53 protein-coding genes (1 of these 53 running past the window's edge) are annotated in these 56,528 nt (G+C 63.8%); 32 read left to right on the top strand and 21 right to left on the bottom strand.

What is annotated here, in order from left to right:
• Positions 1 to 586 carry the 5' portion of a TRAP transporter substrate-binding protein gene (locus LB564_RS30725; protein WP_140702810.1) on the bottom strand. Its footprint begins 524 nt before the window's first position, so only the first 586 of its 1,110 coding nucleotides appear in the window; its start codon is at positions 584 to 586; its stop codon lies beyond the left edge, outside the window.
• 245 nt (positions 587 to 831) lie between these two features.
• Between LB564_RS30725 and LB564_RS30720 the strand changes: the two genes are divergently transcribed.
• Positions 832 to 1,623, top strand: a complete 792-nt coding sequence (locus LB564_RS30720) for a gamma-glutamyl-gamma-aminobutyrate hydrolase family protein (RefSeq protein WP_224542808.1) — start codon at positions 832 to 834, stop codon at positions 1,621 to 1,623.
• On the opposite strand, the gene LB564_RS30715 is transcribed toward LB564_RS30720, so the two are convergent.
• The 4 genes from LB564_RS30715 to LB564_RS30700 form a co-directional block, all read right to left on the bottom strand.
• A complete protein-coding gene (locus LB564_RS30715) occupies positions 1,624 to 2,028 on the bottom strand; it encodes a hypothetical protein (RefSeq protein ID WP_140702813.1) in 405 nt (134 codons plus the stop codon).
• An 84-nt stretch (positions 2,029 to 2,112) separates the two neighbouring features.
• Positions 2,113 to 3,096, bottom strand: a complete 984-nt coding sequence (locus LB564_RS30710; RefSeq protein ID WP_140702815.1) for a 2-hydroxyacid dehydrogenase — start codon at positions 3,094 to 3,096, stop codon at positions 2,113 to 2,115.
• The gene (locus LB564_RS30705; protein ID WP_140702817.1) at positions 3,093 to 4,115 is read right to left on the bottom strand and encodes a LacI family DNA-binding transcriptional regulator; all 1,023 of its coding nucleotides are present in this window, start codon (positions 4,113 to 4,115) and stop codon (positions 3,093 to 3,095) included. Before LB564_RS30705 ends, LB564_RS30710 begins: the two co-directional genes overlap by 4 nt.
• Before the next feature lie 65 nt (positions 4,116 to 4,180).
• Positions 4,181 to 5,065, bottom strand: a complete 885-nt coding sequence (locus tag LB564_RS30700; RefSeq protein WP_181173583.1) for a DMT family transporter — start codon at positions 5,063 to 5,065, stop codon at positions 4,181 to 4,183.
• Between LB564_RS30700 and LB564_RS30695 the strand changes: the two genes are divergently transcribed.
• Positions 5,064 to 5,249, top strand: a complete 186-nt coding sequence (locus LB564_RS30695; protein WP_224542807.1) for a hypothetical protein — start codon at positions 5,064 to 5,066, stop codon at positions 5,247 to 5,249. The two genes, LB564_RS30700 and LB564_RS30695, sit on opposite strands and share 2 nt — an antisense overlap.
• A gap of 10 nt (positions 5,250 to 5,259) precedes the next feature.
• Here the strand turns inward: LB564_RS30695 and LB564_RS30690 are convergent, their stop codons facing one another.
• Positions 5,260 to 5,667, bottom strand: a complete 408-nt coding sequence (locus LB564_RS30690) for a DUF2000 family protein (protein WP_140702820.1) — start codon at positions 5,665 to 5,667, stop codon at positions 5,260 to 5,262.
• Between the two features lie 54 nt (positions 5,668 to 5,721).
• Here LB564_RS30690 and LB564_RS30685 point away from each other — a divergent pair, with 54 nt between their 5' ends.
• On the top strand, positions 5,722 to 6,588 hold the full coding sequence (locus LB564_RS30685; protein WP_224542806.1) for an AraC family transcriptional regulator: 867 nt from the start codon (positions 5,722 to 5,724) through the stop codon (positions 6,586 to 6,588).
• A gap of 12 nt (positions 6,589 to 6,600) precedes the next feature.
• Here LB564_RS30685 and LB564_RS30680 read toward each other — a convergent pair whose 3' ends face one another.
• Positions 6,601 to 7,071 (bottom strand): MarR family winged helix-turn-helix transcriptional regulator, encoded by a 471-nt coding sequence (locus tag LB564_RS30680; protein ID WP_224542805.1) that lies wholly within the window; start codon positions 7,069 to 7,071, stop codon positions 6,601 to 6,603.
• A 419-nt stretch (positions 7,072 to 7,490) separates the two neighbouring features.
• Between LB564_RS30680 and LB564_RS30675 the strand changes: the two genes are divergently transcribed.
• Both LB564_RS30675 and LB564_RS30670 read left to right on the top strand, forming a co-directional pair.
• Positions 7,491 to 8,573, top strand: coding sequence for a CobW family GTP-binding protein (locus LB564_RS30675; protein WP_224542804.1), 1,083 nt, complete (start codon positions 7,491 to 7,493; stop codon positions 8,571 to 8,573).
• 111 nt (positions 8,574 to 8,684) lie between these two features.
• Complete coding sequence (locus LB564_RS30670) at positions 8,685 to 9,659, top strand: WD40 repeat domain-containing protein (RefSeq protein WP_224542803.1); 975 nt, start codon at positions 8,685 to 8,687, stop codon at positions 9,657 to 9,659.
• A gap of 15 nt (positions 9,660 to 9,674) precedes the next feature.
• On the opposite strand, the gene LB564_RS30665 is transcribed toward LB564_RS30670, so the two are convergent.
• Positions 9,675 to 10,127, bottom strand: a complete 453-nt coding sequence (locus LB564_RS30665) for a hypothetical protein (RefSeq protein ID WP_224542802.1) — start codon at positions 10,125 to 10,127, stop codon at positions 9,675 to 9,677.
• A 151-nt stretch (positions 10,128 to 10,278) separates the two neighbouring features.
• On the opposite strand from LB564_RS30665, the gene LB564_RS30660 reads away from it, so the two are divergent.
• The 4 genes from LB564_RS30660 to LB564_RS30645 all read left to right on the top strand — a co-directional run bounded on the left by LB564_RS30660 (position 10,279) and on the right by LB564_RS30645 (position 15,871).
• Positions 10,279 to 11,658 carry an aspartate aminotransferase family protein gene (locus tag LB564_RS30660; protein WP_224542801.1) on the top strand — a complete coding sequence of 460 codons (1,380 nt, stop codon included), beginning with the start codon at positions 10,279 to 10,281 and terminating at the stop codon, positions 11,656 to 11,658.
• 11 nt (positions 11,659 to 11,669) lie between these two features.
• The gene (locus tag LB564_RS30655; protein ID WP_224542800.1) at positions 11,670 to 13,076 is read left to right on the top strand and encodes a glutamine synthetase family protein; all 1,407 of its coding nucleotides are present in this window, start codon (positions 11,670 to 11,672) and stop codon (positions 13,074 to 13,076) included.
• An 87-nt stretch (positions 13,077 to 13,163) separates the two neighbouring features.
• The gene (locus tag LB564_RS30650) at positions 13,164 to 14,399 is read left to right on the top strand and encodes a putative DNA modification/repair radical SAM protein (RefSeq protein WP_224542799.1); all 1,236 of its coding nucleotides are present in this window, start codon (positions 13,164 to 13,166) and stop codon (positions 14,397 to 14,399) included.
• A 2-nt stretch (positions 14,400 to 14,401) separates the two neighbouring features.
• Positions 14,402 to 15,871, top strand: a complete 1,470-nt coding sequence (locus tag LB564_RS30645; RefSeq protein WP_224542798.1) for a UdgX family uracil-DNA binding protein — start codon at positions 14,402 to 14,404, stop codon at positions 15,869 to 15,871.
• A gap of 249 nt (positions 15,872 to 16,120) precedes the next feature.
• Here LB564_RS30645 and LB564_RS30640 read toward each other — a convergent pair whose 3' ends face one another.
• From LB564_RS30640 to LB564_RS30625, 4 genes are all read right to left on the bottom strand, one after another.
• Positions 16,121 to 17,386 (bottom strand): glycerate kinase, encoded by a 1,266-nt coding sequence (locus tag LB564_RS30640; protein WP_224542797.1) that lies wholly within the window; start codon positions 17,384 to 17,386, stop codon positions 16,121 to 16,123.
• Positions 17,383 to 17,886, bottom strand: coding sequence for a heme-degrading domain-containing protein (locus LB564_RS30635; RefSeq protein WP_224542796.1), 504 nt, complete (start codon positions 17,884 to 17,886; stop codon positions 17,383 to 17,385). Before LB564_RS30635 ends, LB564_RS30640 begins: the two co-directional genes overlap by 4 nt.
• 309 nt (positions 17,887 to 18,195) lie before the next feature.
• Positions 18,196 to 19,512, bottom strand: coding sequence for a guanine deaminase (gene guaD, locus LB564_RS30630; RefSeq protein ID WP_224542795.1), 1,317 nt, complete (start codon positions 19,510 to 19,512; stop codon positions 18,196 to 18,198).
• Positions 19,513 to 19,514: 2 nt separating this feature from the next.
• Positions 19,515 to 20,732, bottom strand: coding sequence for a urate hydroxylase PuuD (locus LB564_RS30625; RefSeq protein ID WP_224542794.1), 1,218 nt, complete (start codon positions 20,730 to 20,732; stop codon positions 19,515 to 19,517).
• Between the two features lie 137 nt (positions 20,733 to 20,869).
• Here LB564_RS30625 and LB564_RS30620 point away from each other — a divergent pair, with 137 nt between their 5' ends.
• The 3 genes from LB564_RS30620 to LB564_RS30610 all read left to right on the top strand — a co-directional run bounded on the left by LB564_RS30620 (position 20,870) and on the right by LB564_RS30610 (position 24,144).
• Positions 20,870 to 21,790, top strand: a complete 921-nt coding sequence (locus LB564_RS30620; protein WP_224542793.1) for a LysR family transcriptional regulator — start codon at positions 20,870 to 20,872, stop codon at positions 21,788 to 21,790.
• A gap of 129 nt (positions 21,791 to 21,919) precedes the next feature.
• The gene (locus LB564_RS30615; RefSeq protein ID WP_224542792.1) at positions 21,920 to 22,900 is read left to right on the top strand and encodes an LLM class flavin-dependent oxidoreductase; all 981 of its coding nucleotides are present in this window, start codon (positions 21,920 to 21,922) and stop codon (positions 22,898 to 22,900) included.
• Positions 22,897 to 24,144 carry an LLM class flavin-dependent oxidoreductase gene (locus LB564_RS30610; RefSeq protein WP_224542791.1) on the top strand — a complete coding sequence of 416 codons (1,248 nt, stop codon included), beginning with the start codon at positions 22,897 to 22,899 and terminating at the stop codon, positions 24,142 to 24,144. Before LB564_RS30615 ends, LB564_RS30610 begins: the two co-directional genes overlap by 4 nt.
• Here the strand turns inward: LB564_RS30610 and xdhC are convergent.
• From xdhC to uraH, 4 genes are all read right to left on the bottom strand, one after another.
• Positions 24,141 to 25,037, bottom strand: a complete 897-nt coding sequence (gene xdhC, locus LB564_RS30605; RefSeq protein WP_224542813.1) for a xanthine dehydrogenase accessory protein XdhC — start codon at positions 25,035 to 25,037, stop codon at positions 24,141 to 24,143. The two genes, LB564_RS30610 and xdhC, sit on opposite strands and share 4 nt — an antisense overlap.
• Before the next feature lie 61 nt (positions 25,038 to 25,098).
• The gene (gene xdhB, locus LB564_RS30600) at positions 25,099 to 27,462 is read right to left on the bottom strand and encodes a xanthine dehydrogenase molybdopterin binding subunit (RefSeq protein ID WP_224542812.1); all 2,364 of its coding nucleotides are present in this window, start codon (positions 27,460 to 27,462) and stop codon (positions 25,099 to 25,101) included.
• Positions 27,462 to 28,943 carry a xanthine dehydrogenase small subunit gene (gene xdhA / locus LB564_RS30595; RefSeq protein ID WP_224542790.1) on the bottom strand — a complete coding sequence of 494 codons (1,482 nt, stop codon included), beginning with the start codon at positions 28,941 to 28,943 and terminating at the stop codon, positions 27,462 to 27,464. The genes xdhB and xdhA overlap by 1 nt, the downstream gene beginning before the upstream one ends.
• A gap of 3 nt (positions 28,944 to 28,946) precedes the next feature.
• Positions 28,947 to 29,321, bottom strand: coding sequence for a hydroxyisourate hydrolase (gene uraH / locus LB564_RS30590; protein WP_224542789.1), 375 nt, complete (start codon positions 29,319 to 29,321; stop codon positions 28,947 to 28,949).
• Positions 29,322 to 29,525: 204 nt separating this feature from the next.
• Between uraH and puuE the strand changes: the two genes are divergently transcribed.
• The 4 genes from puuE to LB564_RS30570 are packed head-to-tail and all read left to right on the top strand — an operon-like array spanning position 29,526 to position 32,916.
• Entirely contained in the window at positions 29,526 to 30,944 is a 1,419-nt protein-coding gene (puuE, locus tag LB564_RS30585; RefSeq protein ID WP_224542788.1) for an allantoinase PuuE, read from the top strand.
• 12 nt (positions 30,945 to 30,956) lie between these two features.
• Positions 30,957 to 31,817: a bifunctional allantoicase/(S)-ureidoglycine aminohydrolase gene (locus LB564_RS30580; protein WP_224542787.1), complete on the top strand. Its 861-nt coding sequence runs from the start codon at positions 30,957 to 30,959 to the stop codon at positions 31,815 to 31,817.
• Positions 31,814 to 32,305, top strand: coding sequence for an ureidoglycolate lyase (locus tag LB564_RS30575; RefSeq protein ID WP_224542786.1), 492 nt, complete (start codon positions 31,814 to 31,816; stop codon positions 32,303 to 32,305). Before LB564_RS30580 ends, LB564_RS30575 begins: the two co-directional genes overlap by 4 nt.
• A 17-nt stretch (positions 32,306 to 32,322) precedes the next feature.
• Positions 32,323 to 32,916 carry a nucleoside deaminase gene (locus LB564_RS30570; protein WP_224542785.1) on the top strand — a complete coding sequence of 198 codons (594 nt, stop codon included), beginning with the start codon at positions 32,323 to 32,325 and terminating at the stop codon, positions 32,914 to 32,916.
• Positions 32,917 to 33,055: 139 nt separating this feature from the next.
• On the opposite strand, the gene LB564_RS30565 is transcribed toward LB564_RS30570, so the two are convergent.
• Together LB564_RS30565 and LB564_RS30560 are read right to left on the bottom strand one after the other, a co-directional pair.
• Positions 33,056 to 33,367 carry a BrnA antitoxin family protein gene (locus tag LB564_RS30565; RefSeq protein ID WP_224542784.1) on the bottom strand — a complete coding sequence of 104 codons (312 nt, stop codon included), beginning with the start codon at positions 33,365 to 33,367 and terminating at the stop codon, positions 33,056 to 33,058.
• Positions 33,354 to 33,635, bottom strand: coding sequence for a BrnT family toxin (locus LB564_RS30560; protein ID WP_224542811.1), 282 nt, complete (start codon positions 33,633 to 33,635; stop codon positions 33,354 to 33,356). Before LB564_RS30560 ends, LB564_RS30565 begins: the two co-directional genes overlap by 14 nt.
• Before the next feature lie 155 nt (positions 33,636 to 33,790).
• Between LB564_RS30560 and LB564_RS30555 the strand changes: the two genes are divergently transcribed.
• The 10 genes from LB564_RS30555 (at position 33,791) to LB564_RS30510 (ending at position 46,611) form a co-directional block, all read left to right on the top strand.
• Entirely contained in the window at positions 33,791 to 35,776 is a 1,986-nt protein-coding gene (locus LB564_RS30555; RefSeq protein WP_224542783.1) for a CocE/NonD family hydrolase, read from the top strand.
• A gap of 154 nt (positions 35,777 to 35,930) precedes the next feature.
• Positions 35,931 to 37,517, top strand: a complete 1,587-nt coding sequence (locus LB564_RS30550; RefSeq protein WP_140702864.1) for an ABC transporter substrate-binding protein — start codon at positions 35,931 to 35,933, stop codon at positions 37,515 to 37,517.
• 16 nt (positions 37,518 to 37,533) lie between these two features.
• Positions 37,534 to 38,493: an ABC transporter permease gene (locus LB564_RS30545; RefSeq protein ID WP_224542782.1), complete on the top strand. Its 960-nt coding sequence runs from the start codon at positions 37,534 to 37,536 to the stop codon at positions 38,491 to 38,493.
• Positions 38,494 to 38,503: 10 nt separating this feature from the next.
• Positions 38,504 to 39,328 (top strand): ABC transporter permease, encoded by an 825-nt coding sequence (locus LB564_RS30540; RefSeq protein WP_140702868.1) that lies wholly within the window; start codon positions 38,504 to 38,506, stop codon positions 39,326 to 39,328.
• Entirely contained in the window at positions 39,328 to 40,983 is a 1,656-nt protein-coding gene (locus LB564_RS30535; protein WP_140702869.1) for an ABC transporter ATP-binding protein, read from the top strand. Before LB564_RS30540 ends, LB564_RS30535 begins: the two co-directional genes overlap by 1 nt.
• A 111-nt stretch (positions 40,984 to 41,094) precedes the next feature.
• Positions 41,095 to 42,681: an ABC transporter substrate-binding protein gene (locus LB564_RS30530; protein WP_224542781.1), complete on the top strand. Its 1,587-nt coding sequence runs from the start codon at positions 41,095 to 41,097 to the stop codon at positions 42,679 to 42,681.
• 83 nt (positions 42,682 to 42,764) lie between these two features.
• Positions 42,765 to 43,604 carry an alkaline phosphatase family protein gene (locus LB564_RS30525; RefSeq protein ID WP_224542780.1) on the top strand — a complete coding sequence of 280 codons (840 nt, stop codon included), beginning with the start codon at positions 42,765 to 42,767 and terminating at the stop codon, positions 43,602 to 43,604.
• Between the two features lie 346 nt (positions 43,605 to 43,950).
• Positions 43,951 to 44,517 (top strand): sigma-70 family RNA polymerase sigma factor, encoded by a 567-nt coding sequence (locus LB564_RS30520; RefSeq protein ID WP_224542810.1) that lies wholly within the window; start codon positions 43,951 to 43,953, stop codon positions 44,515 to 44,517.
• Entirely contained in the window at positions 44,514 to 45,182 is a 669-nt protein-coding gene (locus tag LB564_RS30515) for an anti-sigma factor (RefSeq protein WP_224542779.1), read from the top strand. The genes LB564_RS30520 and LB564_RS30515 overlap by 4 nt, the downstream gene beginning before the upstream one ends.
• On the top strand, positions 45,172 to 46,611 hold the full coding sequence (locus LB564_RS30510; RefSeq protein WP_224542778.1) for a S8 family serine peptidase: 1,440 nt from the start codon (positions 45,172 to 45,174) through the stop codon (positions 46,609 to 46,611). Before LB564_RS30515 ends, LB564_RS30510 begins: the two co-directional genes overlap by 11 nt.
• Before the next feature lie 11 nt (positions 46,612 to 46,622).
• On the opposite strand, the gene LB564_RS30505 is transcribed toward LB564_RS30510, so the two are convergent.
• The gene (locus LB564_RS30505) at positions 46,623 to 47,117 is read right to left on the bottom strand and encodes a hypothetical protein (RefSeq protein WP_224542777.1); all 495 of its coding nucleotides are present in this window, start codon (positions 47,115 to 47,117) and stop codon (positions 46,623 to 46,625) included.
• Positions 47,118 to 47,216: 99 nt separating this feature from the next.
• Between LB564_RS30505 and LB564_RS30500 the strand changes: the two genes are divergently transcribed.
• Positions 47,217 to 48,125, top strand: a complete 909-nt coding sequence (locus LB564_RS30500; RefSeq protein ID WP_224542776.1) for a LysR family transcriptional regulator — start codon at positions 47,217 to 47,219, stop codon at positions 48,123 to 48,125.
• Here the strand turns inward: LB564_RS30500 and LB564_RS30495 are convergent.
• Positions 48,122 to 49,144, bottom strand: a complete 1,023-nt coding sequence (locus tag LB564_RS30495; protein WP_224542775.1) for a substrate-binding domain-containing protein — start codon at positions 49,142 to 49,144, stop codon at positions 48,122 to 48,124. The genes LB564_RS30500 and LB564_RS30495 overlap by 4 nt on opposite strands.
• Positions 49,145 to 49,507: 363 nt before the next feature.
• Between LB564_RS30495 and LB564_RS30490 the strand changes: the two genes are divergently transcribed.
• The 5 genes from LB564_RS30490 (at position 49,508) to LB564_RS30470 (ending at position 56,020) form a co-directional block, all read left to right on the top strand.
• On the top strand, positions 49,508 to 50,863 hold the full coding sequence (locus tag LB564_RS30490) for an ABC transporter substrate-binding protein (RefSeq protein WP_224542774.1): 1,356 nt from the start codon (positions 49,508 to 49,510) through the stop codon (positions 50,861 to 50,863).
• A 174-nt stretch (positions 50,864 to 51,037) separates the two neighbouring features.
• Entirely contained in the window at positions 51,038 to 52,051 is a 1,014-nt protein-coding gene (locus LB564_RS30485) for a carbohydrate ABC transporter permease (protein ID WP_140702885.1), read from the top strand.
• Between the two features lies 1 nt (position 52,052).
• Positions 52,053 to 53,207, top strand: a complete 1,155-nt coding sequence (locus tag LB564_RS30480; protein WP_224542773.1) for a carbohydrate ABC transporter permease — start codon at positions 52,053 to 52,055, stop codon at positions 53,205 to 53,207.
• A 4-nt stretch (positions 53,208 to 53,211) separates the two neighbouring features.
• Positions 53,212 to 54,876 (top strand): alpha-glucosidase, encoded by a 1,665-nt coding sequence (locus tag LB564_RS30475; RefSeq protein WP_224542772.1) that lies wholly within the window; start codon positions 53,212 to 53,214, stop codon positions 54,874 to 54,876.
• A 31-nt stretch (positions 54,877 to 54,907) separates the two neighbouring features.
• Positions 54,908 to 56,020: an ABC transporter ATP-binding protein gene (locus LB564_RS30470; protein WP_224542771.1), complete on the top strand. Its 1,113-nt coding sequence runs from the start codon at positions 54,908 to 54,910 to the stop codon at positions 56,018 to 56,020.
• Between the two features lie 80 nt (positions 56,021 to 56,100).
• Here the strand turns inward: LB564_RS30470 and LB564_RS30465 are convergent, their stop codons facing one another.
• Positions 56,101 to 56,346: a DUF680 domain-containing protein gene (locus LB564_RS30465; RefSeq protein ID WP_224542770.1), complete on the bottom strand. Its 246-nt coding sequence runs from the start codon at positions 56,344 to 56,346 to the stop codon at positions 56,101 to 56,103.
• Positions 56,347 to 56,528: the final 182 nt, after the last annotated feature.

The raw sequence follows: 56,528 nt of genomic DNA, 5'->3' as shown, positions 1-56,528 counted from the left end.
CGACGCCGAGCTTCTGCACCACCTTGCCGGCAAAGCCGCCGATGCGCATCTTGAGGCCGGAGAGGTCGGCCACCGTGTTGATCTCCTTGCGGAACCAGCCGCCCATCTGGACCCCGGTGTTGCCGCCCGGCAGGCCGAACAGACCCTGCGTGGCGAGGAACTCGTTGAACAGGTCGATGCCGCCGCCATGGTAGTGCCAGGCATTCATGCCGCGCGCATTGAGCGAGAAGGGAACGGCGGCACCCAGCGCCCATGTCGGGTCCTTGCCCCAGTAATAATATGCCACCGTGTGACAGGCCTCGACCGTGCCGGCCGTGGTGGCATCGGCAACCTGTAGACCGGGCACGAGTTCACCGGCGGCGAAAACCTGGATCTGGAAATTGCCGTCGGTGGCTTCCGACAACATCTTCGAGAACACTTCGGCCCCGCCATAGATGGTGTCGAGCGACTTCGGGAAGGACGATGCCAATCGCCATGTCACCTTGGGATTGGACTGAGCGATTGCCGGTGCGGCGAGCGTGGCCGCCGCCGCGGCTGCGCCGACGCCGGTGACGCTGGCCTTGCGGATAAATGAACGACGATCCATGCAGTTCCTCCCTTTTGGATCAACAGAACCGACGTTCGGGAATCCTCGGCTCCCGCATCGGTTCGCTCGAAACAATACACGGGCAAGGAGTCGAGTCCAGCACGGCGGCCGGATTTGGTGCCGAAGCCAGACGACCCTGCAACTATAGTCTAACGCAGCATGTGGTGGCCCATGCGACACACTGAAACTTGGCATGGAAAATTGCCCAGGGATGGCCTATTTTGGACGCAGGACATCACATCCAGATGGAAACCAGACCCAAAATGCAGCAGCCGCTCGTCGCCATATCGACCGACGTCCGTCAATTCGACAACTACACCTGGCATGCCGCTCCGCAGCAATATCTGGAGGCGGCGATCACGGGTGCCGGCGTTTTCCCCCTGCTCGTGCCTTCGTTCGGCGGCCGGCTGGACTTCGACGAGCTCCTGTCGTCGGTCGACGGCGTCATGCTGACCGGCTCGAAATCCAACGTCGACCCATCGCTCTACGGCGGCGATGCGAGCGAAGCGAATGGCCCTTACGACCCGGCACGCGACGCCACCACGCTGCCGCTGATCCGCAAGGCGATAGAGCGGGGCGTGCCGCTGCTTGCCATCTGCCGCGGCATCCAGGAGCTGAACGTGGCGCTGGGCGGCACGCTGGGCACCGAGATCCAGGAGCGTGAAGGTTCGCTGGACCACCGCGCACCGGTGAGCGACATCCAGGACGAGCGCTTCGCCATCCATCAGACCGTTGCGATCAAGCCGGGAAGCTGTCTTGCCGGCGTGTTCGGCGCGGGTGACATGAAGGTCAATTCCCTGCATCGCCAGGCCATCGACCGGCTCGGCCCGAAACTGCAGGTCGAGGCCGTCGCCACCGACGGCACGGTCGAGGCGGTGTCGGTGAAGGACGCCCGCGCCTTCGCCGTCGGCGTCCAGTGGCATCCCGAATATTGGGTCAAATCGGACAGCAACTCGGCCAAGATCTTTCGCGCCTTCGGCGACGCGGTGCGCCTGCACGCGGCGGCGAAGGCCGGCGCACGGGCGGCGGCGGAGTAGTCAGTCTCCCGGCTTCAAGTCACTGTCTGCCGCCAGCGACAGCAGCGGATTGGCCGGCGCGTAGGATTCGTAGCCGTCGCCATCGGCAACGGCGAAGGTGACGATCGGATCGATGCCGTTGACGCTGAAGGCGACCGTTCCGTCCTGTCCTTCGCGCCAGAATTTCGCATGTTCGATGCCCGGCAGGAGCCGGCGACAATTCGGCGCCACCGTCAGCAGCGACAGGCCATCCGAAATCGAGGCCCCGCGCTTGACCGCGCAGGCGCCCTCGTCGCCATTGGCGACCAGCCTGTAGGTGTTGGACGGCGTGGCCTCGTCGGCGGCGCTTTCAACACTGCCGCCGTGAAACAGCTGAACGCCGACAAACAAGGCGGCGGCCCCGATCAATGCGGAAAGCGTCTTCATCCTGCGCACCTACACGTATAGACAGGATGCAGAATGATTCCAAAGGGTTAAGCTGACGTTAATAAATGTGGCGGAGCCAGATGCTCAAGCGCGCGCCTTAACGCCGGCCGTCTCAGGCACCGGCGTCAGCGGCCGGCGCTCGCTGAACCAGGAGACCAGATTGTCGACGCATAGATCGGCCATGGCGCGGCGTGTGTGCTCCGAGGCCGAGCCGACATGCGGCAACAGAGAGGCGTTGGGTAAGTCGAGCAATGCCTGGGGGACATTCGGTTCTTCGGCAAAGACATCGAGGCCGGCGGCGGCAATGGTGCCGTCGGCAAGCGCTGTCGCAAGGGCTGCCTCGTCGACCGTGCTGCCCCGGCCCACGTTGACGAAGACGCCGTTGGCGCCGAGTGCCGACAGGATTTCGGCGTTGACCGCCTTCTGCGTCGAAGCGGCGCCGGGCGCCACCGAGATCAGTGTATCGACTGCTTCGGCCAGGCCCTTCAACGTGTCGTGGTATTGATAGGACAGGCCTTCGACCCGACGCCGATTGTGATAGGCGATCGGCAGGCCGAAAACCTCCAACCGGCGGGCAATGGTAAGACCGATGCGGCCCATGCCGAAAATGCCGACGCGGCGCGCCCGCAAGGTGAGCCGGCTTAGCGGGTAGTCGCCGCTGCGCGGCCAGTTGCCGTCGCGTAGCCAGGCTTCGGCCCGCGGCAGGCCGCGAATGGTGTTGATCAGCAGGCCAATCGCGGTATCGGCGACCTCTTCGCTCAACACATCGGGCGTGTTGGTGACCATGATGCCATGCGCGGCGGCATGGCGGACGTCGACCGAATCATAGCCGACGCCAAAGCTGGCGATGATTTCGAGGTTCGGCAGCGCGTCCATGAAGGCGGCGTTGATGCCGGCATAGGAAGCGATGCCACGCACCGTGCGCCGCATCTCGTCCGTGACCAGCGATGGCTCGGCGCGATCGATGCCCATAAGGCTGAACGTCCGCCCGATGCGGCCGACCGCGTGGGCGTTGAACTGGCTTGGCGTCAAAATGACGACAGGCGGTTTCTGCTCGGGCTCGATCATACACGCTCCACCGGCTTGCCGGTCGACTGGCGCACATGCAGTTCCGGCTTGATCAATTCCTGCGAGGGCCGCACCGTCTGGCCGTTGAGCTTGTCGAGCAGCGCGCTGGCGGCGCGGCGGCCAACCTCGCGCTGGCCGTTCCAGACGGTGGTGAGCGCCGGCGTGGCGATCGCCGCCTCCTCGAGATCGTCATAACCGGTGACGGAGATGTCGATGCCCGGCACCAGGCCGGCACGCGCAATGCCGTTCATCAGACCTATGGCGACGAGATCGTTCCAGCAGCAGGCGGCGGTCGGCCTGTCCTTCAGCGCCAGGAACTGCCCGGCGGCCTCGAAGCCCGCCTGCTTGGTGCGCGGGCCTGATATGCGCCAGGACGGCCTGACTTCGAGCCCCGCCGCCTCCATGGCATTGACATAGCCCTGATAGCGGTCACGGCCTGTCGAGGTCTGGTCGGTGCCGCCGATCATGGCGATGCGCTTGTGGCCGAGCGAGATCAGATGGTTGGTGGCGAGGCCTGTCCCATAAGAGTCGTCGCCGCGAAACACCGGCACGTCGGCGCCCTCGACGGTGCGCGCGATCAGCACCGCAGGCAGGCCGTTCTCCTCGGCCATCACGATGTCGGACGCGGGCGTGCCGATGGCCGGCGACATGATGACGCCGTCCGCGCCGAGCTGCAGCAGCGTGTCGATGAAGGTGCGCTGCTTTTCGAGCTGGTCGTAGTGATTGGAAAGGATGAAGGTTTGCCGGCTGCGGTCGAGCTCGCTCTCGATCGAACGCAGGATCTCGGCGAAGAACGGGTTCATGATGTCGTGCACGACGACACCGACAATGCCCGAGCGCGAGGTGCGCAGACTGGCGGCGCGACGGTTGTAGATATAGCCGATGGCGCGCGCATGTTCCTTGATGCGGTCGCGCGTCGAGCCGGCAACCAGCGGGCTGTCGCGCAGTGCCAGTGACACGGTGGCCGTGGAGACGCCAAGCGCGTCCGCGATCGTCGACAGCTTGATCTTCTGTGCCAGCCTTTCGCTCCCCGTCGTTTTTTAAACTGTTTAAGGGCGGCCTTATGCCATCGATCGGGGCCAAATCAAAGTTTTTTTGCCAGCGCTTCCGCCTCGACGTCCGACGCCGCGCGGCTACGCAGCCTGAGCCGGTGTTCGCGATGGACGATGTAGAGGCCGCTGGCGACGATGATGGCGGCGCCGACCAGCGTCCAGCGGTCGGGGAACTGCTTGAAGACGAGCCAGCCGGAGAGAATCATCCACACCATCTGCGAATAGGGATAGGGGGCGAGCGCCGTGGTCGTCGCCAGCCGATAGGCCTGGACCAGCAGCCAGTGCCCGACGCCGCCGAACACGCCAAGCATGAGCAGCACGAACCAATGCCAGCCATCGTGCGGCAGCGAGAACGAAAACGGCAGCATGGGCAACAGCAGCACCGCTGGCGCCAGCGCCGAGAACAGGATCAGGCTTTCCGAGGTCTCGGTGGCCGACATGCGGCGCGTCATGATGACATAGAAGCAGTTCGACAGCATCGAGCCGAGCGCGAAGAGATGTCCGATGCCGAAAACACCGACACCCGGCCTCGTGATGATCAAAACCCCGGCGAAAGCGGCCAGAATGGCCAGCCAGCGCCGCCAGCCGGCCCATTCGCCGAGCAGCGGGCCGGCAAGGGCGGTGATCACCATCGGCCCGAAGAAATAGATGGATGTCGTCTCAGCCAGTTGCAGGGAGCGCAGCGCCAGGACGTTGAAGATGGTCGAGCCGAACAGGAAGGCGCCACGGATCACATGCGCCGGCAGGTTGACCGGGCGAAACCGCTCCGGCTCGCGCCAGCCACGCAGCAGCGCCCCGACCAGCACCACGTGCACGGCAAAGCGCACCCAGGCAACGATCAAGACGGAGACGCCGGCCAGGACGAGGTATTTGCTTGAAGTGTCGAGGAAGGTGAAGAAGACGTAGGTGGCCAGCATGCAGACGATCGCCACCGGCGGCGTCGCGCTTTCTGACTGTCTTTGGGAAGGACTCACGTGCAGACCGGAGGAAAAGCTGGGCTGGAGCCCACCTTTGCGGGAATTGTCGCTTGCCGGCAAGCCAATTGTCGCCCGCTGCCATGCCTTGGGTCCCTGGCACAACAACAGCCGCGGTCAGGCTTAGTCCGCAGGCGCTAGGTGTGCATGCGGGCGCCCTTAGTGATCTTGTCGACCACCTTCTTCTCGGCGCGCAGCGCGATGCCGACCACCTTGGCGTCTTCGGGCGCGAATTCGGCGAAGGCGGCGCGGTTGGCGGCGTCGAAGCCGGTGGAAAACATCTCCTCGACATAGAGCGAGGTGGTGACGCCGCGTTCCAGCGCACGCCGGTGGATCGCACCGAGCGTCGCCTGGTCGGCCGAGAGCACGATGACCGGCTGGATCGAGAGCGGATTGTAGAGATTGCCTGATCGGTCTCGATAGGGCTCGCCGATGATGTCGGGAAACTGCGCGACGACGCCGCTGGTCAAAAAGGCGGTGACGTTGAGCTTCTGCCAGACCGGCAGATCTTCCCTGAGCACGATTGCAAATTTCGTATCGAACATGAGACAGTGACCAATTCCAGCTGGCGCCCCGATTTTTCGAGGCTGAAGGGGACGATGTCGTTCGAACTAGACCGCCAGGCTTTCGAGGGTCTTGGACGTTTGTGCGCCGATGCCGCGGAAAACTGCATCATTTCCGCGCCCGACCCGGCCGGGATGGAGCGTATCGAGGCTCGGTTTCACGGCAGCGCCTTCGACCTGCACCGCCACGACACCTATGCGATCGGGGTGACATTGCGCGGCGTGCAGACCTTCCGCTATCGCGGCGCGGCGCGGCTGAGCCTGCCCGGCCAGATCATCGTGCTGCATCCCGACGAATTGCATGATGGCGGCGCGGGCACGGAGGAAGGCCTGCGTTACAGGATGCTCTATCTGGAGCCGTCACTTATGCTCGATTCTCTCGGTGGCGCGGCGCTGCCTTTCGTCAGGGACGGCGTGGTGACCGACGACGCCTTCTGCGCGACGCTGCTTTCGGCGCTCGGCCCGTTGGAACAGGAACTCGACGAGCTGTTCGTCGACGACTTCCTGGCGCAGTTGACGCTAGCCCTGGCCCGGCACGCCGGCCAGCCGGCAAAGCTAATAGCGGGGACGGCGTGGCGGGCGGCGACGCTGGCGCGCGAGTATCTGACGGAAAACCTCGACCGGCCCGTGCGTTCGGGTGAGTTGGAAGCCGTCACGGGTCTCGACCGCTATGCCCTGTCGAGACATTTCCGCGCGGCCTTCTCCACCAGTCCGCACCGTTTCCTGGTGATGCGCCGGCTTCAGCGCGCACGCAGGATGATCGCCGCCGGCGAGCCCTTGGCGCAGATCGCGATCGAAGCCGGCTTCAGCGACCAGAGCCACTTCAACAGGCAGTTCAAGAAAGCGTTCGGCATGACGCCGGGACGCTGGTCGTCCTTGATCAACGGAGTTGCGGCCGCCTGATTGGCGAAGGGATCAGTCGTCGGTTTCGGCGTCGTCGTCGATCAGCACCAGTTCCTCGTTGGAGAGGTTGGCCTCGATGCGGGCGAGCAGCTTGAACAGCGCCTTCTGGTCCTTCTTGTCGAGGCCCTTCAACGCCTGCTTTTCGGTCTTCCTCACCGACTTCTCGATGGCGCGGATGGTTTCGCGACCGGTCTCGGTCAGGAAGATGTGCGCCTGGCGCGCATCGGATTCCGATGCGCGCTTTTCCAGAAAACCCTGCGCCTGCAGCCGGTTGATGGTCTTGGTGATGGTCGGCGGACGCACGCCGAGCCGCCCGGCAAGATTGCCCGGTGTCTGGCCGTCCTCACGGTCGAGCGCCAGCATGATCTGGTCCTGGCCGGCATAGAAGCCATGCGCCAGAAGCCGTGCCGCCAGCGCGGTCCTTGCCAGCCTTGCCGCTGAATGCAGCCGGCTCATCGTTGCAGTCTTGTCCGCCTTGGCCATGGTCATCCCTCTTCGGCCGTACCGGTGCGCACAGCATAGACGCAGCCGGCCGGTTGGCAATCGACGATCGAAAAGATTCCGGCATTCGAAACAGCTTTGCCGGCAAGCATTGCGGTGTCCGCCGTGGTGATGCCAGATGTTTATTTCAGTTAGATGACAAACGAGTTTCGAGCGGAGCGGATTCGATGCAACCTTTGCGTGGATGCGATCCGACGACCGACAGTCCTGACGAGACGTTTCTCTTGATCATTCCAGCGCCGAGGCGGCGATCGGGTGCGTGGCCGTGATGCCAGACAATCCCCTGCCGACAGCTTTGGCCCATGGTTTGCCCCGTGCAAAAGCCCGGCGCACATCCTATATGCAACCGACAATTCCCTTTCGCGGCCTGGATTTCAGGCCCAAGTCATTCGAGGCAAGTCATGAGCGACGCACAGACGCAGATCCCCGTAACCGTTCTCACCGGCTATCTCGGCGCCGGCAAGACGACCTTGCTCAACCGCATCCTGTCGGAGAGCCACGGCAAGCGCTACGCGGTCATCGTCAACGAATTCGGCGAGATCGGCATCGACAACGACCTGATCGTGGAATCGGACGAGGAAATCTACGAGATGAACAATGGCTGCGTCTGCTGCACGGTGCGCGGCGACCTGATCCGCGTCGTCGAAGGCCTGATGCGCCGGCCGGGCCGCTTCGACGCCATCGTCGTCGAGACCACGGGGCTGGCCGACCCGGTGCCGGTGGCGCAGACCTTCTTCATGGACGACGACGTGCGCTCCAAGACCAAGCTCGATGCCGTGGTGGCGCTGGTCGACGCCAAGCACCTGCCGCTGAGGCTCAAGGATTCCAAGGAAGCCGAGGACCAGATCGCCTTCGCCGACGTCGTCGTGCTCAACAAGACCGACCTCGTCACCCCCGAAGAACTCGCCAAGGTCGAGGCAACGATCCGCGCCATCAATCCGGCGGCCAGGATCCATCGCACCACCCGTGCCGGCGTGGCGCTGTCGGAGGTGCTCGACCGTGGCGCCTTCGACCTGTCCAAGGCACTGGAGAACGATCCGCATTTCCTCGATGCGCATGACGACCATGATCACCACGACCACGACCACGACCACGATCATGATCACGACCATCATCACGACCATCATCACCACGATCACGATGGGCACGACCACCACCATCACGCGCATCCCTCCGACATCCATGACGTGACGGTGCAGTCGGTGTCGCTGCGCGGCGGCGAAATGGACCCGAAGAAATTCTTCCCGTGGATCGAGAAGATCACCCAGATGGAAGGCCCAAACATCCTGCGGCTGAAAGGCATCATCGCGCTCAAGGGCGATGACGAGCGTTATGTCCTGCAGGGCGTGCACATGATCATCGAGGGCGACCACCAGCGCGCCTGGAAAGACGGCGAAAAGCACGAGAGCCGGCTGGTCTTCATCGGCCGCGAACTCGACGCCGAGCGGCTGAAGAAGAGCTTTGACGCCTGCCAGGCGGCTTGATTTCCAAATCCCGTAGCGTTAGCGCTGCCGGGTCTGTCCTTCTCCCCTTGTGGGAGAAGGAAGGGCCGCCCCTGGCCGCGCCGGCGGCTTCCTCGAATGGAATAGCCTGCCATGCCAACCGTCGCTCCGCTCGATCTCGAAGGCCATTGCGTCGCCGCCGTCTTCCTTGGCGACGTGCCGCATTTCGCGCTGGCCGATGGCGCTATCCACCGGCTCGACAATGGCCACAAGACCGTGCAGGCCAATGATGGGCTGCTGGCGGCCTTCCATGACTCGGCGAACGACCGGCTGATCACCGGCGGCGAGGACGGCAAGGTGTTTGCCGTGAAAGCCGGCGGTGAGACCCAGGAGGTGGCGAGCGCCGGCAAGAAATGGATCACCAGCGTTGCCGCCGGGCCGCAAGGCGCCATCGCCTATGCCACGGGCAAGACCGCCTTCGTGCGCTTCGCCGACGGCAAGATCAGGGAATTCTTACATCCGCGTTCGGTAGAGGGGCTCGCCTTCTCGCCCAAGGGCATGCGCTTCGGCGTCGCCCGCTACAATGGCGCGACGCTGCATTTCCCGGCCGCCGAAGGCAAGCCGGTGGATCTCGAATGGGCCGGCGCGCACACCGGCATCACCTTCTCGCCGGACGGCGCCTTCCTCGTCACCACCATGCAGGAAAACGCCCTGCATGGCTGGAAGCTCGCCGACGGCAAGCACATGCGCATGAGTGGCTATCCCGGCAAGGTCAAGAGCCTGTCGTGGAGCGTCAAAGGCAAATGGCTGGCCAGTTCCGGTGCGCCGGCGGCGATCGTCTGGCCGTTCTCGTCCAAGGACGGGCCGATGGGCAAGGCGCCGCTGGAACTCGGCACGCGCGGCAACGCCATGGTGACGGCGGTCGCCTGCCATCCAAGCCAGGATGTCGTGGCCGTCGGCTATGACGACGGCATGGTGATGGCTGTGCGCTTCGCCGACGCCAAGGAAGTGCTTTTGCGGCGCCCGGGCAAGGGCGGCATCACCGCGATGATGTGGGACAAGGAAGAACGCCGCGTCGCCTTCGGCAGTGCGGCCGGCGACTGCGGGGTCATCGACATCACGGCCTAGTCTCGAAACAGCTGATTACTCGGCGCCGCAGGAAACCTTGCCGGTCAGATCGACCGGCTTGCCATCGCTGTCCTTGTCGGCCATGCTGTCATAGATGGCGAGCTTGTAGTCTCCATCATAGACGCCCTCGTCGCTGGCCTTGGTCAGGATCGTCAGTTCGACCGAATTGTAGTTCTGGGCCACTTCCTGCTCGTGGTAGATGTTCAGCCGCAGTTCCTTGTTGTCCAGCCAGTACTGGGTGAGGTTGGCGTTCTCAAAAATGGTCTTTCGCAACTGATCGCCGGCGGGCCTTGCCTTGATTTCGAGGTCGCCGCGGAAGTTGAAAGTCGGGCCACCCATCCCGGTGGTCACGCCGGCATCGACCTGGAATTTGACCTGTGGATCATCGACTGAGCACCAGATGCCGCCGGTGGCGAACGCCGTACCGGCCGACAGGAACAGTATCGTCAGGCAGATGATCGTCCGCATTTCCCTTGCCCAATTGCCGTCCACATTGGCGCCGACTTCACACGGACCGTCAAGCGCCGCTGGGAAAGGCTGAGCCAATGCAGAACAGCCGCACGGCCAATTGCCGTCGCGGAGGTGGATTGGCTAAGAGGAACCGGCAAGAGGGGTTTTCATGCACAGCAGCGACAGTTCAAGCACCATCGGCGGCATCGGCCGCGACCGCATCGCGCAATTGCGCGAGACGGAAGGGGCTGCTTTCCGCGATGCGCGGCCGAAATCGCAGGCCAAGGTCGGCAACGGCCTGCCCGGCTTCTTCGGCGGCGTGCCGATGCACTGGATGAATGACTGGCCGACGCCGTTTCCGATCCTGGTCGACAGCGCCAAAGGCGCCACAATCACCGATATCGACGGCAACAGGCTGGACGATTTCTGCCTCGGCGATACCGGCTCGATGTTCGGCCATTCGCCGCCGCCGGTGGCGCGCGCCATTCGCCGCCAGGCCGGGCGCGGCCTGACCTATATGCTGCCATCCGAAGATGCGCTGGCCATCGGACCGCTGCTGCAACAGCGCTTCGGCCTGCCGTTCTGGCAGATCGCGACGACGGCGACCGACGCCAACCGCTTCGCGTTGCGGGTAGCCCGTGCGGTTACCTCCAGGGAAAAGATCCTCGTCTTCAACGGCTGCTATCACGGCTCGGTGGACGAGACGATGGTGCGGCTGATCGACGGCAAGCCCGTCAACAGGCCCGGGCTGGCGGGCGAATTCCGCGATCTGACCCGAACCGCCAAGGTCATCGAGTTCAACGATGTCGCCGCACTCGAAGCCGCGTTGGAGGACAGGGACGTGGCCTGCGTCATCGCCGAGCCGGTGCTGACCAATTCCTGCATGGTGCTTGCCGATCCCGGCTATCACGATGCGCTGCGCCGACTGACCCGCGCGGCCGGCACGCTGCTTCTGATCGACGAGACGCACACCATCTCGACCGGTCCCGGCGGCTACACGAGGAAATACGGCCTGGATCCCGACTTCTTCGTGCTGGGCAAGCCGATCGCCGGCGGCGTGCCGGCAAGCGTGTGGGGCATGAGCGAGGAGGTCGCCTCGCGCTACGCCGACTACAACAGGACGAAAGAGCCGGGCTATTCCGGCATGGGCACGACGCTCTCGGCCAACCCGCTGCAGTTCGCCGCGATGCGCGCCACGCTCGAGGAGGTGATGACGCAGGAGAATTACGACCGCATGGATCATCTGGCGCGGCAGCTCGACGCCGGGCTGACCGGGGTGATCGACCGTTACCGCCTGCCCTGGCATGTCGCCCGTGTCGGCGCCCGCGTCGAGTTCATCTGCGCGCCCGGCCCGCTGCGCAATGGCGCCGAGGCGGAGGGTGCGCATGCGCCGGAACTGGAGGCAGCCATTCATGTCGCCCTGGTCAATCGCGGCGTGCTGATCGCACCCTTCCACAACATGATGCTGATCTCGCCGGCGACGTCAGGCACGCAGGTCAACCGGCTGATCAGCGCTTTTGGTGCGGTTGCGGCAAAGCTTGCGGCATGAGACAAGCGGCCATGGATCATCCCAACGCCCTCGTGACCTCACCTTCGGGCTCGACGCCCGCCGAGGCGCAAGCCTTTCTCGACGCCCATCCGGAGATCGAAGCCTTCGATATCGTACTGACCGACGCCAATGGCGTCGGCCGTGGCAAGATCGTGCGGCGGCATGAGCTGAAGAGCATTTTCGAGGGTGGCCGGCATATGCCGATCTCCATCCTCGGCCTCGACATCACCGGCGAGGATGTGCACGAAACCGGGCTGATCTGGGACAGCGGCGACGGCGATCTCAGGGCTTGGCCGATTCCGGGCACGCTGGTGCCGCTTTACGGCACGAACCCGCCGCGCGGCCAGGTGCTGATGGCGATGTACCATCTCGACGGCCAGCCAATGTCGTCGGACCCGCGCCTGGCGCTTGCCCGGCAGGTCGACATACTGGCTGCCAAGGGCCTCCATCCGGCCGGCGCCTTCGAGCTCGAGTTTTTCCTGCTGGCCAATGAGCGCGATGCCGACGGCAAGGTGCAGCCGGCGCGCGCGGTGCTCGACGGCCGCGTCTCGGGCAAGACCGAGGTTTATTCCGTCGACCATCTGCATGGCATGGAGCCGCTGTTTTCGGACATCTACGCCGCCGCCAAGGCGCAAGGCATCCCGGCCGAGACGGTGATTTCCGAATATGCGCCTGGCCAATACGAATTGACGCTGAACTACCGCAAGGACGTGATGCGAGCGGCCGACGACCTCGTCATGCTGAAGCGGCTGGTGCGGGCGCAGGCGCGCCGCCACGGCGTCACCGCCTGCTTCATGGCCAAGCCGATCGAGAAATATGCCGGCTCCGGCATGCATTTTCACGTCTCGCTGCAGGACAGAGCGGGCAAGAACGTCTTCTCGGAAGCGGCCGGCGAGAGCTGGTCGCTGCCGCTGCTGCGGGGCCTCGGCGGCCTGATCCAGACCATGGCGGAATCGATGCTGGTGTTTGCGCCGCACGCCAATTCCTGGCGGCGCTTCGTCTCGCAATCCTACGCGCCGGTGGCGCCGACCTGGGGCGTCAACAACCGTTCGGTGGCGCTGCGCGTGCCGGCGGGCGACGCGAAAAACCGGCGCATCGAGCATCGGCCCTCCGGCGTCGACGCCAATCCCTATCTGGTCGCCGCGACGGTGCTGGCCGGCATCATCAAAGGCCTCGACGAGGGGCTCGATCCAGGCCCCGAAACGACCGGCAATGGCTATGAGGCGGCCGTCACCCGTACGACGATGCCGGCCGACTGGCGCGCGGCAATCGAAGCGGCCCGAGCGTCCAGCTTCCTGAAGGGTGCGCTCGGCGAGGACTTGCACCGCACCTTCGTGGCGATCAAGCAGTCCGAATACCTGCGCGTGGCGCGCACGGTCAGCGAGCTGGACTATCATCTCTACCTGCACGAAGTCTGACGACCGAGCGCCCCGGCGACGATCACTTTTTCGCCGCCACCATCAAATGAGGTAGCGCTTGACGTCCTAGGAACATATCATGAACATATGAGCGTGCTTCCTGTTCGTGAAAAGCTGGCAATTCTCTCCGACGCCGCCAAATACGACGCGTCCTGCGCCTCGTCGGGGGCGGCGAAAAAGGACTCGCTGAAATCCGGCGGCATCGGTTCCACCGAAGGCATGGGCATCTGCCATTCCTATGCGCCGGACGGCCGCTGCATTTCGCTGCTGAAAATCCTGCTCACCAATTTCTGCATCTACGACTGCAGCTATTGCATCAACCGCTCATCCTCGAATGTCCGACGCGCCCGCTTCGGCATCGACGAGGTGGTGAAGCTGACCATGGATTTCTACCGGCGCAATTATATCGAGGGGCTTTTCCTGTCCTCGGGCGTCATCCGCTCGCCAGACGAGACCATGGGCGAAATGGTCGAGGTGGCGCGGCGGCTGCGGCTGGAGGAAAAATTCTCCGGTTATATCCATCTCAAAACCATCCCGGAAAGTTCGGCGGACCTGATCGAGAAGGCCGGGCTCTATGCCGACCGCCTGTCGATCAATGTCGAATTGCCCACCGACGAGGGCGTGAAGAAGCTGGCGCCGGAAAAGAAACCGGAGACAATCCGGCTTTCGATGGCCAATCTGCGCCGGAAGATGGAGGAGAAAGCCGAGCCTACGCTGCGGTCGAAGAAACGCGAACGCTTCGCGCCGGGCGGACAGTCGACGCAGATGATCATCGGCGCGGACAAGACCTCCGACGACGGCATCCTGCACACCAGCGCCCGGCTCTATGGCAGTTACCATCTGCGGCGCGTCTATTATTCGGCGTTCAGCCCGATCCCAGATGCCTCGTCGTCGCTGCCGTTGCAAAAGCCGCCGCTGATGCGCGAACACCGGCTCTACCAGGCCGACTGGCTGATGCGCTTCTATGGATTTTCGCAACCGGAAATCCTGGCCGGCAGCAGCGACGGCATGCTCGATCTGGCCATCGACCCGAAGCTTGCCTGGGCGCTGCGCAACCGGGGACGCTTCCCCGTCGACGTCAACCGCGCCGACCGCGAGGCGCTGCTGCGGGTGCCTGGCCTGGGGACCAAGGTGGTGGCGAAAATCCTGGAAACCCGCCGCCACCGACGCCTGCGGCTCGAAGATATCGGCAGGCTCTGCCATTCGATCGCCAAGCTGAGACCCTTCATTGTCGCCGAAGGCTGGTCGCCAGGCGCGCTAACCGACAGAGCCGGCCTGCGCGACAAGATCGTGCAGTCCTGCGAACAACTGGCGCTGTTTTGACCATGCGGCCCGCTGAGCTCAACCTCACCCGCTACACGGCCTGGCTTGAAAGCCAGACCGATTTCGCCGGCTGGCGCGACGCGGCTCGGCGGCTGGCGCTGAACGAGGTCAGGCCCGAGGACATCGGCTGGCATGTGGCGGCCGGTTCCGAGCGGCCGCAAAGCGATTTGCCTGACCTGCCCGAGGGCGCGCAGCTCGTTGTGCCGCGCGAGTTCATCGGTCATGCCGAAACCGCCTTCTGCCATCGTGACCCCGGCCGTTTCGCCTTTCTCTACCGGATGCTGTGGCGGTTGCGCACGGAGCCCAAGTTGCTGGCGATCGCATCGGATCCCGACACCAGGCGGCTGGAGACGATGGAAAAGGCGGTGCGGCGCGACAGCCACAAGATGCATGCCTTCGTCCGCTTCCGGAAGATCGGCGATGGCGAGGAGGAACGCTATGTCGCGTGGTTCGAGCCCGACCATTTCATCGTCGAGCGCAACGCGGATTTCTTCGTCCGGCGGTTCACCGGCATGCGCTGGACGATCCTGACGCCATACGCTTCGGCCGACTGGGATGGCAAAAGATTGGCGATCGGACCGGGCGCCGCCAAGGCCGACGCGCCCGACCAGGACGACACCGAGGCGCTGTGGCTGACCTATTTCGAGAACATCTTCAATCCGGCGCGGCTGAAGGTGAAAGCCATGCAGAAGGAGATGCCGAAGAAATATTGGCGGAACCTTCCCGAGGCTTCGCTCATTCCTGACCTGATCGCGGGAGCGGACAAGGCCGCCATAGAAATGATTGCCAGAATGCCGACAACGCCCGCGCCGCACCACGCCAAGGTGCAGGCAAAACATTGGCCGAAGCGCCCGGCGGCAGAAGCCTCGGAAGACGATGAGGCCAGCACGATTTCCGAGTTGCGCGAAGCCGCAAAAGGCTGCCGCCGCTGTCCGCTTTGGCGCGATGCGACGCAGACCGTCTTCGGCGAAGGACCCGACAATGCCAAGGTGATCTTCGTTGGCGAACAGCCTGGCGACCAGGAGGATATCGCCGGCAAACCTTTTGTCGGCCCCGCGGGCAAGGTGTTCGATGCGATCCTGGACGATGCCGGGGTCGACCGCCAGAAAGTCTATGTCACCAACGCGGTCAAGCACTTCAAATTCGAGCCGCGCGGAAAACGACGCATCCATTCCAAGCCGAATGCCGGCGAGGTCCAGGCCTGCCGCTGGTGGATCGACAGGGAGTTCGAATTGATCAGGCCGGAGCTTGCCGTGGCGCTCGGCGCAACGGCGGCGCTGTCGCTGCTTGGCAAGGCAATCCCCGTGACCAAGATGCGCGGGCAAGTGGTGGAGCGCGAGGATGGCTTGCGTGTCTTCATCACCATCCACCCCTCCTTCATCCTGCGCATCCATGAGCCGGCGGACAAGGAAGCCGAGCGCGCACGGTTTTTGCAGGATATGAAGCAGGTGAAGCGGCTTATGGCGACGTGATCGATCAGGTCCGAGCGCTGGATAAGGATCGAACGGTTGGCGCCGCCCCTCATTGTCCTGCCGGACATTTCTCGACGTATAGCGACGGGGAGAAAGGCGCTGTGCCTGCGCTTTCGCCAATCACCAACGTTGCAAGAAAAAGCGCCAAGACGCGGCTAGCTTCCTTCTCCCCGTTCACTCTACGGGGAGAAGGTGCCGGCAGGCGGATGAGGGGCAGCGCTTGCGTTTGGGAGGGGGGCGCACAGGCCTTTAACGAACGAAAATGGCCCTCAAATCGTTCACATTCGTGCCCGTAGGTCCCGGCACGAACAAATCCCCCACCGCATTGAAGGCCGTCCAGGCATTGTTGCCGGCCAGCATGGTCTTGGCATCCACACCCGCTGCTCGCATGCGCGAAACTGTCGAGCCGTCGGCGAAGGCGCCGGCATTGTTTTCGGAGCCATCGATGCCGTCGGTATCGGCGGCAAGGGCATGAATGCCTTCCACGCCGTTGATGCCGATGGCGAAGGCGAGCAGGAATTCCGAATTGCGACCGCCCTTGCCTTTCGCGCGTAGCGTCACGGTGGTCTCGCCGCCGGACAGGATCAGCACCGGCTTCGAGAACGGCCGATTACGCGTCGCCACTTCGCGGGCGATGGCCGCATGGACGCCGCCGACTTCGCGCGCTTCGCCTTCGATGGCATCGGACAGGATGACGGCTTCGACGCCTTGCCGCCTGGCTTCCGCAGCCGCTGCTTCCAGCGAGACGCCGGCGGAAGCGATCAGATGCACCTCGTTGCGCGCAAAGCGCCGATCGTCAGGATCTGGCGCGTCGGCCGCCGGCGACTGGATATGCGCCATGACCGCGTTCGGCAGTTTCACGCCATAGGCCGATATCGATGCCAGCGCATCTTCCCGGCTGCCGGTGTCGGGAACGGTCGGGCCGGACGCCACCAGGGCCGGATTGTCGCCGGGGATGTCTGAGACAACCAGCGACACCACCTTGGCCGGCCAGGCAGCAGCGGCCAGCCGGCCGCCCTTGATGGTGGAGAGGTGCTTGCGGATGGTGTTCATCGCCGCGATCGGCGCGCCGGACGCGAGCAGCGCCTCGTTGACGGCGATCTCGTCGGCCAACGTCAGGCCGGCGGCGGGAGACGGCAGCAACGCCGAACCACCGCCGGAAATCAGCGCCACGACCAGGTCGTCCGCCGTCAGTCCTTGCACCTTCTCCAGCAGTCGTCGCGAGGCTTCGAGCCCGGCGGCGTCCGGCACCGGATGCGCCGCCTCGATGATCTCGATGCGTTCGCATCTGGCGCCATAGCCGTAGCGGGTGACGACCAGCCCTTCGATCGGGCTGTTCCAGACCTTCTCGAACGCCTTGGCCATCTGCGCCGAGCCTTTGCCGGCGCCGATGACGATGGTGCGGCCTTTGGGCTTCGCCGGCAGATGGTCGCGGATAGTGCGCTCCGGATCGGCCGCGGCGACCGCCGCATCGAAGATCGAGATAAGAAAAGGCTTGGGGTCAAGCACGGTCATTCGGCTTCCGAAGCCAGCACCAGTCCGCGCTTGTCGACACCAAGATGATCGCACAGTGCATCGACCACGACGCCGTGATCTTCTCGTTCCGGCAGCCCCGACACCGCAATCACGCCAATGACGCCGGCGCCATTGACCGTCACCGGGAAACCACCGCCGGCGAGCACGTATTCCGATATGTCCAGGCCTTCGCCGATCTTGAAGGTCCGGTCGGGACGTTGCTGCTCCAGCACCAGACGATAGGTGCTTCTCAGGTAGCGCTTCACGACATTGATCTTGCGTCGCGCCCAGTCGGGATTGGAAGCGTTGGAGCCCGGCATGGCGGCATAGAAGAGCGGCCGATCCCACAGCCTGATATCGACGATGACAGGCATGTTTTCAGCAAGTGCTCGGTCGCGGATGGCGGAACCGATCTTGAAGGCAACGGCCTCATCGAAGGCGGGAAAGACAAGAGTTTCTTCCTGTCTCTTGATCAGAGCGATGTCGTCAGCAACGGCCATTTTCTTTCTCCGAAATCGTCACACGTCGTGTGTACGACAAGGGCTGCCGGGTCAAGCTTCCGTCTGGCAGCACCAGGGGTCGACCCCCACTCCGTCGAGCTTCGCTCGACACCTCTCCCCCGATCGACGGGGAGAGGAAGCGCGAAGCGATTCCAGCCGGCGCCTTTCCTCTCCCTCCGAAGGGGGGAGAGGTGGCGCCGCGAAGCGGCGACGGAGTGGGGGAACCGCTAAGCAGCCAGGCGCAATCATCCCGCGGTAAGATCGCCCCCCTCCGTCGAGCTGCTGTCCTCTACCCTCCGAAGGCAGGTCTCATCCCGCCATCATATCCGCTTTGGCCGCCCGCCCCGAGACGTAGACCTCTCGCACGGCGCGGTCGTCGCCCAACGTCTGCAGCAGGAACAATTCCTGCGCCAGCGTCTCGATCGTTTCCATCCTGAGCCGCATCGCCGGTGTCGCCCTGGCATCCAGCACGACGATGTCGGCATCGGTGGCTGCGTCCAATGTGCCGACCTTGTCCGCGACCGACAGGGCCTCGGCATTGCCGCGCGTGATCTGCCAAAAGGACTGGAACGGGTTGAGCTTCTCGCCGTTCAGCGCGATCACCTTGTAGCCCTCGTCCATGGTGCGAAGCATGGAATAGTTGGTGCCGCCGCCGACATCGGTGGCGGCTGCTATGCGCAACGGCTTGTCGCGGCGCAGAAAGCGCTGATAGTCGAACAGGCCGGAGCCGAGAAACAGGTTCGAGGTCGGGCAGAACACGGCCACCGAACCGCTGTCCGACAGCGCGTCCGCCTCGCGTTCGCTGAGATGGATGCAGTGACCGAACAGGCTCTTTTTGCCGAGCAGCCCGTAACGCTCGTAAACGTCTGTGTAGTCGCGCGACCAGGGATAAAGCTGTTGCGTGAAGGCGATCTCGGCGTGGTTTTCCGACAGATGCGTCTGCATGTGCAGGTCGGGATGTTCACGGCACAGTGCGCCGGCCATCTCCATCTGCTCCGGCGAGGAGGTGATGGCGAAGCGCGGCGTGATGGCGTAGTGCTGGCGCCCCTTGCCATGCCACTCCTTGATCAGAGCCGTGGTGTCGTCATAGCCGGATTGCGGCGTGTCAAGCACGCCTTCGGGCGCATTGCGGTCCATCATCACCTTGCCGGCGATGTTGAGCATGTCGCGTGCATGCGACTCGGCGAAGAAGGCTTCCGCCGAGGCCTTGTGCACCGAACAATAGGCGGCGACCGTTGTCGTGCCGTGGCGCACCATCTCGTCGAGGAACAGCCTTGCGATGCGGCGGCCATGCTGCGCGTTGGCGAATTTCGTCTCTTCGGGAAAGGTGTAGGTGTTCAGCCAGTCGAGCAGTTCGGCACCATAGGAGGCGATGACCTGCATCTGCGGGAAATGTACGTGAGCATCGATGAACCCAGGCAACAGCAGATGCGGCCGATGATCGATCTTTTTGACGCCCTCGCCGGCCTGTTTCTCGACATCGCTATAAGCGCCTGATGCAACGATCCTGCCGTCGGTCATCAGCAGGCCGCCGTCCTCCTCGTAGCGCCAGGCGGAATGGTCGTCGGTGGTTTGCGGCCAGCGCACGAAGGACAGCGTGCGGCCGCGCAGAAGTGTCGAATTCATGCTTATTTCCCCGCGCCTTCGAACCAGGCGACCAGCAGCGCCCGTTCCTTGTCGGTGATCTGGCTGACATTGGCCGGCGGCATGGCATGGCTGCGCCCGGCCTGCAGGTAAATCTCGCGGGCATGGTCGGCGATGTTGGCGTCGGTGTCGAGCAAGACGCCCTTGGGCGCGTGGTAGATGCCCTCGTAGACCGGCTCCGATGTATGGCACATCGAGCAACGGCCCATCACGGTGTCGCGCACGGCCGGGAAATGCGCCGAGGCGATATAGACTTCCGCCGAGGCGGACGCCTTGGGCTCGCCGGTCAGCACTCTCGGCACGGTCGACAGCCAGATGATGATGATGAACAGGACAAGGGCGCCGAGCCACGTCCAGTGCGGGTTGCCGGCACGTTTGTGCACGGTGTTGAAATAGTGGCGGATGAGGACGCCGATGATGAACACCAGCGAGGCGATGACCCAGTTGAATTGCGTGCCGAACGCCAGGGGATAGTGGTTCGACAGCATCAGGAACAGCACCGGCAGCGTCAAATAGTTGTTGTGGAGCGAGCGCTGCTTGGCGATCTTGCCGTATTTCGGGTCGGGCTTGCGGCTGGCGATGAGGTCGGCGACGACGATCTTCTGGTTGGGAATGATGACCATGAAGACATTGGCCGACATGATCGTGGCGGTGATGGCGCCCAGGTGCAGGAAGGCGGCGCGGCCGGTGAACAGATGCGTCAGCCCCCAGGCGATGAAGACGAGCACGCCGTAGAGCACCAGCATCAGGCCGGTGTCGCTTTTGCCCAGCGGCGAGCGGCACAAGAGATCATAGACCACCCAGCCGACGCCGATCGTGGCCATCGACAACAGGATGCCGACCGGTACCGACATCGGCAGGACGTTGGGATCGATCAGGAACAGATCCGCGCCGGCATAATAGACAACGCACAGCATGGCGAAGCCGGACAGCCAGGTGGCGTAGGACTCCCATTTGAACCAGGTCAGATGCTCGGGCATCTCGGCCGGCGCCACCAGATATTTCTGGATGTGGTAGAAGCCGCCGCCATGCACCTGCCATTCCTCGCCGAAGGCGCCGACCGGCATGCCAGGTCGTTGGCGCAGGCCAAGATCGAGCGCGACGAAATAGAAGGACGAGCCGATCCAGGCGATGCCGGTGACGACGTGCAGCCAGCGCACCGCGAAGCTCAGCCAGTCCCAGAAAATCGCGAAATCCATCATTTGATACGTCCCTGCCGATCTGGTGACTTTACGGTGTGGCGCGCAAACGAAAAGAGGCGAGGTGTACGATGACTTTCAAAAAAAAATGGAAAATAATAGCCTCACTACGCGCAGCTGCTTGAAGCCTCGGAAAATTCATGGCCTACCTCGACAACATCGCCGTCTTCGTCCGCGTCGTCGAGCTGGGCAATCTGTCGGCGGCCGGCCGCGACATGCGCATTTCGCCAGCGGTCGCCTCCAACCGTATCAAGGAGCTGGAAAAACATCTCGGCGTGCGGCTGTTCAACCGCACCACCCGGCAATTGATGCCGACCGAGCACGGCACTGTTTTCTATTCCGGCGCCAAGCAGGTGCTGGAGGCGATCACCGAGGCGGAGGCGGCCGTCTCGGCGCTGTCCGGCCAGCCGCGCGGCACCATCCGTGTCACCGCGCCGCTCGGCCTCGGCCGCCGGCTGGTGGCCTCGGGCATTCCCGATTTTCACGACAAATACCCCGATATCGAGGTGCGGCTGAGGCTCTCGGACCACAATGTCGACATCATGAAGGAAGGCATCGACGTCGCCTTCCGGTTGGGAATCATCGAGGATTCCAGCCTCAGGATGCGCGGCATCATGGAATGCGAGCGCGTGCTGGTGGCCGCCCCAAAATATCTGGAGGCGCGCGGTGAGCCTATGGAGCCGCAGGAGCTGATCGGCAGGAAGCACGACTGCCTGATGCTGCGCTATTCCGGCGCGCGCGAATATGTGTGGACGCTGCAAACGCTGGCCGGCCCGCAGAAATTCGAGGTGCATGGTCCCTACGACACCGACGACGGCGACGTGCTGACCGGCTGGGCGCTGTCGGGGCGCGGCATCATCAACAAGCCGCGCTTCGAGGTCGAGCCGTTCATCCGCGACCAGCGGCTGAAGGTGATCCTGAGCAACACTCCGCCGACCCCGGTGCAATTCGCCGCCGTCTACCCGCACAAGAAGCTGCAGGACCCCAAGGTGCGGTTATTGCTCGACTTCATGGCCGAGCGTTGCCAGCGGCTGATCAAGGATATTCTGGCGGGCAAATAGGCGGAACAGCGAACTGGCCGGCAAGTGAAGGCGTCGTGGCCCATGTGATCCGGTTGCCTTGCGCGAAAGCCAGCCTAGGTTGGAGGCGGAATGGCTGCGCGACGTCGCCGGCAGCCAATGGACCGCAAAATGCATCTCGCCGTTTCGCTCGATATTGCTTCTGCCCCAGGGCAGGCCGGCCTGACATTCGGCGAGATAGCCGCCTTCGTGCGGAAAACGGAGACGGCCAGGATCGACATGGTCGTCATCTCGGATTCCTCTCCGGATGGCGAGCGGTCGACCAGTCTGTTCGAGGCGACCACTCTCGTCGCCGCGCTGGCGACCGTGACCGAAAAGGTCGGCCTCGTCGCCAACGCCTCGACGATCGCCCACCAGCCCTACAATCTGGCGCGCCGTTTTGCTTCGCTCGATATCATCAGCCATGGCCGCGCCGGCTGGAGCGCGACGATGACACAGGCGCCACACGAGGCGGCAAATTTCAGCCGTCCCGACGGGTTTTCCGACGACGATTTTCGCCGCCGCGCGCAGGAATATATCGGCATCGTTCAAGGGCTCTGGCGGGGCTGGGACGCGGACGCGCTGCTCTTCGACAAAAGCGGCGGCCGCTTCCATGATCCGGAAAAAATGCACCTGCTCGACCACAAGGGCGAGTTCTTCTCGGTGCGCGGACCGCTGAACGTCGCGCGCTCGCCGCAGGACACGCCGGTGCTGGTGCTGTCGGGCCTGTCTGAGGCCGACTTCGACATCGCCTCCCGCACGGCCGACGTCATCCTATTCGACGAACGACCGGCGGCAGAGAGTAAGGTATGCTATGACGAGTTCAAACGCAGGGTTTCAGCCTTCGGGCGTGAACCGGGTGCGGTGAAGGTGCTGACCAATCTATCCCTCACCACCGACCGCATCAACGGGCAGGCAGACAGGCTGGAAGAGGCATTCCGCTCAAAATTCTGCGACGGGTTCAACATGCGCCTGCCGACGCAGCCTTCGGTGTTCGACGATTTCGCCGATCGGGTTCTGCCCGACTTGCGGCGGCGTGGCCTGTTTCGAGAAGACTATCGCGGCACCACGTTGCGCTCGCATCTCGGCCTTGCCGGCGGAGGTGACCAATGAGCGCGCAGATGAAGCTCGGCGCCTTCCTGTGGGCGACAGGCCATCACATCGCCGCCTGGCGCCATCCCAAGGCGCATGTCAGAGCCGGCATTGACATCGACCATTACATTCAATTGGCGCGCACGGCTGAAGCGGCGAAGTTCGACATGATCTTCTGCGAGGATGCCGCCGGCCTGCGCGAGGCCAATGTCGGCATCGCCAGCCAGACGTCGCGCTCGATCGGCTTCGAGCCGATCAGCCTGCTTTCGGCGCTGGCTGTCCACACCAACCACATCGGTCTCGTGTCCACGGCATCGACCAGCTACAACGAGCCTTACGGACTGGCGCGGACCTTCCTGTCGCTCGATCACCTGAGCGGCGGCCGGGCCGGCTGGAATCTTGTCACCTCGGCCAGCCCGATCGAAGCCGCCAATTTCGGCGCAGCCGGCCTCAAGCCCCATGCCGACCGCTATGAGCGGGCGCGTGAATTCGCGGAGGTGGTCACAGGGCTGTGGCAGGAGAAGGCCTCCGGCCATGATGGCCAGAGTTTTTCGGTGCGCGATCCGCTCGACCTGCCGCGCTCGCCACAAGGCGCGCCGGTCATGGTCCAAGCCGGGGCCTCGGACGTCGGCCGCGACCTTGCCGCCCGGACCGCCGACGTGGTGTTCACGGCGGCACAGACCTTCGAGGAAGCGAAGGCCTTTTACGACGACCTCAAAGGGCGCATGGCGGCGTATGGGCGTGAACCCGATGACATCAAGATCATGCCCGGTGTCTCGCCCGTGGTGGCGGAGACCGAGGCCGAGGCCCGCGAAAAGTTCGAGGAATTGCACGAGCTGATCCCCGACGAGGTCGGCGTGGCCCTGCTGTCCAGCTATCTCAGCATCTCCGACCTTTGGCGCCATCCGATCGACGGGCCGCTGCCCGAACTGCCCGAGAGCGAGGGAATGAAAAGCCGGCAGGCCCTGGTCGTCGAGCAATCGCGCCGCGACGGGCTTTCCATCCGCCAGCTTGCGCGGCATTTCGCCGGCGCGCGCGGCCATTGGCGCATCGTGGGAACCGCGGCCCAGGTGGCGGACGAGTTGCAGGCGCGGTTCGAAGGCCGTGCCGCCGATGGCTTCAACGTCATGCCGTCTTATTTTCCCGGCGAACTCGATGCCTTTGCGACGCTTGTGGTACCGGAGCTGCAGCGGCGCGGCCTGTTCCGCAAGGCGTATGAGGGGACGACGCTGCGCGACCATCTCGGCCTCAGGCGACCGAGCTAGCCGGCCGTCACCCTGTCATGCGGAGCGTGACGCTCTGCATTCCAGGCCGCATTGTGGACGACCAGCGCCGTCATGATCTCGGCGGCGGCGAGCGCGGCAATAACCGGCGGGCGCTTGTCCTTGACGGCGTCACCGCCGATCGGCGAGACGAGGCGTGCGAATTCGGCCTCCGTGCCGTCGGCCGACTTCAGGAACCAGTTCCTGAAGGTCGCCTTCTTGGTCTTCGAGCCTATCATGCCGACATAGGCCGCGTCGTCGCGTTTCAGCGCTTCGGCGACGATCAGGAAATCGAGCGCGTGGTCATGCGTGAGGATGGCGAAGGCAGTGCCGGCAGGAGCATTGCGCAGCTCGGCCTCCGGCATTGGCGTCAACCGGGTCTCGACCGTCTCCGGCATGCCCTCCAGTGCCTCGGCGCGGGTCTCGATGACGACGCCGTGGACGGGCAGAAGCGCGATCGCCGAAGCCAGCGCCTGACCGACATGGCCACCGCCGAAAATATAGACATGCGGCAGGTGCGTTTCCTCGGCTTCCGCCGCCGCGACCAGTTCGGCAGCCAGCGCGGCATCGACCAGGCGGATCAGCACCTCGACCCGCCCGCCGCAGCACTGGCCGATTTCGGGACCGAGCGGCACGTCGAGCGTGGCGTAGACTTCGTCGACCTCGATGCGGGCACCCCTTCCTTTCGAGGACGAGGGAAGCATCTGCCGGGCCTTGTCGATGGCCATGTATTCGAGCTGGCCGCCGCCGATCGTGCCATGGATCGCCGAAGCCGAGACGAGCATGAAGGCGCCCTTCTCGCGCGGCGTCGAGCCTTTTGTCCCGGCCACCTCGACCAAGGCAAGCCGGCCGGCGCTGCCGAGAAAGGCTTTGAGGCTTTGCACTTTCGAGTTCATCATTCGCGTTCCCGAACAGGGAATATAGGTTTTTTCGGCTCGAATTGCACCTTTGGCTGCTTCAGGCGCCGGCCTTGGCCTCTCTCTTCAGCCGCTCGATCGCCATCAGCACGCGTTCGGGCGTTGCCGGCGCGTCGAGGCGGGGGCAGATCTTGTGGTCGGCGACGCTCGCCACCGCGTCCGATAGCGCGTGTAAAACCGCCATGCCGTGCGGCAGCGGCGGCTCGCCAACCGCCTTGGAACGATGGATGGTCGGCTCATAGGCTTGCGACCAGTCGGTCAGCTTGACGTTGAATATTTTCGGGCGGTCCGAGGCGAGCGGGATCTTGTAGGTCGACGGCGCATGGGTGCGTAGCCGGCCCTTGTCGTCCCACCACAGTTCCTCCGTCGTCAGCCAGCCCATGCCCTGGATGAAGCCGCCTTCGACCTGGCCGAGGTCGATGGCCCGGTTCAGCGAACGGCCGCAATCATGCAGGATATCGGCGCGCTCGACGACATATTCGCCGGTCAGCGTGTCGACCGAGACTTCGGCGCAGGCCGCGCCATAGGCGTAGTAGTAAAAGGCGTGGCCCTGGCCCTTGCCGCGGTCCCAGTGGATCTTCGGCGTCTTGTAGAAGCCGGCGGCCGAGAGCTGCACGCGCGCGATATAGGCCTGCTTGACCAGATCGTTGAAGCTGACCTCCTGGTTGCCGACGCGCACCCGATTGGGCAGGAAAACCACCTGGCCGACAGGCACCTGGTATTTCTCGGCGGCGAAATCGGTCAGCCGCTGGCGGATCTGGCGCGCCGCGTTCTGCGCCGCCATGCCATTGAGGTCGGCGCCCGAGGAAGCCGCCGTCGGCGCGGTGTTGGGCACCTTGGCGGTGGTGGTGGCGGTGATCTTCACGCGATCGAGGTCGATCTGGAATTCCTCGGCCACGACCTGCGCCACCTTGAGATGCAGGCCCTGCCCCATTTCGGTGCCGCCATGGTTCATGTGCACCGAACCGTCGGCATAAACATGCACCAGCGCGCCGGCCTGGTTGGACTCGGTCTTGGTGAAGGAAATGCCGAACTTGACCGGCGTCAGTGCCAGGCCGCGCTTGACGAAACGGCTGTTGGCGTTGAAAGCCCTGATTTCGCGCCGGCGGCGCGCATAATCGGCACTCTCTTCCAGTTCCGCCACGATGCGCTGGATGATGTTGTCTTCGACCTTCTGGTGATAGGGCGTGACGTTACGGCTGCCGATCGCCTCCATCGGGTCGTAGAAATTCAGCTTTCGGATTTCGAGCGAATCCTTGCCGACGGCAAACGCCACCTCGTCGATGACACGCTCGGCGCCGACCATGCCTTGCGGGCCGCCGAAGCCGCGAAAGGCGGTGTTGGAGACGGTGTTGGTGTAGAGCGGCGCCGACTTGGCGTGCACGTTCGGGTAGAAATAGGCGTTGTCGCAGTGGAACAGCGCACGATCGCCGACCGGGCCGGACAGGTCGGCGGAAAAGCCGGCATTGAGGGCGAAAACATAGTCCACGCCGAGGATACGGCCCTCATCGTCGAAGCCGACCTCGTAGTCGATGGCGAAATCGTGCCGCTTGCCGGTGGCGGTCATGTCCTCGTCGCGGTCGAGCCGGACCTTGACCGCGCGGTGGAGTTTCTTGGCCGCGACGGCGGCGATCGCCGCGCACTGGTTGGCCTGGGTTTCCTTGCCGCCAAAGCCGCCACCCATGCGGCGGACCTCCACCGTCACGGCATGGCTCGGCACGCCGAGCGCATGGGCGACCAGATGCTGCGTCTCACTCGGCCCCTGTGTCGAGCAATAAACGGTCACTTCGTCATCCTCGCCGGGGATGGCGAGCGACACCTGGCCCTCGAGATAGAAATGGTCCTGGCCGCCGAGCTTCATCCGCCCCTTCGCCCGGCGCGGTGCCGCGGCTATCGCGGCGGCAGCATCGCCGCGCCGCAAGGTCAGCGGCGTGGTGACCTGCTTGTCTTTCGCCGGGTCGAGATTCCAGATGCCTATCAACGCCGGAAGCTCGTCATATTCGATCCTGGCCAGGCGCGCGGCGCGGCGGGCGGCCTCGCGCGTTTCGCCAATCACCGCGAAGATCGGCTGGCCGAAGAACTGCACCTTGCCTTCCGCCAGCACAGGATCGTCATGCATGTTGCTTGGCGAGACATCGTTCTCACCCGGCACGTCGGCGTAAGTCAGCACGTCGACGACACCGGGGGCCGTGCGCACCGCCGAGAGATCGACGCTTTTCAGGATGCCATGCGCCACCTTGGACAGGCCAAGGCCGACATGCAGCGTGCCCGCCGGTTCCGGCATGTCGTCGATATAGACGGCGCTGCCGCTGACATGTTTGTGCGCGGAATCATGCCGCTGGTCGGTGGCGACACCGCCGACGATCTTCTCGGCCTTGAGGTTCGGCGTGGCGTGCTTGTTCATCATGCCGCCTCGTCGCGCGACACCTGGAACGGCGCTTTCGTTCCGGTGGTTTCGACATAGAAACGCAGCAACAGGTTCTTCGCCGCCAGGGCCCGGTATTCGGCGGTCGCGCGCATGTCGGTGAGCGGCGCGAAGTCCCTGGCGTATTCGGCCATCGCTGCCTCCACCGTCGCTTCACTCCAAATCTTGCCTATCAAAGCCTGTTCAACAGCCGAGGCCCGCTTCGGCGTTGCCGCCATGCCGCCATAGGCGATGCGGATATCGGCGACCGTGCCGTCCTTGGCCAAGGTCAGATGGAAGGCGCCCAGGGTCGCGGTGATGTCCTCGTCGCGGCGCTTGGTGACCTTGTAGACGGCGAATTTCACGTCCTTTGCCGGCACGGGCACATGCACGGCCTCGACGAACTCGCCCGGCTGGCGGTCCTGCTTGCCATAGGCGATGAAGAAATCCTGCAGCGGGATCGTGCGCCGCTTCTTGCCCTTGCGTAGCGTCAGCCGTGCGCCGAGCGCGATCAAGGGCGGCGGCGTGTCGCCGATCGGCGAGCCGTTGGCGACGTTGCCGCCGATCGTGCCCATGTTGCGCACCTGTTCGCCGCCGATGCGGTCGAACAACGGCCCCAGTGCCGGGATGCGTTTCGACAGCATCGAAAAGGCTTCGGTGTAGGTGACGCCGGCGCCAATCGATATGACGCCATTTTCTTCCGTGATGGTGCAAAGCCCCGGCAGATTGCCGATGAAGATCGCCGGCGAGATATCGCGCATATGCTTGGTCACCCACAGGCCAACGTCTGTCGAACCAGCGACGACGGTGGCGGTGGGTTCTTTCTCGAAGACAGAAGCGAAATCGTCGGCATCGGCCGGCACGACCAGCCGCGTCTTGCCGGCGCCGATCTCGACCCTGGCCTCGTCGCGCAGCGCCTGCAGCCGTGTCGTGATGTCCCGGCGCTCCACCGCCAACGGGTCCTTTGTCGCCTTCCCGTAGCTCGATATGGCGTGCGCGGCGCGCATGATTGCCTCGTAGCCGGTGCAGCGGCAGAGATTCCCTTGCAGGGCTTTTTCAATGGCGGCGTTCGAGGGGTCTGGCGACTTCATCCACAGGCCGTAGAGCGACATGACGAAACCCGGCGTGCAGAAGCCGCATTGCGAGCCGTGGAAATCGACCATGGCCTGCTGCACCGGATGCAGCTTGCCCGGCTCGCCGCGCAGATGCTCAACGGTGACGACATGGGTGCCGTCGAGCGAGCCGAGGAAGCGGATGCAGGCATTGACGCTTTCATAGACCAATCCGGCGGCCGAAAGCTTGCCGATGAGCACCGTGCAGGCGCCGCAATCGCCTTCGGCGCAGCCTTCCTTGGTGCCGCGCAGCGAACGGTCGAGCCGCAACCAGTCGAGCAAGGTCGCGTGGGGCGCCGCCGACGACAGCACGATGTCCCTGCCATTGAGAATGAAGCGGATTTCGTTGCGGATCTTGACCTTGGCCATGCCTCAGCTCCCCCTGTAGGTGGAATAGCCATAGGGCGAGATCAGCAATGGTACATGATAGTGCACCGCCTCCGCCATGCCGAAGCGGATCGGCACGCTGTCGAGGAAGGCAGGCTCCGGCAGCTTCGTCCCCTGGCCGCGCAGATAGTCGCCGGCCGCGAACACCAGCTCGTATTCGCCGGCGCGGAAGTCGGCGCCTGCCAGCAGCGGCGCGTCGCAGCGGCCGTCGGCATTGGTGACGACCGTCTTCAGATGTGCTCGTGCGGAGCCCTCGAGGCGATAGAGCGCGATCGACAATCCCGCAGCCGGCCTACCGGTCGCGGTGTCGAGGACATGGGTCGTCAGACGCCCGCCATCGGCTTTCGACGTTTCTGCCATTGGCCGCCTCCCATTTTCCAATACGAACAAATTGGCCGGTACAATCGAGCACTGCTGATGAATTGTGCGCCAATTAAAGGCGATGCATAAGTCCTGGTCGAGCGGAGTGCGACAAAAACACTTTCAAAAATTTTGAGGGGAATGCGAGAAGCACCCTTTCGATATCCTGATCATACTTCCGGTGATGCCGGGCGCGGAGGGACGATGCGTTACACCAGGGACATGCGTGGCTACGGGGCCAATCCGCCGGATCCGAAATGGCCTGGCGGCGCGCATGTCGCCGTGCAGTTCGTCGTCAACTACGAAGAGGGCGGCGAGAACTGCGTGCTGCACGGCGACAAGGCTTCGGAAGCCTTCCTGTCGGAAATCGTCGGCGCGGCGCCCTGGGTCGGCCAGCGCCACTGGAACATGGAATCGATCTACGAATATGGGGCGCGGGCCGGCTTCTGGCGGCTGCTGCGCCTGTTCGGCGAGGCGCAAGTGCCTGTCACCTGCTACGGCGTCGCCACCGCGCTGGCGCGTTCGCCCGACCAGGTCACGGCGATGCAGCAAGCCGGCTGGGAAATCGCCTCGCACGGGTTGAGATGGATCGATTACCGCGACCACGACGCCGAGGACGAGCGCCGCGACCTCGAAGCGGCGATCAAGCTGCATTACGAAGTGACGGGCGAGCGTCCGACCGGCTGGTATACGGGCCGCACCTCGGTCAATACGGTGCGGCTGGTCGCCGAGGAAGGCGGCTTCGACTACGTCTCGGACACCTATGACGACGAACTGCCCTACTGGTTCGAGCATGAGGCCGGCACGCAGCTCATCATCCCCTATACGCTCGATGCCAACGACATGCGCTTTGCCACGCCGCAAGGCTTCAATTCGGGCGACCAGTTCTTCGCCTATCTCAAGGATAGTTTCGACACGCTCTATGCCGAGGGCAAGGCCGGTCGGCCGCGCATGATGAATATCGGCCTGCACTGCCGTCTCGTTGGTCGGCCAGGCCGGGTGGCGGCGCTGAAGCGCTTCGTCGATTATGTCAAATCGCATGACAAGGTCTGGCTGGCGCGGCGCATCGACATCGCCAGGCACTGGCAAGAGAACCATCCCTACAAGCCGGCGGCCCTGCGCCCGTCGAAGATGGAATTCGAGACGTTCGTCCACACTTTCGGCGGCGTGTTCGAACATTCGCCCTGGATCGCCGAACGGGCCCACGAGCTGGAGCTCGGCCCGGCGCATGACAGCGCCGGCGGCCTACACAACGCGCTCTGCCGGATTTTTCGCTCGGCAAACGAGACCGAACGGCTCGGCGTGCTCAACGCCCATCCGGATCTTGCCGGAAAGCTTGCCAAGGCCAAGCGGCTGACGGCGGAATCGACCAGGGAACAGGCTTCCGCCGGCCTCGACGCGTTGACCGACAAGGAACGCGAACTGTTCTCCAAGCTCAACGCCGCCTACGTCACCACCTTCGGCTTCCCGTTCATCATCGCGGTGAAAGGCAAGACCAAGGAGGAAATCCTCGCCGAGTTCGAAGCCCGCATCGGCAACAGCCGCGGCGTCGAATTCGAAACCGCCTGCAAACAGGTCGAACGCATCGCGCTGCTTCGGCTGAAAGACATGCTCCCGCAATAGGTTCAGGGCCCCATGGATATGATCAAGACGCCAGAGCGCACTTACTATGCACCGCATGGCGGCCATCCCGGCCAGAACGAGCTTTTGACCGGGCGCGCCGTCTTCACCGAGGCCTATGCGGTCATTCCGAAAGGGGTGATGCAGGACATCGTCACCAGCCCGCTGCCATTCTGGGACGAGACGAGGGCCTGGATCATCGCACGACCGCTCTCGGGCTTTGCCGAGACGTTTTCTCAGTACATCGTCGAGGTTCTGCCGGGCGGCGGCAGCGAGCGGCCGGAACCCGACGCTGGCGCCGAAGGCGTGCTGTTCGTGGTCGAGGGCGAACTCACCGTATCGCTCGCCGGCAGAAAGCATGTGCTTGCCGCCGGTGGCTTTGCCTTCCTGCCGCCGGCAAGCGGCTGGACGGTGCGCAACGCGAGCGGCGCTGCCGTCCGCTTCCACTGGATCCGCAAGGCTTATGAGGTAGTCGACGGCCTGGACACGCCGGAAGCCTTCTTCTCGAGCGACCAGCAGGTGGCGCCGACGCCAATGGCCGGCACGGAGGGCCGTTGGGCGACGACCCGCTTCGTCGATCCGGCCGACATGCGCCACGACATGCATGTCACCATCGTCACGCTCGAGCCCGGCGCGGTCATTCCCTTCGCCGAGACGCATGTCATGGAACACGGGCTCTACGTTCTCGAAGGCAAGGCGGTCTATCGCCTCAACCAGGACTGGGTCGAGGTCGAGGCCGGCGACTTCATGTGGCTGCGCGCCTTCTGCCCGCAGGCCTGCTATGCCGGCGGCCCCGGCAAATTCCGCTATCTGCTCTACAAGGACGTCAACCGGCACGCCAAGCTCGGCGGTTATCTCGGAGGCCGCGCACGGTGAACCGCATCGTCGCACAGCCGCTGACCCGTGAGGCCTTCGCCGATTTCGGCGACGTCATCGACATGGGCGGCGACAATCACTACCCGATCAATGGCGGCAGGGCCGAGCGCTACCACGATCTGGCCACGGCCGAGGCCGCCGGGCCGAGCGCCCGGGTGCTGATCTCGATGGTGCGGGGCACGCCCTATGAGATGCCGCTGAAGCTGACCATGGTCGAGCGCCATCCCCTCGGCAGCCAAGCCTTCATCCCGCTGTCGCCGCGTCCGTTTCTGGTCGTCGTCTGCCATGACGGCAAGGTGGGACCGGACAAGCCGCATGCCTTCATCACCGCGCCCGGGCAAGGCATCAATTACCGCCGCAATCTGTGGCACGGCGTGCTGACGCCGATCGGCGAGGAGCAGGACTTCGTGATCGTCGATCGCGGCGGCGATGGCTCCAACCTCGAAGAGTTTCACTTCTCGCACCCTTACGAAATCCACCTTCCCTGAAAGCCTGTGATTTCATCATGACCGACATTTCGCTGATCGACCGCCTGCTCGACGTCATCGAGCACGACATCGTGCCGAAGACGGCGGAGGGTGTCGCCCATGGCAACAAGCTGTTCGGTGCCGCGATCCTGCGCAAGGACGACCGTTCGCTGGTGCTGGCCGAGACCAACAACGAGATCGAAAATCCGCTCTGGCATGGCGAGGTGCATTGCCTGAAGCGCTTTTACGAGATGCCCAGGGCCGAACGCGTCGACACGAAAGATGCCATCTTCATTGCCACGCACGAGCCTTGTTCGCTCTGCCTGTCGGCGATCACCTGGACGGGCTTCGACAATTTCTACTATTTGTTCAGCCACGAGGACTCGCGCGACAGTTTTGCCATCCCGCATGATCTCAAAATTCTGAAAGAGGTCTTCACGCTCGACCCCGGCGGCTACAATGCCGAGAACGCCTATTGGAAGAGTTTTTCGATCCGCCGGCTGGTGCGAGGGCTGCCCGAGGCCGAGCGCGCGCGGCTGGAGGCGCGTATCGGCAGGATTTCAGCGCGCTATGACGAGTTGTCCCGTGTTTATCAGAGCAGCAAGGCCGACAACGACATTCCACTGAGCTGAGGCGTAGGGCCAGTCTAGAGCGGTTCAGCGTTTGGTAGAACCGCTGACCCGCTCTAACTCTTTGTTTTACGCAATTCCCAAGGGGAAGCGCTACGCGCTTCTCCCGGGAAAACCGCTACGCACTTTTCCTGGAATTACTCTAGCCCAGCTTCGCGTTTTTCAGCACCTCGTTTATCTTCGCTTGCCGGCCTTTGCCAGTTGCCTTGAACTTGTGGATGACATCCTGATCAAGACGGATGGAAACCACTTGCTTGGGCTTGTCCATGGCAGGTCGACCGCGTGCGCGCTTTATGCTCTCGAAGAGCTCTGGGAAGGCTTCGGAAAACGGCTTGGCTTGCGCCAGCTCTTCGTCGGTCGCCTCGACGTCGTCCGGATCGGCGGCGATTTGCCTTTGAATTTCCGCTTCCTCCGCGTCGGTAAGCGGTGGAATGTGCGGTTTAAGATTGCTCATATACAGCTCTTTCCTTTCGGCTGGCACGACGCATCGAGATCACCGAAATTGCCTCGGAACCAAGCGGCCTGAAAATGACGGCGAGAATAGTTCCCCTGAATTCGCCGATCGCCTTAAGTCTGCCGATCTTCGTCGGGAGAACCACGGAGGCCGCAAAGAACTCGATATCGAGTTCGGCAAAGTCGAAACCTCTGTTTTCGAGGTTCGTCGCACGCTTCGGCTCATCCCAGATGATTTCAGGCGAGCCTCGATAATTTAGCCTTGGCAGAATAAACGTAATACACAAATTGACGATGGAACACAAGGCCCTGGCCGAATGAGCCACCCACCCACCGGCGCGTCGTCCCAGCGACATGAGCCGTCGTCCGTTTGGCTTGATGATGTATGCACTTCATGCGTCATTGGCGCATCGGAGAATGCCATATGAAAACCATCACCGAATTTCCCCGCACGGTCGTCGAATTTCCCGACATGGGCATCGTCATGCCCGATGGCTGCCGGCTGTCGGCGCGGGTGTGGATGCCGGACAATGCCAATGATGATCCGGTGCCTGTCATCCTCGAGCACCTGCCCTACCGCAAGCGCGACGGCACCATCTTTCGCGATCAGCTTACCCATCCCTATTTCGCCGGCCACGGCTACGCCTCGGTCCGTGTCGACATGCGCGGCAATGGCGATTCCGAAGGGCTGATGGACGACGAATATTCCGAGCAGGAACTGCAGGACGCCTGCGATGTCATCGCCTGGGCGGCGGCACAGCCCTGGTGCAACGGCAATGTCGGCATGATGGGCATTTCCTGGGGCGGCTTCAACTGCCTGCAGGTGGCGGCCAAACAGCCGCCGGCGCTCAAGGCGGTGATCAGCCTGTGTTCGACCGTCGACCGCTATGCCGACGACATCCACTACAAGGGCGGCTGCCTTTTGAACGAGAATTTCGGCTGGGCCTCGACCATGTTGTCCTATTCGTCGCGGCCGCCGGATCCGGCGATTGCCGGCGACAACAGGTGGCGCGATCTGTGGATGAACCGGCTGGAGAACCAGCCTTTTCTCTTGCCGCTCTGGCTCAGCCACCCGCATCGCGACGCCTATTGGAAGCGCGGTTCGATCCGCGAGGATTTTTCGGCTGTCAAGGCGGCGGTGCTGTCCATCGGCGGCTGGCATGACGGCTACCGCAACACGATCTCGCACCTCGTCACCAACATCGAGGCGCCGGTGAAGGGCATCGTCGGCCCGTGGATCCACAAATACCCGCATTATGCCGGCCCGCAGCCGGCCATCGGCTTCCTGCAGGAGGCGTTGCGCTGGTGGGATCACTGGCTGAAGGGCGCCGAGACCGGCGTCGAGGCCGATCCCGACTACCGCGCCTATGTGATGGACAGCGTGCGCCCCGCCCGTTGGCACCCGGAGCGGCCCGGCCGCTGGGTGGCCGAGCAGGAGTGGCCGTCGTCCAACATAGCGATTGAAGCGGTAGACCTCATTTCCGCCGATGCGGGACCTTTCACCGTCGCTTCGCCGCAGACCTGCGGGCTGGCGGGCGGCGAATATTTTCCCTTTACCTTCGGCCCGGAATTGCCTGGTGACCAGCGCCTTGACGATGGACTGTCGGCGTGTTTCGACCAGCCTGAACTCACCAAGCCGATCGAGATCGTCGGCGCGCCGGAGCTGGAGCTCCAGCTTGCCTCCGATCGGCCCCAGGCCAACATCGCGGTCCGGCTTTGCGACGTGCATCCCGACGGCGCCTCGGAACTCATATCCTATGGCGTGCTCAATCTGACGCATCGCAACTCGCATGAATTTCCCGAGGCGCTGGTCCCCGGGGAGACAGTTTCGGCGCGTGTCGTGCTCGATCAATGCGCCTATCGCGTACCGGCCGGCCACCGTCTGCGCATCGCCGTTTCGACCGCCTACTGGCCCGCCATCTGGCCCTCGCCGGAGCCGGTACGCCTGGCCTTGTCGGCAGCCACGCTATCCGTGCCGCTGCGGCCGCTGGCAACGGGCGACGAAGCCGTTTTCGGCGAACCGGAAGGTGCTACGCCCTGGGCGACCGAGACCATTCGGCCCGCCAATTCCGAACGCCATGTCGACCGCGACGAAAAGACCGGGATTGTCACGCTGTCGATCACGGACGACTTCGGCGAGGTGCGCGATCTCGAGCACGGGCTTGTCAATGGCAGCATCGTGCGCGAGACGTGGACGATCCATCCCGATAATCCATTGTCGGCCTCCGGCAAGACGCACTGGACACAGACCCTGTCGCGAAATGAATGGTCGGTGCGTACCGAGACATGGGCGCAGATGCGATCGGATGCGCAAAACTTCATCGTCAGCGCCAGAATCGAGGCCTACGAAGGCGAAAACCTCGTCTTCGAGCGCAATCTCGACGAAAAGGTTCCGCGCGCGCTGGTTTGAGCGCTGAAATCGTTGGTCCAAATGCGACGTGCGATTTACGCCACGGCATGTCGCATTCGGTCTTGCTTACCGCTTTCCCTTGCGGTCATTATTCCCTTCAACAACAAGCAAGAAAATCGACCGTAGAGTCGAACCAACAGAGTGAGGAACTCAAATGTCAAACGAACTGGAATTTCTTAGCCGGCGTGTTGCGTCCGGCAAACTGAGCCGTCGCGATTTCCTTGGCCGGGCGGCAGCGCTCGGCATCACCGCACCCTTCGCCAACGCGCTGCTTTCAAGCGCTGCGCGCGCGGCCGGTCCGGTCAAGGGCGGCACGCTGAAAGCCGGCCTCGTCGGCGGCGAATCCACCAACAGCCTCGATCCGGCGCTGATGATGACGCAGGTGCCTTTCGCCTTCGGCAAGTGCTGGGGCGAGATGATCGTCGAGCTGTCTCCCGAGGGCAAGCTCGAGAACCGCATAGCGGAAGACATCGGCTCGTCCAAGGACGCCAAGACCTGGACGCTGAAGATCCGCGACGGCGTCGAATTCCACAACGGCAAGACGGTGACCGCCGAGGACGTGGCCGCCACGCTGGAGCGCCATTCGGACGAGAAGTCGAAATCCGGCGCGCTCGGCTACATGAAAGGCATCGAGACCATCAAGGCCAGCGGCAAGGAAGTGGTGCTGACGCTGAAAGAGGCCAATGCCGACCTTCCCTACCTGCTCAGCGATTATCACCTGATCGTCCAGCCGAACGGCGGCAAGGACAAGCCCGATGCGGGCATCTCGGCCGGCCCCTACGTCGTCAAGACCAACGAGCCCGGCGTGCGCCATGGCGCGGAACGCTTCGCCAATTACTGGCAGGGCGACAAGATGGGTCACGCCGACCAGATCGAGGTCATCGTCATCAACGACGCGACGGCGCGCACGGCGGCCCTGCAGGGCGGCCAGGTCAACATGATCAACCGCGTCGAGCCGAAGATCGTCGACCTGATCAAGCGCGTGCCGGGCGTCACCATCCGCAACCATGCCGGCCCGGGCCACTATGTGTTCATCATGCATTGCAACACGGCGCCGTTCGACAACAACGACCTCAGGATGGCGCTGAAGCTCGCGATCGACCGTGAGGAGATGCTGAACAAGGTGCTGCGCGGCTATGGCTCGCTCGGCAACGACTTCCCGATCAATGCGTCCTATCCGCTGTTCTCCGAGATCGAGCAGCGCAAGTACGATCCCGACAAGGCCAAGTTCCACTACAAGAAATCAGGCCATGACGGCACCGTTCTGCTTCGCACCTCGGACGTCGCCTTCCCGGGCGCCGTCGATGCGTCCCAGCTCTTCCAGCAGAGCGCGGCCAAGGCCGGCATCAAGATCGAACTCAAGCGCGAGCCTGGCGACGGTTACTGGAACGAGGTCTGGAACAAGCAGCCCTTCTGCGCCTCCTATTGGGGCGGCCGCTCGACGCAGGACCAGATGTATTCGACCGCCTATCTGTCGACGGCCGACTGGAACGACACGCGTTTCAAGCGCCCGGACTTCGACAAGATGGTGCTGGCGGCGCGTGCCGAGTTGGACGAGGCCAAGCGCAAGCAGATGTACCACGACATGGCTGTCCTGGTGCGCGACGAAGGCGGCCTGATCCTGCCGATGTTCAACCAGTTCATCGACGCGACCGGCGCCAAGGTGGACGGCTGGGTGGACGATCCGCATCAGGAACTGATGAACGGCTACGCCCTCGCGAAGTGCTGGCTGCAGGCCTGAGTGCGGCTTTGCAGAGATGTCGTCACCCATTCTGAAACTAATCGCCCAGCGCATTGCGCTGGGCATCCTCCTTCTGTTGGCCATCTCGGTCCTGATCTTCGCCGGCACGCAGATTCTGCCCGGCGACGTCGCGCAAGCCATTCTGGGACAATCGGCGACACCGGAGTCGCTGGCCAATCTGCGCGAGCAGCTTGGGCTGAACGATCCGGCCTATGTCAGGTATTTCCACTGGCTCGGCGGCGTCTTGACCGGGGATCTCGGGACCGCGATGTCGAGCGGGCAGGATATCGCCACCTCGATCAGGGGCCGGCTGTGGAACACGCTGTTCCTCGCCTTCTGGGCGGCGATCGTGGCGGTGCCGCTGGCGATCATCCTCGGCCTGATCGCCGTGCGCTACCGCAATGGCTGGGTCGACAAGCTGATCTCGGGGCTGGCGCTCGCCTCGACCTCCTTCCCGGAATTCTTCATCGGCTATCTCCTGGTCTATTTCTTCGCGGTGAAATGGCAGATCTTCCCCGCCATCTCGACCGTCTATGACGGCATGCCTTTCGGCGAGCGCATGCAGGCCATCGCGCTGCCGGCGACGGCGCTGACGCTGGTCGTGCTCGCCCACATGATGCGCATGACGCGCGCGGCGATCCTCAACGTCATGCAGTCGGCCTATGTCGAGACGGCGGAACTCAAGGGGCTTTCGGCCTTCTCGGTCATCCGCAAGCATGCTTTTCCGAACGCGATCGCGCCGATCATAAACGTCGTCATGCTGAACCTTGCCTATCTCATCGTCGGCGTCGTCGTGGTCGAGGTCATCTTCGTCTATCCCGGCATGGGACAATATCTGGTCGACCACGTCACCAAGCGCGACGTGCCGGTGGTGCAGGCGGTCGGCCTGATCTTCGCCGCCGTCTACATCAGCCTCAACATCATCGCGGACATAGCGGCGATCGTCGCCAATCCGCGTCTCAGACACCCAAAGTGAGGGGGCGGGTATGCTCGATATTAAACGCATCCCCATCCCCGCCCTGATCGGCCTGGTGCTGACCGCCCTGTTCGTGCTGGCGGCGATCTTCGCGCCGTGGATTTCACCCCATGACAATGCCGAGATCGTCGGCGACGTCTGGGAACCGATGTCGGCGGTTCATTGGCTGGGCACCGACAATCTCGGCCGCGATCTGTTGTCACGCATGATCTATGGCGCCCGCATCACCCTGTTCATCGCCGTGCTGGCCACCGCGCTGTCGTTTTCGCTCGGCGCCATACTGGGCTTTTCGGCCGCCGTGTTCGGCGGCTGGTTCGACACCATCCTGTCGCGCCTCGTCGATCTCCTGATGTCGATCCCGACATTGATCATGGCCCTGGTCGTGCTCTCCGTGCTGCCGACGAACCTGGTGACGCTGATCCTGGTCATGGGCGTCCTCGATTCGACCCGCGTCTATCGCCTGTCGCGCGCGGTCGCCGTCGACATCAACGTCATGGACTATGTCGAGGCCGCCAAGCTGCGCGGCGAAGGCAGCGCCTGGATCATCTTCCGCGAGATCCTGCCCAATGCGCTGTCGCCGCTGGTCTCGGAACTCGGCCTGCGCTTCATCTACGCGGTGCTGTTCCTGTCGACGCTGTCCTTTCTCGGCCTTGGCGTACAACCGCCGGACGCCGACTGGGGCGGCATGGTCAAGGAGAACAAGGACGGCATCGTCTTCGGTATCGCCGCCGCGCTCATTCCGGCTGCCGCGATCGCGGCCCTTGCCATCTCGGTCAACCTTGTCGCCGACTGGATCCTCAACCGCACGACAAGCCTGAAGGGAGGACGCGGGTGATGGCTGACGGCAAGGCAAAGTCCACCCCACTGCTCGACATCCGCAATTTGCGCATCGAGGCCACCGTCTATCCCCCCGGCGAGGCGCCGAAGAACATTGTGTTGGTGCACGATGTCTCGCTGACGCTGGAGAAGGGTAAAGTACTGGGCCTGATCGGCGAATCCGGTGCCGGCAAATCAACCATCGGCCTGTCGTCCATGGGCTATGGCCGTGGTGGCGTGCGCATCACCGGCGGCGAGGTGATCCTCAACGGCCGAGACATCCTGAAGGGCGGCAAGGAAGGTTTCCGCAAGCTGCGCGGCCGGGAGGTCTGTTATGTCGCGCAGTCGGCGGCAGCCGCCTTCAATCCGGCGCACAGGCTGATGGACCAGGTGGTGGAAGCCACGCTGCTGCATGGTACGGCAACCCGCGCGGAGGCCGAGAAGCGGGCTGTCGCGCTGTTCAGGAAGCTCAGCCTGCCCAATCCGGAAACCATCGGCGAACGGTTTCCGCACCAGGTTTCGGGTGGCCAGCTGCAGCGCGTCATGACGGCGATGGCGCTGTGTTCCGAACCGGACCTGATCGTCTTCGACGAGCCGACCACGGCGCTCGACGTGACGACGCAGATTGACGTGCTGGCGGCGATAAAGGACGCCATCCGCGACACCCATGTGGCGGCGCTCTACATCACCCACGACCTTGCTGTCGTCGCCCAGGTGTCGGACGAGATCATGGTGCTGCGCCACGGCCGGCTGGTCGAATGGGGCGGCACCCGCCAGATCATCAAGGAACCGCGCCAGGAATACACCAATGCGCTGGTCTCGGTGCATGAGATCGAACACCAGGAGCAGAACCCGGGCGCCACGCCGTTCCTGTCGGTCAAGAACGTCACCGCCGCCTATGGCGGCGGCCAGGTCAAAGTGCTCAAGAACGTCTCGGTCGACATCTATCCGGGCCAGACGCTGGCCGTGGTTGGCGAGTCCGGTTCCGGCAAGTCGACGCTGGCGCGCGCCATCACCGGCCTGTTGCCGCCCGAACAGGGCACGGTAACCTTTGACGGGCGCCCGCTCGCCAACCGGCTTGCCGACCGGCCGAAGGAGGACCTGCGGCAGTTGCAAATGATCTACCAGATGGCCGACGTGGCGATGAACCCGCGCCAGACTGTCGGGACCATCATCGGCCGGCCGCTCGAATTCTACTTCGGCATGCGCGGTAGGGAACGCGACAAGCGCGTCGCCGAACTGCTCGACGAGATCGAGATGGGCAAGGGCTTCGTCGACCGCTATCCGGCGGAGCTTTCGGGGGGCCAGAAACAGCGCGTCTGCATCGCCCGCTCGCTCGCGGCCAAGCCGAAGCTGATCATCTGCGACGAGGTGACATCGGCGCTCGACCCGTTGGTCGCCAACGGCATCCTCAAGCTGCTGCTCAACCTGCAGCAACACGAAAAGGTCGCCTACCTCTTCATCACCCACGACCTGGCGACGGTGAAGTCGATCGCCGATTCGATCGCGGTGATGTATCGCGGCGAGGTGGTGCGCTACGGCTCCAAGAGCAAGGTGCTGACACCGCCCTTCGACGCCTATACCGACCTTCTCTTGTCGTCCGTTCCGGAAATGGAGATCGGCTGGCTGGAAAAGGCGATCAAGGGCCGGCGCATGGCCAGCGCGGGGAACTAGTGAGCGGCTGGCCCTCAAGCGGCCATCGTCATCCGTGTGCAACACTAGGACGCCATGTCCTTCCGGACAGGCGTCGCTGGTGTGACGTTGTTTTCAACAAAGGGGTAGGACATGAAGACTGAACTCGACCATCTCGCCGATCTCGCTGGCCAGGGCCGGATATCGCGTCGCGACTTCCTTGGCCGCACAGCGGCACTGGGTGTGTCGGCGGCGCTGGCAACGACGCTGGCCGGGAAAGCCTTCGCACAGAGCCCGGTCAAGGGCGGCATCCTCAAGGCTGGCCTGCAGGGCGGCGAGTCGACCAACAGCCTCGACCCGGCGCTCAACCTCAGCCAGGTCACCTACAGTTTCAGCAAGCAGTGGGGCGAGTACCTTGCCCGGCTGAGCCCGGACAACAAGCTCGTCAACCTGATCGCCGAGGAGATCGGAGCCTCAAAGGATGCCAAGACCTGGACGATCAAGGTGCGCGATGGCATCGAGTTCCACAATGGCAAGACGGTCGCCGCCCAAGACGTTGCCGCCACCATCGAGCGCCATGCCGACGAGAAGTCGAAGTCGGGCGCGCTCGGCATCCTGAAGAACATCAAGGGTGTCAAGGCCAGCGGCAAGGAAGTCATCGTCACGCTCGGCGATGCGGACGCCGATTTCCCCTATCTGATGGCCGACTACCACCTCGTCATCCAGCCGAATGGCGGCAAGGACAATCCGAACGCCGGCATCAGCGCCGGTCCCTACAAGGTCACCGTCAACCAGCCGGGCGTGCGTCATGGCGGCGAGCGCTTCGCCAACTACTGGCAAGGCGAAAAGTTGGGCCATGCCGACCAGGTCGAGATCGTCGTCATCAATGACGCGACGGCGCGGCTTGCCGCGCTGCAGGGCGGCCAGGTGCACATGATCAATCGCGTCGAGCCGAAGGTTGTCGACTTGGTCAAGCGTATTGCCGGCGTCAGCATCGAGAACGTCTCAGGCAAGGGCTACTACCCCTTCAACATGTTCTGCGACACCAAGCCCTTCGACAACAACGACCTGCGCATGGCGCTTAAGCTCGCCATGGACCGCGACGAGTTGTTGGAGAAGATCCTGCGCGGCTACGGCTCGGTCGGCAACGACTTCCCGATCAACGAAGCCTATCCGTTGTTCACTGCCATCGAACAACGCAAGTTCGATCCCGAGAAGGCGGCAGCACTGTACAAGAAATCCGGACACAGTGGCTCAATCGTGCTGCGCACGTCGGACGTCGCCTTCCCGGGTGCCGTCGATGCGGCCCAGCTTTACCAGCAGAGCGCGGCCAAGGCCGGCATCAAGATCGAGATCAAGCGTGAGCCCGGCGACGGCTACTGGTCCGAAGTCTGGAACAAGCAGCCTTTCTCGCTCTCCTACTGGGGTGGACGCGCCACCCAGGACCAGATGTATTCCACCGGCTATGTCTCGACCGCCGACTGGAACGACACGCGCTTCAAGCGGCCGGAATTCGACAAGATGCTGTTCACGGCGCGCGGCGAGCTCGATCAGGACAAGCGCAAGGCGATCTACCACGACATGGCGATGCTGATGCGCGACGAAGGCGGCCTGATCGTGCCGTTCTTCAACCAGTTCATCGACGCCGCCGCCACCAACAAGATCAGCGGCTTCGTCAAGAGCCCAATCGGCGAAATGATGGACGGCTACGCGCTAGGCGAGTGCTGGCTGAACGCCTGATGCTTGCCTGCCACTGAAAAGCGCCGCGTGTCCGTGCGACACGCGGCGCACTCGATTCAACAGACAATCGCATGGAGCTGCCCGTGGCGCTCAAGACCAAGCTTCTGCTGATCATCCTCGATGGCGTGCCCTACCGGAACTGGCGCCGGCTGATGGGCAATCTCGAAGGCTGGGTGCAATCGGGCGAGGCGCGGGTCTGGAAAATGCGCTCGGTACTGCCGTCGACCTCGGCCTGCTGTTATGCCTCGATCCACACCGGCGTGTCGCCGCAGGTGCACGGGATCCTGTCCAACGAGAACCGCTTCCGCGTCGCGCAGCCGGACATTTTCTCGGAAGTCAGCAAGGCCGGGGGCAAGACAGGTGCCGTCACCCATTCCTACTGGTCGGAATTCTTCCGCTCCTACCCTTTCGACCTTGTCGAGGACATGGAGTATGACGAGCCTGGCGGGCCGATCACGCATGGCCGCTTCCACACCATGACCGGCTACAATCTCAAGAACCAGATGACGCCGAGCGACGTCGACCTGTTCGCGACGTTGACCATGCTCACCCGGCGCCACGGCATCGACTACGGCATCCTGCACACCTGCACGCTGGATTCGATGGGCCATCGCTTCGGCCATGACTGTCACGAGATGGACCATGCCTGCTACGCCATGGACGCCATGTTGGCGGCCTTCCTGCCGGGCTGGATCGACGCCGGCTACGAGGTCATGGTCACCGCCGACCACGGCCAGACCGACCGCGGCCACCATGGCGGCCATGACGACGAGATGCAGGATTTCGCCCTTTATTATTTTGGCCAGGGCAAGGGGCCGGAGGCGGAGGTGCTGCTTGATCAGTTGCAGCTCGCGCCGACAGTGTTGAGCCGGCTGGGCGTAGCGATACCCGAGACGATGAAGGCGAAGGTGTTTCTGGGGTAAGCGTTCTTGCAGCGCTGGCGATTGGCGAAACCGTCGATGACAGCGCCCCTCTCCCGTCTCTAAACGGGGAGAGGATGCCGGCAGCAGGCAGGTGAGGGCGGCGCCAGCGCTGGGTAAGACAGCAGGGCAAAGTTTCAGCCTTTGAGTCCGGACGATCTAGCTGTTGGCGACAGCGCCGCCCCTCATCCGCCTGCCGGCACCTTCTCCCCGTATAGTGACGGGGAGAAGGGATCCGCTGGCCACGTCCTCACTCTTCGGTTAGCCTCCCAAAATTCCTTGGCGGAGGATGAACCTTTTTGGACCGATCGACGACAGAGCAGACAGGAGCCAGGCGGCTCAACCGGCCATGACGGCGGCGGCGGAGACCGATCGCGTGCTTGTCGACCGGGTCGCGAAGGGCGACCGTGCCGCCGTGCGGCTCCTGTTCATGCGTCACCACGCGCGGATCTACCGCTTCGTGGCGCGCCAGACGGGATCGGAAATGATGGCTGACGATATCGCGAACGAGGTGTTCCTCGAATTGTGGCGCCAGGCCCCGGGCTTCGAAGGGCGCTCCGAAGTCTCGACATGGCTGCTCGGCATCGCCCGCTTCAAGGCGCTCTCGCTGCTGCGCAAGAAGAAGGAAGACTGGATCGACGACGAGGCCGCGGCGCAAGTGCCCGACAGCGCCGATACGCCCGAGGTCGTCACCATGAAGGAGGACAAGGCCGCCGCCTTGCGCCGCCTCATCGACGCTCTGCCCGAGGAGCACCGCACGGTGATCGACCTCGCCTATTATCAAGGGCAATCGGTGACCGAGATCGCGCAGGTGCTCGACATCCCGGTCGCGACCGTCAAGACCCGGATGTTCTACGCCCGCAAGAAACTCGGCGAAGCCCTGAAGGCCGCCGGTTACGACAGGGGGTGGCCATGAGCGCCGCTGAAAAGATGTCGCGCCGCGACGAAATGGAAACGCTGCTGCCGTTCTACCTGAACGGTTCTCTGGAAGGCTCCGACCTCGAAGCCATCGAAGAGTGGCTGGCCAGCGATCCGGCGGCACTTGCGGCACTTGGCGAGGCGGAAGCCGAATTCTCCGGCACGTCGGCGGCCAATGAGGCGATCCGCCCGCCGGCCGATGCGCTCAGCCGCTTCGCCAAGGCGCTCGACGCCGAGGCAGGGCCCGCACGCAAGCCGGCAAGCGCGTCCTGGCTGGCGCAGGCCTGGGGCCGCTTCATGGCGGTGCCGGTCGGGGTCGCCTGGGCGACGGCCGCGGTGCTGCTTGCCTTGATCGCGGTGCAATCGCTGGTGCAGCCTGGCGGCAAGGGTGGCAATTTCGAGATCGCCGGCACGGAGGAGGATCTGGCCAAGATGCCGTTCGCGCTGGTCAAATTCAAGCCGGATGCCAAGATGGCCGACATCGCCGTCTTTCTCGACGCCAACAAGCTCAAGATCATCGGCGGACCGACCGCCGACGGTGTTTTCAAGCTCGCCATTCCGGCGACGACCGCCGCCGACTACGACAAGGCGCGCGGCCTTATTGCCGCCCAGCCTTTCGCGGAAACTGTGATCGAGGGAAGGAAACCGGCCGATGGCGGCTGAGGCGCTCGTTCGATTTGCGGCGATCCTTGCGGCGGCGATGACAATCGCCGCCGTGCCTGCATCGGCGCAGACCAACACCACCAACCCCGACCGCGCGAAAATCGATTGTAGCAACGAGGCCAATGCGACAGCGGCCGACTGCGTCAAGGACGGCGGCGGCGCCAAGGGCGGGTCGGGTGCGGCAGAGGCCGGCGCCGTTTTTCTGCCTGCCCTGATCGTCGACCTCTTCCCCAACCCCATCGCCCCTCCGGCACCGGTACCGACACCACGGCCGGAACCCGCCACACCGCCCGGAGGCAACCAGGCCGGCCCGCCGCCGGGTGGGCCGATCGTCTCGCCGACCGATCTCATCGCCGTCCAGCCGCGGCGCGCCGTGACCGGCGAATTCGTGCCCGACGAGGTGCTGGTGACCGTCGATGGCGATGCCGGTGCCGTGCAGCAGATCGCCGCCTCCTTCGGCCTTGAAGTGCGCTCGCAGCGCCAGTCCCGTCTGCTCGGCACCACTTTGGTGCGTTTCGGCATTCCCGATGGCCGCCCGGTCGGCGTCGTGCTGGCGCAGCTTGCCGCCGACGGCCGCATGCAGCGCCGCGAGCCCAACCATATCTACTCGCTGCAGCAGGCCGCCGGTATCGTCAACTATGCCTTCGACCGCATCGCGCTCGACGCCAAACAGGCGAGCGGCGAGAATGTGCGCGTCGCCGTCATCGATACCGGCATCGACGACACCAACCCGGCACTTGCCGGCGTCATCGCCGGACAGTTCGACGCCATGCCGGACGTGCCGATCGAGAAGCGCGATCACGGCACTTCGATCGACGGTCTGATTGCCGGCGTCGGCGCGCTGGAAGGCATGGCGCCGGGCGCCAGAATCTACCACGCACGCGCCTTCGAGGGCGGCAAGTCGACCATGGACGTCATCCTGTCGGCGCTCGACTGGGCGGCGGAGCAGAATGTCAGCATCATCAATATGAGCTTCGTCGGCCCGAAAAACGACCTGCTCGGCTCCGCCTGCCGCAATGCCCGCGCACTCGGCATGGTGCTGGTCGCGGCGGCCGGCAACAACGGGCCGAAGGCGCCATACGGCTACCCGGCCGCCTTCGACGGCGTCATTGCGGTAACGGCCACCGACGCCAAGGACGGACTGATGCCGCAGGCCAATCGCGGCGCCTATGTCTTCATCTCGGCGCCCGGGGTCGAGATGGTGGCGCCGAGCGGTGCTGGTTCTGATGTCGTCACCGGGACCTCGTTTGCCGCGGCGATCGTCAGCGGTGCCATCGCCAATCTCATCCACGCCGCGCCCGACCGCTCGGCCGATGACATCGAGAAGGCGCTCGCGGCAACCGCGAAGGATCTTGGCCCCAAGGGGCGCGACAATGATTTCGGCTATGGGCTGCTGGACACCAAGGCCGCAGAGGCGGCGAAGGAATAGCCGGCGATGGCTCAGGCCACACTTTGCCGGGGGCGGAGCAGAAGCCAGAACGCGGCGATGTGCGTGATCATCAGCAGCGGCACATAGATGATCGGGATCGCATAGGTAGCACCCAACTGCTCCGCGTGTTCCGGAAGGCCAGTCTGGATGGCGTGGTAATAGTCGGCGACGAGGTCGACCATGCCTGTCACATTGAAGGCGACGACCAATGTCCAGAAGAGCGGGCGAACTCGCACCGTGAGCAATGCCAGCATGGCCAGCACGCCGGTGGCGAAGTCGCCATAGGCGGCGAACACGGCGAAGCCGGCGGGCAGATCGGGACCGACGACGCCCGGAAGCAGGAAGACGAGCCCGAAGAAGCGGAAGCTGTGCAGCGTGGCAATGGCGCGTAGCGCCGCCACGCGATCCATGCTGCTCAACCAAGGCAGGCCATAGGCACGGAAGCAGAGCAGCCATGCGAGATAGCCGAGAACGAGCTGGACCTGGAACAGTATTTGCGTCGACATCTGGTTTTCTCGCACAGGTGGTCGCGCGGTTCCGCGCGCTTCGACCCTTAGCTAAACCTGCTTCCAGAGTTCGGCCATCCGCTGTAATCAGAACAACCCATGAAGCAGAGCTACACAATACGGCACGGCGCGCTGGACGGAGTCGAGGTGTTCCTGGCTGTCGCAAGGCACCGGAATTTCCGCCGTGCCGCCGCCGAGCTTGCAGTAACGCCGTCCGCCGTGAGCCAGGCGGTGCGCGCGTTGGAAGCGCGCTTGGGAACCGCGCTGTTCGTCCGCACGACGCGCAGCGTCGGCTTGACCGAACCCGGTCAGAGGTTTCTTGACCGCGCCGGCCCGGCCTTCGAAGAACCCGTCTCGGCCGGCGAGGCCGCCCGCGATGTAGGCCAGCGGCCCACAGGGCTTCTGCGCCTGTCGGTGCCCCGCGCCGTCGTGCCGCTGATCTTGGAGCCGATGATCGCGTCGTTCTGCCGGGCTTATCCCGAGATCGAGCTGGAGATCGCCGCGAGCGACGAGATGGTCGATCTCGCCGCCGGCGGCTACGATGCCGGCATCCGGCTTGGCCAGTTCATCGCGCCCGACATGGTCGCGGTGCGGCTGACGCCGCCATTCTCCTTCGTGGTCGTTGGCAGCCCGGACTATCTCGAGCGCCACGGCACCCCCGCACAGGTCAGCGATCTCAGCCGCCATGCCTGCCTGCGCCTGCGCCGCGCGAACGGCGCCATCGCGCACTGGTCCTTCGCCGACGGCAACGGGGCGATCGAGGCGGCGGTCTCAGGCCCACTGATCGCGCACGACTATCCGACCTTGCTGGGAGCCGCGATCCAGGGCGTCGGCCTGGGGCAGGTGCCTCGGCCCGTCGCCGACGGCGCCATCGCTCAGAGAAAGCTCGAGCCGGTGCTGGAGGGCTTTGCCGGCGCGACGCCGGGCGTTTTCCTCTATCATCCCGGCAAACGCCAGGTCCTGCCGAAGCTGCGCGCCTTCATCGATCATCTCAAGTCCGCGGGCTAGCCCGGCGCCCCGGCCACCGAGCCCCTGATCACCAGGTCGACCGGCCAGACCTCGCCGCGCGCGCCGTCCTCCAGTCCCGAGATCCGCGCTGCCAGCCGCTCGGCGATGCGCGCGCCGGCCAGCCGGATGGAGGAGCGTGTCGTCGACAGCGGCACGGAAAAATTTTCCGGCTTCAGCCAGGGAAAGACATCGTCATGGGCAATCAGCGAGACGTCGCCGGGAATGCTGAGCCCGAGATCGCGCACCGCGCGCACGACGCCGAGGGCCATGATCAGGCTGGAGCAGGCGATTGCCGTCGGCGCGCCGTCCTGTTCGAGCAGACGCCGGGCGGCGCGATAGCCGTTCTCTTCGGTCATGACGACGGAAGAGACATGGCGATCGTCCAACATCAGGCCGCTCGCGGCCAGCGCCCGGCGCATCCCGCGCTCGCGGTGAATGGCGAAGGTTTCCCTGTCATCGCCGTTGATCAGCGCCAGCCGCCGGTGACCGAGTTGGACGAGCAGCCGGGCCGCCTCGTGGAAAGCACCCTCATTGTCGATATCGAGATAGGGATAGTCGAAACCGGAGCCCTCGCTGCGGCCATGGACGATGAAGGGAATGCCGAGCGTATTGACCAGCGCCACGCGCCGGTCGGTGGGCCTGGGCGAGGAGATGTAGACGGCATCGACCTGCCGGTTGGCGGCGATGCGCCGATAAGTGGTCTCCTGATCGTCGGCGTCAGCCGGCGACAGGACGAGGTCGAGCTCGTGCGAGCGGGCATAGTCGCCAAGGCCGGAGAGGAATTCGACGAAATGCGGGTCAATGTCGACGGCCGCACCTGTCGGCAGGACGTAGCCGATCATTCCGGACTTGCCGGTGGCCAGCCGGCGCGCGCTCGGATTGGGACGATAGCCGTGGCGCTTGGCGGCATCCATGACGCGCCTGCGGGTTTCCTCGTTGACTTCGGGGTAGCCGTTCAGCGCCCGGCTCACGGTTGTCTGCGAAAGCGCCAGCATATGCGCGAGTTGCTTGAGGTTCACGAGAGGCCTCCTGCCTCAAAGCGCTTTCAAATTGAATCGACCCAAACACCATCAAGGACGCGGCCATATCGCAAGGACCATAAGCGTGCCGGGGCGCGGTTTGAAACAAAAATGCTGTTGCAGTGCCGAAAAAGCATGCTGCGGTGCACTTTCTACGACCCGGGCGGCTGGGAATTAAATCGATTAGCTTGCCCAGCCCCCTTGACTCCCGACCGATTCAATGGCCAGATCACCAAAGCCAAAGCGCTTTGGAAGACTCTTCGAAAGGTTGCGGTTCCTTTGCGACTGAGTCACAGTCCTGCGGCGTCGGCGGGCGGAATGGAGGTTCCGTCCGGTGTATGTGACCCACTGGGAGGAATACCGATGAAGAGAATGCTTTTGCTGGGTGTTGCGTCCGCCGCATTCGCCCTGAGCGCGCCCGCGCATTCCGAACTGAAGTTCAAGCCGGGCGAGGATTCGAAGTTTCACTGGGCGAATTACGACGACCTCAAGAAAGTCGACCTCAAGGGTGAAACCCTGTCGATCTTCGGACCATGGCGCGGCGAGGACGAGACGCTTGTCCGGTCCGTACTCGATTATTTCTCCGAGGCCACCGGCGCGGAGGTCAAATATTCCTCGTCCGAGAATTACGAGCAGCAGATCGTCATCGACACCCAGGCCGGCAGCCCGCCCAACATCGCCGTCCTGCCGCAGCCGGGCCTCATCCAGGACCTTGCTTCCAAGGGCGTGCTGACCCCGCTCGGCGACGACGTCGCGGCCTGGGTGAAGGAGAATTATGCCGCCGGCGAGTCCTGGGCCAAGCTCGGCACTTACAACGGCAAGGACGGCAAGCCCGGCTTCTACGCGCTTCCCTACAAGATCGACGTGAAAGGGCTGGTCTGGTACTCGCCCGACAATTTCGAGGAAGCCGGCTACAAGGTGCCGAAGACGCAGGAAGAACTGGCCGAACTCGAGAAGAAGATCATCGCCGATGGCGGCAAGCCGTGGTGCATCGGGCTTGGCTCGGGCGGCGCGACCGGCTGGCCGGCGACCGACTGGGTCGAGGACATCATGCTGCGCACGCAGCCGCCCGAAGTCTATGACAAGTGGGTGAAGAATGAGATCCCGTTCACCGATCCGGCGGTGGTCAACGCCATCGACATCTTCGGCAAGATCGCCACCGACGACAAGATGGTCGACGGCGGCGCCAAGGCGGTCGCGGCGACCGACTTCCGCGACAGCCCGAAGGGCCTCTTCACCGTGCCGCCGAAGTGCTACATGCACCATCAGGCGTCGTTCATCCCCTCCTTCTTCCCCGAGGGCACAAAGCTCGGCCAGGACGCCGACTTCTTCCCCTATCCGCCCTACGCCTCCAAGCCGGAACTGGGCACGCCGCTCGAAGTCGCCGGAACGCTGGTGATGATCACCAAGGATTCCAAGGCGTCGCGCGAATTCATCAAGTTCCTGCAGATGCCGCTCGCGCATGAATTGTGGATGGCGCAGAAGAGCTTCGTCACCCCCTTCAAGGGTGCCAACAAGGACGCCTATGGCAGCGACGCGCTGAAGAAGCAGGGCGAAATCCTGGTCGGCGCCACGACGGTGCGCTTCGACGGCTCAGACCTGATGCCAGGCAAGGTCGGCGCCGGCTCCTTTTGGACCGGCATGATCGACCTGGTCGGCGGCAAGTCCGCCCAGGACGTCGCCGCCGACATCCAGAAGAGCTGGGACGCCATCAAATAGGCCGCCGCGGCGACCTGATCCTTCCTGATCTTCTTACTGGATCCGGGCTTCGGCCCGGATCCGACCGGCGGCGCACGCCGAAGCCTTCGCGTTTCGATTGTTCCGAACAACTGAAAGTCGGTGCATCCGATCGCCAGCATTCGCCTGGCCGGTCATGCGCAGGGAGAGGGACCCATGGCGACTCAGATTTTCTCGGCAATATTCGTCATCATCATCGGCGTCGGCGGCTGCGTCGCCTATTTCTGGGGCGCCAACAAACTGCTCGACCTGATCTTCCCCGCGCGCGGAGTGTCGGGGACGGCCGCCGTCAACAATCTGCGCCGGCAGGGATTGGTGCGGCCCTGGCTGTTCGTCGGTCCGGCGCTGATCATTCTGACCATCTACCTGGTCTATCCGGTGATCGCGACGTTGTGGCTGTCTTTCTTCGACCGCGGCGGAACGAGTTTCGTGGGGTTCGCCAACTATGAATGGGCGCTGCGCGATCCGGATCTGCGAAACGCGATCCGCAACAACATATTGTGGCTGGCGGTGGTGCCGGCGGCTTGCACCTTCCTCGGCCTCATCATCGCCGTGCTCACCGACAAGATATGGTGGGGCACGATTGCCAAGAGCCTGATCTTCCTGCCGTTGGCCATCTCCTTCGTCGGCGCCAGCGTGATCTGGAAGTTCATCTACGAATATCGCGGCGAGGGCCAGATCCAGATCGGCCTGCTCAACGCCATCATCCAGTATTTCGGCGGCCAGCCGCAGGTCTGGATATCGCTGCCGTTCTGGAACAATTTCTTCCTGATGGTCATCCTGATCTGGATCCAGACCGGCTTCGCCATGGTCATCCTGTCATCGGCGCTGCGCGGCATCCCCGAGGAAACACTCGAAGCCGCGGTCATCGACGGCGCCAACCCGTTCCAGATCTTCTGGAAGATCATGGTGCCGCAGATCTGGGGCACCATCGCGGTGGTATGGACCACCATCACCATCCTGGTGCTGAAAGTCTTCGACATCGTCCTGACCATGACCAACGGCCAATGGAACAGCCAGGTGCTGGCCAATCTGATGTTCGACTGGATGTTCCGCGGCGGCGGCGATTTCGGGCGCGGCGCGACCATAGCCATCATCATCATGATCGCCGTCATTCCGATCATGATCTGGAACATCCGCCAGGCCAACAAAGAGACGGGAGGGCACTGAGATGGCCGTCGCGACCGGAAATTCCTTCGCCAGCCGTTTCGGCGTCCATATCGCGGTGCTCGTCTTCGTGGTGATCTGGACCATTCCCACGCTCGGCATCCTCGTCTCGTCGTTGCGCGACAAGGACCAGATCATCGGCTCGGGCTGGTGGAATTCCTTCGCCAGCTCCAGCCAGACGGAAGCCGGGCGGCTGCCCGCCGCCTCGGCGCAGACCCAAAAAGACGGCAAGTTCGTTCTCGAGGGCAACATTTTCGGCGACGGGGCCAAGCGCAGCATCAGCGCCTTCGGCGTCAAGGCGGCGGCACCGACGCAGTATCCCGCCGGCACATCGGCCGATCTCGGCGACGGCGTGACCCTGCAGGTCAATGCCGACGGCAGCTTCGTCATGGCCTCGCCCAAGGCGTTCGAGGGCGACCGGGGCCAGCGCGTCTACTACGCTTCGTCGGCGCCGCCGAAATTCACCACCGACAACTATCAGACCGTGCTGTTCTCCGAAGGCATCGGCCGCTCCTTCATGAATTCGCTGACGGTCACCATCCCGGCGACCGTCATCCCGATCCTGATCGCGGCCTTTGCCGCCTATGCGCTGGCCTGGATGCGCTTTCCAGGCCGCGCGCTCTTGATCGCGGTCGTCATCGGCCTGCTGGTGGTGCCGCTGCAGATGTCGCTCATCCCGCTGCTGAAGCTCTACAACGGTGTCGGCACGTTCTTCGGCGTGCCGTCCAAGACCTATCTCGGCATCTGGCTGGCGCATACCGGCTTCGGCCTGCCCTTCGCCATCTACCTCCTGCGCAGCTATATTGCCGGGCTGCCGCGCGAGATCATGGAATCGGCGCGCATCGACGGCGCCAGCGATTTCGAGATCTTCGTCAAGATCGTGCTGCCGCTGTCCTTCCCGGTGCTTGCCTCCTTCGCCATCTTCCAATTCCTGTGGGTATGGAACGATCTGCTGGTGGCAATGGTTTTCCTCGGAACGGCGCCCGACCAGATCGTGCTGACGGCCAAGCTCAATGCGCTGCTCGGCTCGCGTGGCGGCAACTGGGAAATCCTGACGACATCGGCCTTCATCACCATCATCGTGCCGCTGATCGTCTTCTTCTCGCTGCAGCGCTATTTCGTCCGCGGGCTGCTGGCCGGCTCGGTGAAAGGAGGTTGAGACTATGCAATCGGCTTTGAAGGCGACTTCGAACCCAGACCCCGCCGTCGACCGCGACTGGTGGCGGGGCGCGGTGATCTACCAGATCTATCCGCGCAGCTATCAGGACTCCAATGGCGACGGCATCGGCGATCTCAAGGGCATCATCGGCAGGCTGCCCTATATTGCCGCCCTTGGCGTGGATGCGATCTGGATCTCGCCTTTCTTCAAATCGCCAATGAAGGATTTCGGCTACGACGTCTCGGATTATTGCGACGTCGACCCGATGTTCGGCACGCTGGCGGATTTCGATGCGCTGACGGCGGAGGCGCACCGGCTGGGCCTCAAGGTGATGATCGACGAGGTGCTGTCGCATACAGCCGACATCCATCCCTGGTTCAAGGAAAGCCGCTCGAGCCGCGCCAATGCCAAGGCCGACTGGTACGTCTGGGCCGACGCAAGGCCTGACGGCACGCCACCCAACAACTGGCTGTCGATCTTCGGCGGCTCGGCCTGGCAGTGGGACACCAGCCGGCAGCAATACTACCTGCACAATTTCCTGGCCGAGCAGCCGGACCTCAACTTCCATAACGCGGAAGTCCAGGACGCGCTGCTCGACGTCACCCGCTTCTGGCTGGAGCGCGGCGTCGATGGCTTCCGCCTCGACACCATCAATTTCTACTTCCACAGCCAGGGGTTGGAAAACAACCCGCCGCTGCCGCCGGAAGAGCGCAACGACCAGACCGCGCCGGCGGTCAACCCCTACAACTACCAGGACCATATCTACGACAAGAGCCGGCCGGAGAACCTCGCCTTCCTGGAGCGCTTCCGGGCGCTGCTCGACGAATATCCGGCGACCGCCGCTGTCGGCGAGGTCGGCGATTCGCAGCGCGGGCTGGACGTGGTCGCCGCCTACACCGCCGGCGGCAAGCGCGTGCACATGTGCTATTCCTTCGACTTCCTGGCGCCGGAAAAGATCAGCGCCGCCAAGGTCCGCTCGGTGCTGGAAGCTTTCGGCAGGGTGGCCAGCGATGGCTGGTCGTGCTGGGCGTTTTCCAACCATGACGTGATGCGCCCGGCCTCGCGCTGGGCCACCGGCGAAGCCGACCCGACGGCCTATCTCAAGGTGATCTCGGCCTTGCTGATGTCGCTGCGCGGCTCGGTCTGCATCTACCAGGGCGAGGAACTCGGGCTCGGCGAGGCCGACCTGCGCTTCGAGGATTTGCAGGACCCCTACGGCATTCGCTTCTGGCCGGAATTCAAGGGCCGCGACGGCTGCCGCACGCCCATGGTATGGGATGGCAGCGCCAGGAATGGCGGCTTCTCGCAAGCAAAACCCTGGCTGCCGGTGCCTGCAAAGCACCTGTCGCAGGCGGTCAACGTGCAGCAAGGTGACGAAACTTCCCTGCTCGAACACTACCGGCGCTTTCTCGCCTTTCGGCGCGCCCATCCGGCGCTGGCCAAGGGTGACATCGCCTTCATCGAAAGCCAGGGCGACACCGTCGCCTTCACCCGCCGGGCGGGCAATGACGAGATCGTCTGCGTCTTCAATCTGGGCGCCGCGCCGGCGAAGGTTGACCTCGGCAGCCGAACCCTTCAACCTTTGCCGGGACACGGATTTTCCGGGCAGGCAAGCACCGGTTCGGTCGAACTCGGCGGTTACGGCGCCTGGTTCGGGCGCATAGGCTAAAAACATCTGAGGAACCACTGGGAGAAAATCAATGGCCGATGTCAATTTGAGACAGGTGAAGAAGTCCTACGGCAATCTCAACATTCTCCACGGCATCGACCTCGACATCAAATCGGGCGAGTTCATCGTCTTCGTCGGCCCGTCGGGCTGCGGCAAGTCGACCTTGCTGCGTTCGATCGCCGGGCTTGAGGAAATCACCTCGGGTGAACTCAAGATCGACGGCGAGGTGGTCAACGACGTGCCGCCGTCGAAGCGCGGCATCGCCATGGTGTTCCAGTCCTACGCGCTCTATCCGCACATGACCGTCTACGACAACATGGCCTTCTCGATGAAGATCGGCAAGGAAAGCAAGGCCGAGATCGACAAGCGAGTGCGGCAGGCCGCCGAGATCCTGCAACTGACCAAATATCTCGACCGCCTGCCCAAGGCGATGTCGGGCGGCCAGCGCCAGCGTGTCGCCATCGGCCGCGCCATCGTGCGCAATCCGAAAGTGTTTCTGTTCGACGAACCGCTATCGAACCTCGACGCGGCACTGCGCGTCGCCACGCGTATCGAGATCGCCAAGCTCAAGGAATCGATGCCCAGCACGACCATGATCTATGTCACGCACGACCAGGTCGAGGCGATGACGCTGGCCGACCGCATCGTGGTGCTGAAGGACGGCCATATCGAACAGGTCGGCACGCCGATGGAGCTCTACAAGAGGCCGGGCAACCTCTTCGTTGCCCAGTTCATCGGCTCGCCCGCCATGAACATCTTGCCGGCGACGGTCGACAAGACGGGCAATCCGACCGTCATCAGCCATATCGGCGGCCGCAAGGCGACGGTGCCGATCGCGACGCCGGCTTCGGCAAAGGGAACGGCGGTCAGCTTCGGCGTGCGGCCGGAAGATCTCGCGATCGCCGACAGTGCGGAGTATCTGTTCGAGGGGACGGTCGACTATGTCGAGCAGCTCGGCGAGGTCCAGCTGGTCTATGTCGACATCGGTCGTGCCGACCTGCCGCTGGTGACCAAGCTGCCGGGCAATGTCGAGGTCAAGCGCGGCTCGACGCTGCGGCTGACCGCCAATGCCGGCGATCTTCATATTTTCGATGCGGACGGCCGCTCCTTTGCCCTCCACGAAGCGGAAGCAAAGGCGGCCTGAAGGAGAGGCCGCTCCGATAAGGCAAAACAAAAGCGGCGGGCAAGGCCCCCCGCTTCTGTTTTCAGATATCGCTTCGGCCGTTAGCGACCAAAGAGGTTCCGGTCGGCGCCCTGAGGAGCCGACTTCTGCACGTCGCCCGACGAATTGAGCAGCTTGTAGACCGGCGAGTCGCTGTTGCGGATCGAAGCCGTATTCGACGTGTCGACATTGACGGTCGACGAAGCCGTAGGCTGGCTGGCGCCGTTGGAGCCATAGTTGTCGCTGCCGGCAAAAGCGCTGCCGGACAGGGCCAGGATGGCGGCGGCAGCGATGAGGATCTTGTTCATTTTAAATACTCCTGAATTTTGAAGCCCGGCGGACCGGCGGGCGAACCCACCGGCCGTGGGATCGGGATTAGTGACCGAAGAGGTTGCGGTCGCTGCCCTGCTGGGCGGGCGCCTGGGTGGCCGGAGCCGACTTGCCGATCGACGCGGTGGCCGCGTTGTCGGTCGAAGTGACAGCCGCCTGG

The sequence above is a fragment of the Mesorhizobium sp. ES1-6 genome (genome assembly GCF_020164775.1).
Lineage (GTDB): Bacteria > Pseudomonadota > Alphaproteobacteria > Rhizobiales > Rhizobiaceae > Mesorhizobium.
This window is presented reverse-complemented; position numbering and strand designations above follow the sequence as displayed.

Bases quoted from the DNA above. Each gene is read 5' to 3' on its own strand.
- LB564_RS30720 (WP_224542808.1), top strand. From the start codon at position 832: ATGGAAACCAGACCCAAAATGCAGCAGCCGCTCGTCGCCATATCGACC.
- LB564_RS30715 (WP_140702813.1), bottom strand. From the start codon at position 2,028: ATGAAGACGCTTTCCGCATTGATCGGGGCCGCCGCCTTGTTTGTCGGC.
- LB564_RS30710 (WP_140702815.1), bottom strand. From the start codon at position 3,096: ATGATCGAGCCCGAGCAGAAACCGCCTGTCGTCATTTTGACGCCAAGC.
- LB564_RS30695 (WP_224542807.1), top strand. From the start codon at position 5,064: ATGCAGACGATCGCCACCGGCGGCGTCGCGCTTTCTGACTGTCTTTGG.
- LB564_RS30700 (WP_181173583.1), bottom strand. From the start codon at position 5,065: ATGCTGGCCACCTACGTCTTCTTCACCTTCCTCGACACTTCAAGCAAA.
- LB564_RS30690 (WP_140702820.1), bottom strand. From the start codon at position 5,667: ATGTTCGATACGAAATTTGCAATCGTGCTCAGGGAAGATCTGCCGGTC.
- LB564_RS30685 (WP_224542806.1), top strand. From the start codon at position 5,722: ATGTCGTTCGAACTAGACCGCCAGGCTTTCGAGGGTCTTGGACGTTTG.
- LB564_RS30680 (WP_224542805.1), bottom strand. From the start codon at position 7,071: ATGGCCAAGGCGGACAAGACTGCAACGATGAGCCGGCTGCATTCAGCG.
- LB564_RS30675 (WP_224542804.1), top strand. From the start codon at position 7,491: ATGAGCGACGCACAGACGCAGATCCCCGTAACCGTTCTCACCGGCTAT.
- LB564_RS30670 (WP_224542803.1), top strand. From the start codon at position 8,685: ATGCCAACCGTCGCTCCGCTCGATCTCGAAGGCCATTGCGTCGCCGCC.
- LB564_RS30665 (WP_224542802.1), bottom strand. From the start codon at position 10,127: ATGCGGACGATCATCTGCCTGACGATACTGTTCCTGTCGGCCGGTACG.
- LB564_RS30660 (WP_224542801.1), top strand. From the start codon at position 10,279: ATGCACAGCAGCGACAGTTCAAGCACCATCGGCGGCATCGGCCGCGAC.
- LB564_RS30655 (WP_224542800.1), top strand. From the start codon at position 11,670: ATGGATCATCCCAACGCCCTCGTGACCTCACCTTCGGGCTCGACGCCC.
- LB564_RS30650 (WP_224542799.1), top strand. From the start codon at position 13,164: ATGAGCGTGCTTCCTGTTCGTGAAAAGCTGGCAATTCTCTCCGACGCC.
- LB564_RS30645 (WP_224542798.1), top strand. From the start codon at position 14,402: ATGCGGCCCGCTGAGCTCAACCTCACCCGCTACACGGCCTGGCTTGAA.
- LB564_RS30640 (WP_224542797.1), bottom strand. From the start codon at position 17,386: ATGACCGTGCTTGACCCCAAGCCTTTTCTTATCTCGATCTTCGATGCG.
- LB564_RS30635 (WP_224542796.1), bottom strand. From the start codon at position 17,886: ATGGCCGTTGCTGACGACATCGCTCTGATCAAGAGACAGGAAGAAACT.
- guaD (WP_224542795.1), bottom strand. From the start codon at position 19,512: ATGAATTCGACACTTCTGCGCGGCCGCACGCTGTCCTTCGTGCGCTGG.
- LB564_RS30625 (WP_224542794.1), bottom strand. From the start codon at position 20,732: ATGATGGATTTCGCGATTTTCTGGGACTGGCTGAGCTTCGCGGTGCGC.
- LB564_RS30620 (WP_224542793.1), top strand. From the start codon at position 20,870: ATGGCCTACCTCGACAACATCGCCGTCTTCGTCCGCGTCGTCGAGCTG.
- LB564_RS30615 (WP_224542792.1), top strand. From the start codon at position 21,920: ATGCATCTCGCCGTTTCGCTCGATATTGCTTCTGCCCCAGGGCAGGCC.
- LB564_RS30610 (WP_224542791.1), top strand. From the start codon at position 22,897: ATGAGCGCGCAGATGAAGCTCGGCGCCTTCCTGTGGGCGACAGGCCAT.
- xdhC (WP_224542813.1), bottom strand. From the start codon at position 25,037: ATGAACTCGAAAGTGCAAAGCCTCAAAGCCTTTCTCGGCAGCGCCGGC.
- xdhB (WP_224542812.1), bottom strand. From the start codon at position 27,462: ATGAACAAGCACGCCACGCCGAACCTCAAGGCCGAGAAGATCGTCGGC.
- xdhA (WP_224542790.1), bottom strand. From the start codon at position 28,943: ATGGCCAAGGTCAAGATCCGCAACGAAATCCGCTTCATTCTCAATGGC.
- uraH (WP_224542789.1), bottom strand. From the start codon at position 29,321: ATGGCAGAAACGTCGAAAGCCGATGGCGGGCGTCTGACGACCCATGTC.
- puuE (WP_224542788.1), top strand. From the start codon at position 29,526: ATGCGTTACACCAGGGACATGCGTGGCTACGGGGCCAATCCGCCGGAT.
- LB564_RS30580 (WP_224542787.1), top strand. From the start codon at position 30,957: ATGGATATGATCAAGACGCCAGAGCGCACTTACTATGCACCGCATGGC.
- LB564_RS30570 (WP_224542785.1), top strand. From the start codon at position 32,323: ATGACCGACATTTCGCTGATCGACCGCCTGCTCGACGTCATCGAGCAC.
- LB564_RS30565 (WP_224542784.1), bottom strand. From the start codon at position 33,367: ATGAGCAATCTTAAACCGCACATTCCACCGCTTACCGACGCGGAGGAA.
- LB564_RS30555 (WP_224542783.1), top strand. From the start codon at position 33,791: ATGAAAACCATCACCGAATTTCCCCGCACGGTCGTCGAATTTCCCGAC.
- LB564_RS30550 (WP_140702864.1), top strand. From the start codon at position 35,931: ATGTCAAACGAACTGGAATTTCTTAGCCGGCGTGTTGCGTCCGGCAAA.
- LB564_RS30545 (WP_224542782.1), top strand. From the start codon at position 37,534: ATGTCGTCACCCATTCTGAAACTAATCGCCCAGCGCATTGCGCTGGGC.
- LB564_RS30540 (WP_140702868.1), top strand. From the start codon at position 38,504: ATGCTCGATATTAAACGCATCCCCATCCCCGCCCTGATCGGCCTGGTG.
- LB564_RS30535 (WP_140702869.1), top strand. From the start codon at position 39,328: ATGGCTGACGGCAAGGCAAAGTCCACCCCACTGCTCGACATCCGCAAT.
- LB564_RS30530 (WP_224542781.1), top strand. From the start codon at position 41,095: ATGAAGACTGAACTCGACCATCTCGCCGATCTCGCTGGCCAGGGCCGG.
- LB564_RS30520 (WP_224542810.1), top strand. From the start codon at position 43,951: ATGACGGCGGCGGCGGAGACCGATCGCGTGCTTGTCGACCGGGTCGCG.
- LB564_RS30515 (WP_224542779.1), top strand. From the start codon at position 44,514: ATGAGCGCCGCTGAAAAGATGTCGCGCCGCGACGAAATGGAAACGCTG.
- LB564_RS30510 (WP_224542778.1), top strand. From the start codon at position 45,172: ATGGCGGCTGAGGCGCTCGTTCGATTTGCGGCGATCCTTGCGGCGGCG.
- LB564_RS30505 (WP_224542777.1), bottom strand. From the start codon at position 47,117: ATGTCGACGCAAATACTGTTCCAGGTCCAGCTCGTTCTCGGCTATCTC.
- LB564_RS30500 (WP_224542776.1), top strand. From the start codon at position 47,217: ATGAAGCAGAGCTACACAATACGGCACGGCGCGCTGGACGGAGTCGAG.
- LB564_RS30490 (WP_224542774.1), top strand. From the start codon at position 49,508: ATGAAGAGAATGCTTTTGCTGGGTGTTGCGTCCGCCGCATTCGCCCTG.
- LB564_RS30485 (WP_140702885.1), top strand. From the start codon at position 51,038: ATGGCGACTCAGATTTTCTCGGCAATATTCGTCATCATCATCGGCGTC.
- LB564_RS30480 (WP_224542773.1), top strand. From the start codon at position 52,053: ATGGCCGTCGCGACCGGAAATTCCTTCGCCAGCCGTTTCGGCGTCCAT.
- LB564_RS30475 (WP_224542772.1), top strand. From the start codon at position 53,212: ATGCAATCGGCTTTGAAGGCGACTTCGAACCCAGACCCCGCCGTCGAC.
- LB564_RS30470 (WP_224542771.1), top strand. From the start codon at position 54,908: ATGGCCGATGTCAATTTGAGACAGGTGAAGAAGTCCTACGGCAATCTC.
- LB564_RS30465 (WP_224542770.1), bottom strand. From the start codon at position 56,346: ATGAACAAGATCCTCATCGCTGCCGCCGCCATCCTGGCCCTGTCCGGC.